This is a genomic window from Aromatoleum sp. (assembly GCF_032027225.1).
GTDB lineage: Bacteria > Pseudomonadota > Gammaproteobacteria > Burkholderiales > Rhodocyclaceae > Aromatoleum.
Window position 1 is genome coordinate 1 of record NZ_JAVSMM010000015.1, and the last position, 57137, is coordinate 57137.

52 protein-coding genes and 4 pseudogenes are annotated in these 57137 nt (G+C 63.4%); 41 read left to right on the forward strand and 15 right to left on the reverse strand.

Translation table 11 applies throughout. From position 1 onward, the window contains the following. Positions 1-543 precede the first annotated feature (543 nt). The 3 genes and pseudogenes from ROZ37_RS15420 (at position 544) to ROZ37_RS15430 (ending at position 2274) form a co-directional block, all read left to right on the forward strand. Positions 544-747 carry a hypothetical protein gene (locus ROZ37_RS15420; RefSeq protein WP_053419347.1) on the forward strand — a complete coding sequence of 68 codons (204 nt, stop codon included), beginning with the start codon at positions 544-546 and terminating at the stop codon, positions 745-747. Beyond that, positions 734-916, forward strand: coding sequence for a hypothetical protein (locus ROZ37_RS15425; protein ID WP_201454526.1), 183 nt, complete (start codon positions 734-736; stop codon positions 914-916). The genes ROZ37_RS15420 and ROZ37_RS15425 overlap by 14 nt, the downstream gene beginning before the upstream one ends. Positions 917-1009: 93 nt before the next feature. Further along, positions 1010-2274: pseudogene (locus ROZ37_RS15430) on the forward strand (IS256 family transposase). A 38-nt stretch (positions 2275-2312) separates the two neighbouring features. Here the strand turns inward: ROZ37_RS15430 and ROZ37_RS15435 are convergent. Continuing rightward, the gene (locus ROZ37_RS15435) at positions 2313-2645 is read right to left on the reverse strand and encodes a transposase DNA-binding-containing protein (protein WP_312660814.1); all 333 of its coding nucleotides are present in this window, start codon (positions 2643-2645) and stop codon (positions 2313-2315) included. A gap of 672 nt (positions 2646-3317) precedes the next feature. On the opposite strand from ROZ37_RS15435, the gene ROZ37_RS15440 reads away from it, so the two are divergent. The 5 genes from ROZ37_RS15440 (at position 3318) to ROZ37_RS15460 (ending at position 10530) form a co-directional block, all read left to right on the forward strand. Next, positions 3318-5003, forward strand: coding sequence for a DUF1302 domain-containing protein (locus ROZ37_RS15440; RefSeq protein WP_312660607.1), 1686 nt, complete (start codon positions 3318-3320; stop codon positions 5001-5003). A gap of 29 nt (positions 5004-5032) precedes the next feature. Further along, positions 5033-6397, forward strand: coding sequence for a DUF1329 domain-containing protein (locus tag ROZ37_RS15445; RefSeq protein WP_312660609.1), 1365 nt, complete (start codon positions 5033-5035; stop codon positions 6395-6397). A gap of 155 nt (positions 6398-6552) precedes the next feature. Next, positions 6553-7662 (forward strand): YCF48-related protein, encoded by a 1110-nt coding sequence (locus tag ROZ37_RS15450; RefSeq protein ID WP_312660611.1) that lies wholly within the window; start codon positions 6553-6555, stop codon positions 7660-7662. Further along, entirely contained in the window at positions 7662-10058 is a 2397-nt protein-coding gene (locus ROZ37_RS15455; protein WP_312660816.1) for an MMPL family transporter, read from the forward strand. The genes ROZ37_RS15450 and ROZ37_RS15455 overlap by 1 nt, the downstream gene beginning before the upstream one ends. A 19-nt stretch (positions 10059-10077) precedes the next feature. Next, positions 10078-10530 (forward strand): universal stress protein, encoded by a 453-nt coding sequence (locus ROZ37_RS15460; protein ID WP_312660613.1) that lies wholly within the window; start codon positions 10078-10080, stop codon positions 10528-10530. Positions 10531-10635: 105 nt separating this feature from the next. On the opposite strand, the gene ROZ37_RS15465 is transcribed toward ROZ37_RS15460, so the two are convergent. After that, a complete protein-coding gene (locus ROZ37_RS15465; RefSeq protein ID WP_312660615.1) occupies positions 10636-12447 on the reverse strand; it encodes a sigma 54-interacting transcriptional regulator in 1812 nt (603 codons plus the stop codon). Positions 12448-12770: 323 nt separating this feature from the next. On the opposite strand from ROZ37_RS15465, the gene ROZ37_RS15470 reads away from it, so the two are divergent. The 21 genes and pseudogenes from ROZ37_RS15470 to ROZ37_RS22130 all read left to right on the forward strand — a co-directional run bounded on the left by ROZ37_RS15470 (position 12771) and on the right by ROZ37_RS22130 (position 31276). Continuing rightward, entirely contained in the window at positions 12771-14765 is a 1995-nt protein-coding gene (locus ROZ37_RS15470; protein ID WP_312660617.1) for an acetoacetate--CoA ligase, read from the forward strand. A 34-nt stretch (positions 14766-14799) separates the two neighbouring features. Continuing rightward, complete coding sequence (locus ROZ37_RS15475; RefSeq protein ID WP_312660619.1) at positions 14800-16044, forward strand: Tm-1-like ATP-binding domain-containing protein; 1245 nt, start codon at positions 14800-14802, stop codon at positions 16042-16044. Continuing rightward, positions 16041-16532, forward strand: a complete 492-nt coding sequence (gene accB / locus ROZ37_RS15480) for an acetyl-CoA carboxylase biotin carboxyl carrier protein (RefSeq protein WP_312660621.1) — start codon at positions 16041-16043, stop codon at positions 16530-16532. The genes ROZ37_RS15475 and accB overlap by 4 nt, the downstream gene beginning before the upstream one ends. Beyond that, complete coding sequence (locus ROZ37_RS15485) at positions 16529-17911, forward strand: acetyl-CoA carboxylase biotin carboxylase subunit (RefSeq protein WP_312660623.1); 1383 nt, start codon at positions 16529-16531, stop codon at positions 17909-17911. Before accB ends, ROZ37_RS15485 begins: the two co-directional genes overlap by 4 nt. A gap of 1 nt (position 17912) precedes the next feature. Continuing rightward, positions 17913-19400 carry a biotin carboxyl carrier protein gene (locus tag ROZ37_RS15490; protein ID WP_312660627.1) on the forward strand — a complete coding sequence of 496 codons (1488 nt, stop codon included), beginning with the start codon at positions 17913-17915 and terminating at the stop codon, positions 19398-19400. Continuing rightward, the gene (locus tag ROZ37_RS15495; protein ID WP_409449968.1) at positions 19393-20274 is read left to right on the forward strand and encodes an HAD-IIA family hydrolase; all 882 of its coding nucleotides are present in this window, start codon (positions 19393-19395) and stop codon (positions 20272-20274) included. The genes ROZ37_RS15490 and ROZ37_RS15495 overlap by 8 nt, the downstream gene beginning before the upstream one ends. Before the next feature lie 70 nt (positions 20275-20344). Next, entirely contained in the window at positions 20345-21880 is a 1536-nt protein-coding gene (locus ROZ37_RS15500; protein WP_312660632.1) for an FAD-binding oxidoreductase, read from the forward strand. A 22-nt stretch (positions 21881-21902) separates the two neighbouring features. Then, complete coding sequence (locus ROZ37_RS15505; protein ID WP_312660635.1) at positions 21903-22706, forward strand: glucose 1-dehydrogenase; 804 nt, start codon at positions 21903-21905, stop codon at positions 22704-22706. 41 nt (positions 22707-22747) lie between these two features. Further along, positions 22748-23494, forward strand: coding sequence for a glucose 1-dehydrogenase (locus ROZ37_RS15510; protein WP_312660638.1), 747 nt, complete (start codon positions 22748-22750; stop codon positions 23492-23494). Positions 23495-23531: 37 nt separating this feature from the next. Continuing rightward, complete coding sequence (locus ROZ37_RS15515) at positions 23532-24716, forward strand: lipid-transfer protein (RefSeq protein WP_312660640.1); 1185 nt, start codon at positions 23532-23534, stop codon at positions 24714-24716. A 39-nt stretch (positions 24717-24755) separates the two neighbouring features. After that, positions 24756-25073, forward strand: a complete 318-nt coding sequence (locus ROZ37_RS15520) for a hypothetical protein (RefSeq protein ID WP_312660642.1) — start codon at positions 24756-24758, stop codon at positions 25071-25073. Positions 25074-25117: 44 nt separating this feature from the next. Then, positions 25118-26125: an NAD(P)-dependent alcohol dehydrogenase gene (locus tag ROZ37_RS15525; RefSeq protein ID WP_312660644.1), complete on the forward strand. Its 1008-nt coding sequence runs from the start codon at positions 25118-25120 to the stop codon at positions 26123-26125. Between the two features lie 149 nt (positions 26126-26274). Next, complete coding sequence (locus ROZ37_RS15530; protein WP_312660646.1) at positions 26275-26817, forward strand: hypothetical protein; 543 nt, start codon at positions 26275-26277, stop codon at positions 26815-26817. Continuing rightward, positions 26817-28463 (forward strand): FAD-binding protein, encoded by a 1647-nt coding sequence (locus ROZ37_RS15535; protein WP_312660648.1) that lies wholly within the window; start codon positions 26817-26819, stop codon positions 28461-28463. Before ROZ37_RS15530 ends, ROZ37_RS15535 begins: the two co-directional genes overlap by 1 nt. After that, entirely contained in the window at positions 28460-28810 is a 351-nt protein-coding gene (locus ROZ37_RS15540) for a c-type cytochrome (protein ID WP_236255155.1), read from the forward strand. Before ROZ37_RS15535 ends, ROZ37_RS15540 begins: the two co-directional genes overlap by 4 nt. Before the next feature lie 304 nt (positions 28811-29114). Continuing rightward, positions 29115-29467 (forward strand): annotated as a pseudogene (locus ROZ37_RS22125) (transposase). Between the two features lie 135 nt (positions 29468-29602). Continuing rightward, positions 29603-29743: a hypothetical protein gene (locus ROZ37_RS15550; protein WP_312660652.1), complete on the forward strand. Its 141-nt coding sequence runs from the start codon at positions 29603-29605 to the stop codon at positions 29741-29743. Positions 29744-29780: 37 nt separating this feature from the next. After that, positions 29781-30092, forward strand: a complete 312-nt coding sequence (locus tag ROZ37_RS15555; protein WP_312660654.1) for a hypothetical protein — start codon at positions 29781-29783, stop codon at positions 30090-30092. 248 nt (positions 30093-30340) lie between these two features. Then, positions 30341-30481 (forward strand): hypothetical protein, encoded by a 141-nt coding sequence (locus ROZ37_RS15560; protein ID WP_312660656.1) that lies wholly within the window; start codon positions 30341-30343, stop codon positions 30479-30481. Beyond that, positions 30462-31157: a recombinase family protein gene (locus tag ROZ37_RS15565; protein WP_312660658.1), complete on the forward strand. Its 696-nt coding sequence runs from the start codon at positions 30462-30464 to the stop codon at positions 31155-31157. Before ROZ37_RS15560 ends, ROZ37_RS15565 begins: the two co-directional genes overlap by 20 nt. After that, positions 31094-31276 (forward strand): hypothetical protein, encoded by a 183-nt coding sequence (locus ROZ37_RS22130; RefSeq protein WP_409449969.1) that lies wholly within the window; start codon positions 31094-31096, stop codon positions 31274-31276. Before ROZ37_RS15565 ends, ROZ37_RS22130 begins: the two co-directional genes overlap by 64 nt. Positions 31277-31291: 15 nt before the next feature. Here the strand turns inward: ROZ37_RS22130 and ROZ37_RS15570 are convergent. The 4 genes and pseudogenes from ROZ37_RS15570 to bioB form a co-directional block, all read right to left on the reverse strand. Next, positions 31292-32581 (reverse strand): annotated as a pseudogene (locus ROZ37_RS15570) (IS3 family transposase). Between the two features lie 212 nt (positions 32582-32793). Beyond that, positions 32794-33066, reverse strand: a pseudogene (locus tag ROZ37_RS15580) (transposase); the annotation flags it as partial. Between the two features lie 250 nt (positions 33067-33316). Beyond that, positions 33317-34111, reverse strand: a complete 795-nt coding sequence (locus tag ROZ37_RS15585) for a methyltransferase domain-containing protein (protein ID WP_312660660.1) — start codon at positions 34109-34111, stop codon at positions 33317-33319. Between the two features lie 66 nt (positions 34112-34177). Then, positions 34178-35191 carry a biotin synthase BioB gene (bioB, locus tag ROZ37_RS15590; protein WP_409449970.1) on the reverse strand — a complete coding sequence of 338 codons (1014 nt, stop codon included), beginning with the start codon at positions 35189-35191 and terminating at the stop codon, positions 34178-34180. A 460-nt stretch (positions 35192-35651) separates the two neighbouring features. Between bioB and ROZ37_RS15595 the strand changes: the two genes are divergently transcribed. The 4 genes from ROZ37_RS15595 to ROZ37_RS15610 are packed head-to-tail and all read left to right on the forward strand — an operon-like array spanning position 35652 to position 41054. Next, a complete protein-coding gene (locus ROZ37_RS15595; protein ID WP_312660662.1) occupies positions 35652-38027 on the forward strand; it encodes a 3-hydroxyacyl-CoA dehydrogenase/enoyl-CoA hydratase family protein in 2376 nt (791 codons plus the stop codon). 16 nt (positions 38028-38043) lie between these two features. Next, positions 38044-39237, forward strand: a complete 1194-nt coding sequence (locus ROZ37_RS15600; RefSeq protein WP_312660664.1) for an acetyl-CoA C-acyltransferase — start codon at positions 38044-38046, stop codon at positions 39235-39237. Between the two features lie 35 nt (positions 39238-39272). After that, on the forward strand, positions 39273-39365 hold the full coding sequence (locus tag ROZ37_RS15605; protein WP_312660666.1) for an acyl-CoA dehydrogenase N-terminal domain-containing protein: 93 nt from the start codon (positions 39273-39275) through the stop codon (positions 39363-39365). 18 nt (positions 39366-39383) lie between these two features. Continuing rightward, positions 39384-41054, forward strand: coding sequence for an acyl-CoA dehydrogenase (locus tag ROZ37_RS15610; RefSeq protein ID WP_312660668.1), 1671 nt, complete (start codon positions 39384-39386; stop codon positions 41052-41054). A 1068-nt stretch (positions 41055-42122) separates the two neighbouring features. On the opposite strand, the gene ROZ37_RS15615 is transcribed toward ROZ37_RS15610, so the two are convergent. The 9 genes from ROZ37_RS15615 to ROZ37_RS15655 form a co-directional block, all read right to left on the reverse strand. Next, positions 42123-42539 carry a single-stranded DNA-binding protein gene (locus ROZ37_RS15615; protein WP_312660670.1) on the reverse strand — a complete coding sequence of 139 codons (417 nt, stop codon included), beginning with the start codon at positions 42537-42539 and terminating at the stop codon, positions 42123-42125. A 69-nt stretch (positions 42540-42608) separates the two neighbouring features. Then, entirely contained in the window at positions 42609-42884 is a 276-nt protein-coding gene (locus tag ROZ37_RS15620; protein ID WP_312660672.1) for a hypothetical protein, read from the reverse strand. 189 nt (positions 42885-43073) lie between these two features. Further along, positions 43074-44219, reverse strand: a complete 1146-nt coding sequence (locus ROZ37_RS15625; RefSeq protein ID WP_312660674.1) for a PFL_4669 family integrating conjugative element protein — start codon at positions 44217-44219, stop codon at positions 43074-43076. 9 nt (positions 44220-44228) lie between these two features. Then, a complete protein-coding gene (locus ROZ37_RS15630; protein ID WP_312660677.1) occupies positions 44229-44627 on the reverse strand; it encodes a hypothetical protein in 399 nt (132 codons plus the stop codon). 106 nt (positions 44628-44733) lie between these two features. Further along, positions 44734-45327 carry an STY4526/YPO1902 family pathogenicity island replication protein gene (locus tag ROZ37_RS15635; protein WP_312660681.1) on the reverse strand — a complete coding sequence of 198 codons (594 nt, stop codon included), beginning with the start codon at positions 45325-45327 and terminating at the stop codon, positions 44734-44736. A 10-nt stretch (positions 45328-45337) separates the two neighbouring features. Then, positions 45338-46780, reverse strand: coding sequence for a hypothetical protein (locus tag ROZ37_RS15640; RefSeq protein ID WP_312660682.1), 1443 nt, complete (start codon positions 46778-46780; stop codon positions 45338-45340). Then, the gene (locus tag ROZ37_RS15645; protein WP_312660684.1) at positions 46773-47678 is read right to left on the reverse strand and encodes a ParA family protein; all 906 of its coding nucleotides are present in this window, start codon (positions 47676-47678) and stop codon (positions 46773-46775) included. The genes ROZ37_RS15640 and ROZ37_RS15645 overlap by 8 nt, the downstream gene beginning before the upstream one ends. 246 nt (positions 47679-47924) lie before the next feature. After that, positions 47925-50072 carry a MobH family relaxase gene (mobH, locus tag ROZ37_RS15650; RefSeq protein ID WP_312660685.1) on the reverse strand — a complete coding sequence of 716 codons (2148 nt, stop codon included), beginning with the start codon at positions 50070-50072 and terminating at the stop codon, positions 47925-47927. Positions 50073-50077: 5 nt separating this feature from the next. Continuing rightward, positions 50078-50578, reverse strand: coding sequence for a hypothetical protein (locus ROZ37_RS15655; RefSeq protein WP_312660687.1), 501 nt, complete (start codon positions 50576-50578; stop codon positions 50078-50080). 576 nt (positions 50579-51154) lie between these two features. Here ROZ37_RS15655 and ROZ37_RS15660 point away from each other — a divergent pair. The 8 genes from ROZ37_RS15660 (at position 51155) to ROZ37_RS15695 (ending at position 57091) form a co-directional block, all read left to right on the forward strand. Continuing rightward, complete coding sequence (locus ROZ37_RS15660) at positions 51155-51640, forward strand: hypothetical protein (protein WP_312660688.1); 486 nt, start codon at positions 51155-51157, stop codon at positions 51638-51640. Continuing rightward, complete coding sequence (locus ROZ37_RS15665) at positions 51637-52296, forward strand: hypothetical protein (protein ID WP_312660689.1); 660 nt, start codon at positions 51637-51639, stop codon at positions 52294-52296. Before ROZ37_RS15660 ends, ROZ37_RS15665 begins: the two co-directional genes overlap by 4 nt. Positions 52297-52306: 10 nt before the next feature. After that, entirely contained in the window at positions 52307-52792 is a 486-nt protein-coding gene (locus tag ROZ37_RS15670) for an integrating conjugative element protein (protein WP_312660690.1), read from the forward strand. Continuing rightward, positions 52789-53364: a transglycosylase SLT domain-containing protein gene (locus tag ROZ37_RS15675; protein WP_312660691.1), complete on the forward strand. Its 576-nt coding sequence runs from the start codon at positions 52789-52791 to the stop codon at positions 53362-53364. Before ROZ37_RS15670 ends, ROZ37_RS15675 begins: the two co-directional genes overlap by 4 nt. Positions 53365-53634: 270 nt before the next feature. Further along, complete coding sequence (traD, locus tag ROZ37_RS15680) at positions 53635-55764, forward strand: type IV conjugative transfer system coupling protein TraD (RefSeq protein ID WP_312660694.1); 2130 nt, start codon at positions 53635-53637, stop codon at positions 55762-55764. Then, positions 55761-56531: a TIGR03747 family integrating conjugative element membrane protein gene (locus tag ROZ37_RS15685; RefSeq protein ID WP_312660695.1), complete on the forward strand. Its 771-nt coding sequence runs from the start codon at positions 55761-55763 to the stop codon at positions 56529-56531. The genes traD and ROZ37_RS15685 overlap by 4 nt, the downstream gene beginning before the upstream one ends. Positions 56532-56548: 17 nt before the next feature. Further along, positions 56549-56845 (forward strand): RAQPRD family integrative conjugative element protein, encoded by a 297-nt coding sequence (locus ROZ37_RS15690; RefSeq protein WP_312660696.1) that lies wholly within the window; start codon positions 56549-56551, stop codon positions 56843-56845. A 15-nt stretch (positions 56846-56860) separates the two neighbouring features. Then, positions 56861-57091 (forward strand): DUF3262 family protein, encoded by a 231-nt coding sequence (locus ROZ37_RS15695; RefSeq protein WP_312660698.1) that lies wholly within the window; start codon positions 56861-56863, stop codon positions 57089-57091. Positions 57092-57137: the final 46 nt, after the last annotated feature.

Sequence of the window (57137 nt, forward strand, 5' to 3'; positions counted from 1 at the left end):
GCGCAACATCACCGCCGACTGGGGACGGGCGGCCAAGGACTGGAAACAGGCGATGAACCAGTTCGCCATCCTGTACGCCGAGCGGTTTGAAGCGAGCCGAGGCTAGAATGACCGCCGGCTTCCCCCTACCGCATCGCCCCCTCGGCTTCAGCAGGGCCCGCGATGGCAGCGTGGAAAAGTCTCTTCACGCCTCACACACAGAAATCCTGACACTCCCCGCCCGAGCGCCAGTTCCCGTTCATTCTGCCCATATCGGGCAGGAAACTGAAGTCCATTATCGATGGCATCCGTTGTATGGGCGCCGCGTCAAGGTTCGCGACATCGAGCAGCGTGGCCGAGGCCACGTAGTTCACGTTGAATCCGACCCTTGCGTAGTCAAAGTAATTGCAGCATGGATGCTCGATCCTGCCGCGTGTTCAGCCATGAAACTGGGTGAGCCGAGGGTCACTGTGGCGGCGTTGTGCGATCTGCATCAACTGCTTGTCGATCGACATTTGCGAGGAAACTCGCCGGACGATTCCAACACCGTCCGGGAGAAACGCAATGGACAAGCCGCCCAACGTCGTTCCAGCAGGCCTGCAGTCGCCGTGGTCGGTGCCGCGACAAATGAACATGACGTTCGACCCCGTCGAACTTCAGGGGATGAGCTCGGCCCAGCGCACAAGGGCAATTACACATCTTGCGAGCCTGCTGATGCAGGCCGCCGGCGTCGTCACCGCGAAGGAGCATGACGATGACGAACATTGATCGTTTGCCAGCGCTTTTGCTCAATCGCAAGGCGGTAGTCTATGTTCGGCAGTCGACCCAGACTCAGGTCCAGATGAATCTGGAAAGCCAGCGCCGCCAATACGAACTGGTGGAAGAAGCAAAGCGTCGTGGATTCCGCGACAGAGATATAGTCAAGACTGGTGTATGACCAGATCCTGATGGAACGGCTTGATGAGGCGGCGTGCCTCTGCTGAGAATTGAGTTGTCGAGACCAAATTTTCAGCAACCACGGAGGCGCGCCTTGAAGAAGGATACGAGTGAGCAGAAGGTCACGCAATCGCAAGTGGGGGTGTCGCTGGAGGAGCTGATCCGGCGCGGCGCGCGGGATCTGATCCAGAAGGCGATCGAGGTGGAGGTGCAGCAGTTGTTGGCCGAGTACGAGAACGTGCGGATGCTGGGCGGGAGCCGAACAGTGGTGAGGAATGGCTACCTGCCGGCACGCGAGGTGCTCACGGCGGTCGGCAACGTCGAGGTGCGGGTGCCCAAGGTGCGTGACCGCTCGGGCGGCGGGGTGAAGTTCAATTCCGCCTTGGTGCCGCCGTATGTGCGCCGCTCGGCGCGGGTGTCGGCGGCGCTGCCCTGGCTGTACCTGAAGGGCATTTCGACGGGTGACATGCGCGAGGCGCTCACCGTGCTGCTCGGCGATGAGGCCAAGGGACTGTCGCCCAACGTGGTCAGCCGCCTGAAGGCCGAGTGGGCGAGCGAGTACGCCGGCTGGATGAAGCAGGATTTGTCCGGCAGCCGCTACGTCTACTGGTGGGCCGATGGCGTCCACACCAGCCTGCGCGGCGAGGACGATGCCCGCCAGTGTCTGCTGGTCGTCATCGGCGTGAGGCGCGATGGCACGAAGGAGCTGGTCACGATCGGCGACGGGTTGCGCGAATCGAAGGCATCCTGGCTCGAGTTGCTGCGCGACCTGAAGGCTCGCGGCCTCGAAGTCGGTCCGCCCCTGGCAGTAGGCGACGGGGCGCTGGGCTTCTGGGCCGCGCTCGACGAGCTCTACCCCGAAACCCGCCGGCAGCGCTGCTGGGTGCACAAGACCGCCAACGTGCTCAACGCCCTGCCCAAGAGCCTGCACGCCAGGGCGAAGGCGCAGCTTCACGAGATCTGGATGGCACCGACGCGCGAGGCCGCCGTGACCGCTTTCAATCACTTCGTGCAGAGCTACCAGGCGAAATATCCGAAGGCGGCCGACAAGCACGTCGCCGATCGCGACGCGCTGCTCGCCTTCTACGACTTCCCGGCCGAGCACTGGATTCACCTGCGCACGACCAACCCGATCGAGTCGACCTTCGCCACCGTGCGTCACCGCACCACCCGCACGAAGAACTGCGTGTCGCGCGCGAGCTTCCTGGGCCTGGCCTTCAAGCTCGTGCAGGAAGCGAGAAATCTTGGCGGGGGATTCGCGGCTTTAAGCGCATTGCCGAACTGATGGGCAGCGTCGTCTTCAAGGACGGCGAACCCGTGAAGGAGCAAGAGCAGGAACAGCAGCGGCTCGCCGCCTGATCAGCCAGGCCGGATGGGTTCATACACCAGAACTGACTTTAGCTCCCGACCTGCCCGAGCAGACCGATTGTGCCGTCGTTGTGCTTGAACGAAATCTCCGTCGTGTCGTGCAAGACCAGAACATGGTCGTCGACGAGGGAAGCGCGTTCGCGGGTCGAATGAAAAGGTCCTGACAGGATCGCTTCTTCGCTGACCCGTGGAGTCGAGAAGAAACGGTACGCCGCCTTCATGTTGGCCCAGTCCTGACAGGCAAACGAAATACTCTTGCCTGCGCCCTCGGTCAGTTGCTGGAGCAGAGTTCTAAACCGCTTACCCAGCCGCTCGTCCTTGAACTCGGAAGTCGCCACCTCGTCCTCTGCCCACGACCCCACTTCCAACTGAGCACTCGAATGGACGTCAATACCGCTGCCCCCGTATCAACTTACATCCGGCAGTGACACAAAGCTTAGGCAACGCTTTAACAACGCACTATAAGCGAAGGAATCATATGGGTAATAGAAAGGTTCGTGGAGCGCTTACATCGAAATTCGGCAGTCGGGTTCGTCGGCTCGTTGCTGAAACTGGAAAGACAAAAGCTTGGGGTCGAAGCACGAAAAGTATGAAGTTCAACAGCCCCACCGCACAGTGTTTTCACAAATTTCTCAATCAGCTGAAAACCGCTTTTCTTCCGCACTGCGCAAAGTATGGGTCTGAATTCACATTAAAAGGCAATTTTTAAGGGATGCCGATCTTCTGCGTTGCAACATCCATGGATTAAAAAAAAGATTGGCATGATCCATGCTTTTCTTGTGCAGCAGAGATAGCCACCTCGTGCCTCACGATGGATATTCGACGTCAGGAAATAGTCCCGCAAGCAGCCGAATTCCAATTGCCAAGTTTCAGCTACTTAAAGCCATGTTCATTTTATCAATTCATAAAATTATTAAAAAGGACATGTATTGCCGCACTAACTCTGCCATTTGAAACGCTTCTGCAACAAGCCTCCATCCCTAATGGGGTATAGGCAAAAAAGGCGGTAGTTATATTTCCTTAAGGAGGAAGACATGAACGACAAGCAGTCTTGTTTTAACTCCGGTTTTACGCCGCCGGTTTCGCCAAGCGGTAAGACTATTGTCGCCGTTTGCTCTGGCATGGTGATTTCAGGCGCAGCTTTCGGCATCACCCTCGATACGGGCAACCCGGACCTGTCGATGCGCTGGGACAACACCATCAAATACAATGCGAGCTGGAGGGTCGAGAAACAGGAAAGCAGCGGCCCTGCTTCGGATGCAGGCGCCCGGATCAACACCAATGACGGCGACCGCAACTTCAACCGCGGTCTGATCTCGAACCGAGTCGACCTGTTGTCCGAATTCGATCTGCGCTACAAGAACAACGTGGGGATTCGCGTCAGTGGCGCCGCTTGGTACGACCAGGTTTACAACGAAGACCACGACCGCAGCCCACGCCACGCCTGGTCGCTCAACCAGCGCTCCGCGGATTTCGATGAATTTACGACAGCGACCGAAAAGCTGCATGGCCGCAAGGCGGAGTTTCTCGATGCCTTCGTGTATGGCCGCACCGAGATCGACGGCAAGGGGCTGAACCTCAAGGCGGGGCGTTTCACCCAGCTCTACGGCGAGACGCTGTTCTTTGGCGCAAACGGCATCGCCGGCGCGCAAACGCCGCTCGATCTGGCGCGCGCGCTGTCGGTGCCGAACTCCCAGTTCAAGGAAGTCGCGCGCCCGATGGGGCAGGTGTCGGCGCAGCTGCAGCTGAGCGCCGACTTGTCGATCGGCGCCTACTACCAGTACGAATGGCGTGAGTCGCGCCTACCGGGGGCCGGGAGCTACTTCTCGTTCGCCGACTTTGCCGGCGCCGGCGGAGAATTCCTGTACGGCCCGTTCGGCCCGAACGGCACCTTGCGCCGCGCGCAGGACATGGACGCGCAGGACTCGGGCCAGGGCGGGGTACAAGTCAAGTTCCGCGCCGGCGACACCGAGTACGGGCTGTACGCTGCGCAGTTCCACGACAAGCTGCCGCAGTTCTACATCCGGCCCGGGGTCAATGCCGATCCGGCCCACGGCGTCGATGGCGACTATGCTCTTGTCTATGCGGAGAACATCCGCACGGTGGGCGCGAGCTTCGCAACGCTGCTGGGCGAGACGAACGTCTCGGGCGAACTGTCGTTTCGCGAGAACCAACCGCTAGTGGGCACCGGCAACGTCATCGTCGGGCTGGGCGGCGCGGACAACGACGACGACGCGACTTTCCCGAAAGGCCGGACGATGCACGTGAGCCTGTCGGCGATCAGCGTGCTGGCGGCCAATGCGCTGTGGGAAGGGGCTTCTTTCGTCGGCGAGTTCGCCTACAACCGGGTATTGAACGTCACCGACAACCGCGCGGCGCTCGATCCGAATGCCACGCGCGAGGCGAGCGCGCTCCAGTTCGTGTTCACGCCGGAATATTTCCAGGTCGCGCCCGGGCTCGACCTGCAGGTGCCGATCGGGGTGAGCTACGGTCTGACCGGGCGTTCATCCGTCAATGGCGTGCTGTTCCCGTCCGAAAACGGCGGCAACGTCAGCGTCGGCGTCAAGGCCGATTACCGCAAGACCTGGCAGGCCGGCCTGAACTACACCCACTACATCGGCGATTCGGGCTCGATCGTCAATCCCGCGGGCGAGTTGTCCTATGACAACTTCCACGGCGACCGCGATTTCGTGTCGCTGACGGTGCAGCGCACGTTCTGATTCATCATAAATAAACGAGGAGACGGGACATGTTCAAAAAAACTTTGCTGTGCGCATCGCTGCTGGCGCTGGTCTCGGGTGTGCACACGGCCGCGGCGGCCGTCAGCGCCGAGGACGCGGCGAAACTCAAGAGCTCGCTGACGCCGCTCGGCGGCGATAAAGCGGGCAACAAGGACGGCACGATTCCGGCGTGGACGGGCGGCCAGACCCAGCCGGTGGCCGGCGCCAAGGTGGGCGACATTCCGGTGAATCTTTTCCCGAATGAAAAGCCGCTGGTGCAGATCACCGCGGCGAACATGGCGCAGCACGCCGACAAGCTCTCCGAAGGCACGCAGGCGCTGCTGAAGAAATACCCGGATACGTTCCGTGTCGACGTTTATCCGACGCACCGCACCGCGACCGTGCCCTCGCACATCGCCGACAACACTTTCAGGAACGCGACAAACTGTAAGACGATCGCGGGCGGCGCCTCCATTGAAAACTGCTTTGGCGGCCTCCCGTTCCCCATTCCGCAGGCCGGCGTCGAAGTGGTGTGGAACTACCTGTTGCGCGTTGAAGCCGAATCGATCGAGTTCGGCTTCAAGAACATTGTCGGGTCGGCCGATGGAAATCACACGCTGGCGACGCGCAATGACAACTTCTTCCAGCATCCCTACAACTACAAGGATGGCTCGTGGGAGACGTGGACGAAGAACGGAAACGGCGAGTATTTCATGCAGCGCTTCAGCACGACCGCGCCGTCCTTCAAGGTAGGCGAATCGCTGGTGATTCGAGACAAGATCGACCCCCAGACTCCGCGTCAGGCCTGGCAGTACCTCGTCGGCCAGCGCCGCGTGCGGCGCGCACCGACGGTCGCCTACGACACGCCGGACTTCGTCGCTTCCGGGGCGAACTACTTCGACGAGGTGCAAGGCTTCTTCGGCCACCCCGACCGCTACGAGTGGAAGCTCGTCGGCAAGCGGGAAATGTACATCCCTTACAACAACAACGAACTGGTCACCGCCAAGGTCTCCGAAGCGTTCGACAAATTCCACCTGAATCCGACCAAGGTGCGCTGGGAGCTGCACCGGGTGTGGGAAGTCGAAGCGACGGTGGTGTCGGGCAAGCGCCACGCGGTGCCCAAGCGCAAGTACTACTTCGACGAAGATACCTCGCTGCTGGCATTGATGGACGGCTACGACTCGGAGGGCAAGCTGTGGCGCACTTCGCAGGTGCCGAACTTCTTCGTGCCGGCTGTTCCCGCGTTGCTCGCGAAGCAGGTGACGGTCTTCAACCTGCAGGCAGGCACGATGAGCACGGTGCAAGGCCTGAACGACGAGACGTATCGTGTCGTGCCGCGCAAGCCCGAGACCTTCTTCACCGGGGACGCGGTCGCCGCCGACGCGGCGCGCTGATCTCATCCGGCGGCCTGACAGTCGTCCACCCGTCTGGCTGACCGCAGACGGGCCTCGATTCCAGGCCGGGTTTTCGCCATTGAACAACGTTCCGCCCACACCGTGGCCCCATCGGCCTGCCCTGGAGTGGCGAAGCGCTCATGAGAGTAGGGAACATGGTTCTGAACACTGCGATACGCCCCCTGATGACTGCCACCTTTCTAAGTTTGACATGTCATCTTGCGGTGGCGGCAACGACTGGCCAGCCGGTGCCGGATCTGGTGGACCTGCCGGTCAATCGGGACGTACGCGCCACCAGCTCAGTGCAGCTGGCGGTGACGCACGCGGGCGAGCGGCTGGTGTCGGTCGGGGTGCGCGGCACGGTGCTGTTGTCCGACGACGGCGGGAACAGCTGGAGGCAGGCGAAGACGGTGCCCTCGAGCGTCGCACTGACCGCCGTCACCTTCGTCACCGACCAGCTCGGCTGGGCGGTCGGCCATAGCGGGGTCGTGCTGCATTCGCGCGACGGCGGTGAAACGTGGGTGCGCCAGCTCGACGGCCGGCAAGTGGCGCAGCGCGTCTTCGAAGAGGCCAAGGCCCTCGAAGCAGCCGGCGCTGAAGGGGCCACACGTCTGCTGCGCGATGCGCAGCGAATCGTCGAAGACGGTCCGGACAAGCCGTTGCTCGGCGTGAGCTTCGCCAACGAACGGCAGGGCTATGTGGTCGGCGCCTACGGCCTGGCGCTCGCTACCGAGGATGGCGGCCACTCCTGGCAGGCGATCCTGTCGCGGGTGCCCAACCCGCGCGGGCTGCATCTTTACACCGTCTGCGCCGACGGCGACCAGCTGCTGATTGCGGGCGAGCAAGGGGCTTTGTTCGGCTCGGTCGATGGCGGGGCTTCGTTCGCGGCGATCAAGACGCCCTATGCGGGCACGTTCTTCGGCGTGCTCGCGCTCGGCGACGAGACGCTGCTCGCGTACGGCTTGCGCGGCAACGTGTGGCGCAGCGCCGACGCGGGCGCGCGCTGGACGCCCATCGCGCTCGATCAGGACATCACGATCACCAGCGCCGTGCGGCTCAAGGACGGGTCGGTCGTGCTCGCCGACGAAAGCGGGCGGCTGCGGCGCAGCAACGACCGCGGCCGCAGCTTCACCACCTTAGAAGTGAAGGCGCCCAACGCGATCACCGCGCTCGCGCAGGCCGGCGATGGCGCGCTCGTCCTGTCCGGGGCGCGCGGTCTGAACCGCGTCGGCCTGGCTCAATTTGTCGTCGCGGAGCGTAAATGATGGCCGTCGCACATGCCCTCCCTGCCGAAGCGGTCATCGCGAACCTTGCAAATTTCGATTCGCGCTCGGGGTCGCTGGCCGAGCGCATTCTGTTCAACAACCGCCTGGTGATCGTCCTGCTGTGCCTGCTGGCGACCGTCGTGCTCGGCTACCAGGCGCTCGGGCTCAGGTTGAACGCCGCGTTCGACAAGATGATCCCGACCAGCCATCCGTACGTCGCGAACTTCCTCGACAACCGCAGCCAGCTCGCGGGCATGGGCAACAGCCTGCGCATCGCGGTGGCGACGACCGAAGCGGACATCTTCAACGCCGCGTATCTCGACACCGTCCGCAAGATGAGCGACGAGCTCTTTCTGATGCCGGGCGTCGATCGGCCCTACATGAAATCCCTGTGGGCGCCCGCGGTGCGCTGGACCGGGGTGACCGAGGAAGGGCTCGACGGCGGCCCGGTGATCCCGGACGACTACGACGGCTCGCCCGAAGCGCTCGAGCAGGTGCGCGTCAATGTCGAACGCTCGGGCGAGATCGGCCAGTTGGTGGCGGCCAACTACCGATCGAGCATCCTCTTCGTGCCGCTCCAGGACACGATCGCCGAGACCGGCGAGCGCATCGACTACCATGCGCTCTCCCAGCGCATCGAGGCGTTGCGCGCCAAATACGAGTCGGACACGATCAAGATCCACGTCACCGGCTTTGCCAAGGTGGTCGGCGACCTGATCGAGGGGCTGCAGCAGGTGATGATGTTCTTCGCCGTCGCGATCCTCATCTGCACCGCGGTGCTGTACTGGTACACGCGCTGCCTGCGCAGCACGCTCCTGGTGGTGGCCTGCTCGGTGGTGGCCGTGGTGTGGCTGCTGGGGCTGTTGCCCACGCTCGGCTACGAGCTCGACCCGTACTCGGTGCTGGTGCCTTTCCTCGTCTTCGCCATCGGCATGAGCCACGGCGCGCAGAAGATGAACGGCATCATGCAGGACATCGGGCGCGGCACGCACAGCCTGGTGGCGGCCCGCTACACTTTCCGCCGTCTGTTCCTGGCCGGGATGACGGCGCTCCTGGCCGACGCGGTCGGCTTTGCGGTGCTGATGGTCATCGACATCCAGGTCATCCAAGATCTGGCGGTCACCGCCAGCATCGGCGTGGCGGTGCTGATCTTCACCAACCTCGTGCTGCTGCCGATCCTGCTCTCCTACACCGGGGTGAGCGCGGTCGCCGCCCAGCGCAGCCTCAAGGCCGAGCTCCTCGAGGCGAGCGGCGCCCAGGCCAAGCACCCGTTCTGGGCGTTCCTCGATCTTTTCACGCAGCGCAAGTGGGCGACGATCGCGGTGCTCGCGGGGCTGGCGATGGGGGCGGCGGGCCTGGCGGCGAGCTTCCAGCTCAAGATCGGCGACACTGACCCCGGCGCGCCCGAATTGCGCCCCGACTCGCGCTACAACCGCGACAACGCCTTCATGACCGCCAACTACGCGGCGAGCAGCGACGTCTACATCGTCATGGTGCGCACGCCCCAGTACGCGTGCGGCCAGTATGACACCCTGATGGCGGTCGATGCGCTCGAGCGCGAGCTGCAGCAGCTGCCCGGGGTCGAGACGACCAGCTCGCTCGCGGGGCTCGCCAAGGCGTCGAACGCCGGCATGAACGAAGGCAGCCTCAAGTGGTTCGAGATCCCGCGCTCGCAGGAGATGCTCAACGCGATCATCACCCGCGCCCCGCGCGAGATGTTCAACCAGAACTGCGATCTTCTGACCGTGTATGCCTACCTCAAGGACCACAAGGCCGACACGCTCACGAGCGTGGTCAAGGTGGTCGAGGCGTTCGCCGCCCGCCACGACACCGACGCGGTGCGCTTTCTGAACGCCGCGGGCAACGCCGGCATCGAGGCGGCGACCAACATCGTCGTGAAGAAGGCCAACGTGCAGATGCTGCTCCTCGTCTACGCGGCGGTGATCGTGCTCGCGTTCATCACGTTCCGCTCGTGGCGCGCCGTGGTGTGCGCGGTGGTGCCGCTGATGATCACCTCGGTGCTGTGCGAGGCGTTGATGGTGTGGCTCAACATCGGCGTCAAGGTCGCGACCTTGCCGGTGATCGCGCTCGGGGTCGGCATCGGCGTCGATTACGCGCTCTACGTGATGACCGTCACGCTCGCGCGCCTCAAGGAGGGCATGAGCCTGTCGGAAGCCTATTACAAGGCGCTCACCTTCACCGGCAAGGTGGTGGTGCTCACCGGCATCACGCTGGGGCTGGCGGTCGCCACCTGGGCGTGGTCGCCGATCAAGTTCCAGGCAGACATGGGGATCCTGCTCGCCTTCATGTTCGTCTGGAACATGCTCGGCGCACTCATTCTGCTGCCCGCGCTCGGGCATTTCCTGCTGCGACCGAAAAAAACGGCGCTGGCCTGAACCCACGGAGGATCATGAAATGTACCGTCACATCCTGGTGCCGCTCGATGGTTCGGAATTGACGGGCTCGCTAGTGGCGCAGGCGGTGGAGTTTGCCCGCAGCCTCGGGGCCCGCCTCACTTTTTTCACGATGGTCGAGGATTACGGCGCGACCCAGGAGGGGGCGCTGATGCGCACGCTCTCTCCCGAAGCGTTCGAAAAGGAGTTGAAGCACCGCGCGTCGGCCGTCATTTCCGACGCCGTGGCGGCGGGCCAGGCCGCGCAGCTCGCCTGCGAAGGGGTCGTACGGATAGGCACCGACCCCTGCGAGGAGATTCTTCACGTTGCCCGGGAAAAAGCGTGCGACCTGATTTACATGGCGTCGCATGGTCGACGCGGCCTGAAGGCCCTCGCGCTCGGATCACAAACCCACAAAGTCCTGACGCACTCGCCTCTGCCGGTGTTTGTAGCCAAAGCCCACCCGTCATGTTGATCAGAACTATTTGCTTCGGTCTCCTCCGAAGACTTTCGGGGCGGTTGCAGGGCCCCTTTTTTTTACCCGCAGGACGAACACGGTTTCTGGCGCTAGCCAAATGACTCAACTACCTTCACCTTCGGTCATTTTATATTTTTCGCATCGGTACGCGAGTTGAGAACGAGTGATCCCAAGCAGGCGTGCCGCAGCGGAGTAATTGCCCTTCGACATGGAAACTGCGTTTTCGACTAAAGTTTGTTCTATTTTGTCCAGCGAGAGAGTCGTGTCATTGCCTTGAAACTGCAACAACAACTGGAACAAATCCTTCGCCTCGGAAGATTTTTCGACAACTTCGATTTTGTCATTCTTGAGCATCGCGCGCCCTGTTCCCAGAGCGATGGACAGCACATCTCGGGGGAGGGCTTCGCCGCTCGTGAATAGATTCGACAAATCGATGACCCCGCCATCATAAGCCGATATGACTCCGCGCTCGACCAGATTTTGCAGTTCCCGAATGTTCCCTGGAAACTCATAGTTGAGAAAAGCCTTGATGACTGCGGGAGAAAAACCGATCACCTGACGATTATATTTATCGCAATAAAAATTCAAGAAGTGATTCATCAGCAGCGGTATGTCATCCTTGCGCCAACGCAGCGGCGGCAATTGAATGGGAAATACGTTGAGCCGATAGAACAAATCCTCGCGGAAACTGCCCTCGCGAACAGCCTGGCGCAAGTCCACGTTGGTAGCGGCGACCACCCTCACATCGATGCGAATACAACATTCCCCCCCCACTCGCTCGATCTCTCCTTCTTGCAGAGCGCGCAGCAGCTTTCCTTGCGCAATGGGGCTCAAGGTGCCGATTTCATCCAAAAACAACGTTCCCTTGTTCGCACGCTCAAAGCGCCCGGCACGCGAGGCGTTCGCTCCGGTATAGGCCCCACGCTCAACCCCGAATAACTCCGTTTCAATCAGCGTGTCTGGAATCGCCGCACAGTTCACCGCGACAAAGGGCTGATCCGCTCGCGGACTAATGCGGTGGAGCATGTTGGCAAACATTTCCTTCCCGACCCCTGACTCCCCGGTGAATAAAACAGTCGCGTCAGTTTGCGCCACGCGCCGAAGTTGATGGCACGCAGAGTTAAAGGCAGCTGAGGCGCCAATCATGGCAGTCTGGTACGGCGCCATCGCCGAATCATTTTTCAGGTCATTTGAAAAATCCCCAGCCGTTGTCACTGCCGAAGCGCGGGAAGCCGGAGAACCGACAAAATCCTCGGCATTGAGACGGCGCATATCTTCTGCAATGTCATCCCATAAATCGGCTGATTTGACCACCAACCGGCAAACCGAATCTCCCATCGAGCGGCAACTGACCTCTCGTGCAATCACAAGCTGGCCCAACAACGTGCTCCCATGCCCCATCGCATAGCCGGTCAACATCCAGCAGGTAGCCGAAGTGCCGAGACCATAGGCGGCGATATGTTCGTCCGCCTCGATCGAGTGGTGCCACAAGTACTCACCATCGAACTGCCCTTTTTCCTGATCGAAATGGAACCGTACTGGCTCCACCCTGACCATGCCTTCGAATGAATGCAGTTGCGCTTTATACAATGCAGTCAAAGGGGCGCCTGGCCACCGCGACTGCTCTATGCGCGCATCGCGGGCGCCTGCAATATAGCCCATACGCGTAAACAACCCACGCGCCTTCTCCACCCCGAGGCTATCGATCAGCTCGCGACGCAACGCCCCGAATGCGCTGCCGTGCAGCAATATCATGCGCTGATCGCTGAGCCAGATGTACCCCTCCTCGGGCGAAAACGACAAGCACGACGTAACGTCTTCGAGTGGCAGACGGACATTTCTGCTCAATTCTTCAAAAGCCCCGAACTGTTCCACAGGAGCGCCCATTTTTTTCTCACGCTGTGTCTCCTTCACGTCTCCTCCTGTTTTTCTAAATTCCCCCATCTTTAATCATCAGCATGTTGATGATTTTATGAACTCATTTCAAGGGCCGGGAGTGGTGCACTGCAATATTTTTTTAACTTGCAGAATAGCATTCGCCATTCCTTTACCGCGCCATCGCCATGTTGTCACGCAACATTTCTCTTAAAAAACACGATTGGCACTAGTCTTGCTACATTGCACCAGGCAAACGACGTTCAAGTGCGCAGGATCATTAAAGCCAACTACCGTGCTGCTTTGGCAAGACCGGATTGACGCTCTAATCGAAAACAGCTTAATAAAACAGGGATGCTTCGATGATCAAAGAAGGCGATTTGTTATGGACCCCTAGTGCCCAGTGGGTTGAGAACGCGAACATAACGAAATTCATGAAATGGCTGCAGGATGAGCGCAACTTGAAGTTCACAAGTTATGCCGATCTGTGGCAGTGGTCGGTAACCGACCTGGATGGGTTCTGGAGCGCGCTCTGGGATTATTTCTCGATCGAATCCTCCGCGCCGATTTCGCGCGCGCTCGCCGATCGCAAGATGCCCGGCGCGCAATGGTTTCCCGGCGCAAGGCTGAACTACGCGCAGCACATTCTGCGGCAGGAGCGCGCCGGCGAAGACGCGCTGATGTATCTGAGCGAAAGCCAGCCTCTGACCGCGATGTCTTGGGAGAATCTGGCGAGCCAAGTGCGCATCCTCGCGACCCAATTGCGGCGGCTCGGCGTCAAACCCGGCGACCGGGTGGTCGCCTATATGCCCAATATCCCGCAGGCCATCGTCGCGATGCTGGCGACGACGAGCATCGGCGCGGTGTGGGCGAGTTGCTCGCCGGACTTCGGCTCCCAGGGCGTTCTCGACCGCGTCACCCAGCTCGCGCCGAAAGTGCTGTTTTGCGTCGACGGCTACCGCTACGGCGGCAAGGCTTTCGACCGCCGCGGCGAAGTGCAGGAGATTCTCGGCGGGCTCGACAGCATCGAACACGTCATACACCTGGCGTACTTGGACACGCACAACGCCGCCCCGGCGGACGCGCGGGTCCGGTCGTGGGAAACCTTGCTGGATCACCCGCCGGTACCGGCCGACGAGTTCCGGTTCGAACAGGTACCCTTCGATCATCCGCTGTGGATACTGTTCTCGTCCGGCACGACCGGCTTGCCCAAGGCCATCGTGCACAGCCATGGCGGCATCCTCCTCGAAATGCACAAGCTGCTCGCCTTCCACATGGACATTCACGCCGGCGAGCGCACCTTCTTCTTCACCACCACCGGCTGGATGATGTGGAACGTGGTCGCGAGCTCGCTGCTGGTGGGCGCCTGCCCCGTGCTCTATGACGGCAACCCGGCCTATCCGACCCCCGACGTGCTATGGAAAATGGCCCAAGATTGCGGTGCCAGTTTCTTCGGCGCCAGCCCGACCTATGTCGACATCATGGACAAGGCCGGGATCGTGCCCGGAGCCAGGTACGACCTGTCGAAACTGCGTGCGATCATGCCGGCCGGCTCGCCGGTGTCGCCCGAGTGCACCGCCTGGTTCTACGACAACGTCAAGAAGGACCTGTGGATCGCCACCGGCAGCGGCGGTACCGACTGCTGCACCGGCTTCGTCGGCGGCGTGCCGATCCTGCCCGTCTATGCCGGCGAGATTCAGGCGCCGTCGCTCGGCGTCGCCGCGGCGGCGTTCAACGAGCGCGGCGAACCCGTCGTCGATGAAGTCGGGGAGCTGGTGATCACCGAGCCTTTGCCGTCGATGCCGATCGGCTTCTGGAACGACCCCGGGCATGTGCGCTACCGGGAAGCCTATTTCGAGGAATTCCCGGGCGTGTGGCGCCACGGCGATTTCTTCCGCATCAATGGGCGCGGGGGCTGCTTCGTGCTCGGTCGCTCGGACGCAACGCTGAACCGCCAAGGCGTGCGCATCGGCACCGCGGAGATCTATCGCGCCCTGGCCACGCTCGACGGGGTCGAGGATGCGCTGATCGTGAATCTCGACTTGCCGCACAACCAGTTTTTCATGCCGCTGTTCGTGAAATTGTCGGCCGGCGCACACCTGGACGCGGATCTGGAAAAGCGGATTAACACCCTTCTGCGCAAGGAATACACCCCGCGCCACGTGCCGGACAGGATCATCGAAGTCTCTTGCATCCCCGCAACCCTCACGGGCAAGAAAATGGAAGTGCCGGTGCGCAAGATCCTGATGGGCCTTCCGGTCGAAAAAGCGGTCAATCGAAACACCATGGGCAACCCCCAGGCGCTCGATTTTTTCATTCATTACGCGAAGACCCAGCAGGACTATTCGCTGGGCTGACAGCGCACGGCAGCCATAAGATCCGGAGACAATCATGACCGACAAGCCCAAACCCAAGGTGCTTTTCATCGCCACGCGGGACACCAAGGAACAGGAAGCGAAATACATCAGGGAATGCCTGGAAGGGGCGGGGGTAGAGGTCTATCACCTGGACCCCAGCGTCCGCCGCACGCTGGACGAACAGGCGGAGATCGGACCCGAAGAAATCGCCGCCGCTGCGGACATGACGATGCCGGCAATCCGCGCGCTCAAGCACGAAGGCTTGTGTCTGGAAGTGATGACCAGGGGAACGCTCAAGTGCGCCCACGAGCTGCACCGTGAGGTAGGTCTGAGCGGAATCCTCGGCCTCGGCGGCTCGATGGGGACGGCGCTTGCGACCAGGATCATGCAGACCTTTCCCTATGGGCTGCCCAAAGTCATGATTTCCACGATGGCCTCGGGGATGACTCGCCCGTTCGTCGGCGCCAAGGACATCGTGATGGTGAACCCGGTGTGCGACATATCGGGGCTCAACTCGATCACCCGCAGCGCCTTCCGTAATGGCGCGCTCGCGGCCGCGGCGATGGCCCACGACTACCAGTCGGTGGAAACCGGAAACAAGCCACTGGTCACCATCTCGACGCTCGGTACCACGGAGAAATGCAGCGCGCGCGTGCGGCAGTCGCTGGAGCAGCAAGGGTTCGAGGTCATGGTTTTTCACACCCTCGGAACCGGCGGTGCGGCAATGGAGCAGATCATCCGCGAGCGCGACGTCGCGGTGGTCATCGACCTTTCGCTGATCGAGGTCAGCGAATACCTCCACGGCGGCTTGTGCGCGACCGGCCCCGAGCGCGGCAAGGCCGCGCTGGAGAAAGGCGTGCCGACCATTTTCGCCCCCGGCAACCTCGATTTCCTCGTTGCCGGACCGCTGGCCGAAGCCAAAGTGCGATTCCCCGGCAAGCGTTATCACGAGCATAACTCGGCCCTCACCGCGGTCCGCGCCGAAGCCCAGGAATTCCGCAACGATGCCGGGCACATGGCAGCCCTAATCGAGGACGCCAAGGGGCCAGTCAGCTTCTTCGTGCCGCTGCAAGGTTTTTCGAACCACGACAGCCCCGATGGCCATCTCCACGATCTGTCGCTGCCGCCGGTGTTCGCTGCGCACCTGAAGCAGAAGATGCGGGCCGACGTGCCGGTGGTCGAGTTACCCCTGCATATCAACGACGAAAAATTCGCCGACGCTTTGGTCGAGCAGGCCATCGCCTATTCCCGCATTCGCAGTGAGGCTGCCAGCAAATGAAACTGACCAACGAAGATGTGAACGAGATTCTGCAGCTGCTGGATGCGGGACCTTTCGACGAACTGAACCTGCAGACCTTGCGCTTCAAGTTGCAATTGCGGCGCGGCGGCGACGGCACGTGGACGCAGGAAGCGCAGATCCTCTCCGCGCCCAATCTGCTGTCGCCAGCCACCGCGGCCGCGGTGCCGGCCGCTGCCGCGGCCTCGCCGGCGCAACATTCGACGCAGGCCGAAGCGGAGCACCTCGTGCCGGTGCGCACGCCCTTGCTGGGGACCTTCTATCGCGCGCCCAAGCCGGGCGCCCCAGCCTTCGTCGAAGTGGGCAGCCGCGTCGAGAAGGACACGCTCGTCGGCATCGTCGAAACGATGAAGTTGATGAACTCGATTTACGCCGAAACGGCCGGAAAGGTCGTCGAAATCTGCGCGCAGGATGCGGCCACCGTCGAGCACGACGCGGTGCTGATGCGCATCGAGCCGGAGGGCGCATGACCATCCGCCGCATTCTCATCGCCAACCGCGGCGAGATCGCGGTGCGCATCGTGCGCACCTGCCAGCGCCTCGGGATCGAAACCGTCCTCGCCGCCTCCGAGGCCGATCTCGACTCGCTGGCGGCGCGCCTGGCCGACCGGACGATCTGCATCGGCCCGGCGAAGTCGTCCGCGAGCTACCTCGACGTCGACGCTGTCGTCGGCGCCGCGTGTGCGGCGAAAGCCGATGCGATCCATCCCGGATATGGTTTCCTGTCCGAGAACCAGCGCCTCGCCCAGGCCTGCGCGGGAGCGGGGATCGTTTTCATAGGCCCGACCGCGGCGCAGCTCGATGCCGTTGGCGACAAGCTCAAGGCGCGCAGCCACGCGCTGGCCGCCGGGCTCCCGGTGGTCCCCGGCGGCGAAGTCGACAGCATCGATGAAGCGCGTACGGTCGCTGAAAAAACGGGCTGGCCCGTCCTGATCAAGGCCGTCAGCGGCGGCGGCGGCCGCGGCATGAAGCTCGTGCATGAACCGGACAAGCTCGCGGCAACGATCGAACTGGCAATGGCCGAAGCTCACGCTTCGTTCGGCGACCCCCGGGTCTACCTGGAGCGCTATGTCGCATCCGGCCGCCACGTCGAAGTGCAGGTGCTGGGCGATGGCGAGAACGTGATCCATCTGGGCACGCGCGACTGCTCGATCCAGCGCCGCTACCAGAAGTTGGTCGAGGAAGCCCCGGCTCCGAACCTGCGCGACGGGCTGCGAACCGCGATGCACGAGGCCGCCGTCACTTTCGCGAAGCATCTCGAATACCGCGGGCTGGGCACCGTCGAACTGCTAGTCGACTGCGAGCGCGACACCTTCTACTTCCTCGAAATGAACGCGCGCATCCAGGTCGAGCATCCGGTAACCGAAGCGATCTGCGGGCTCGACCTGGTCGCCGAACAAATCGCGGTCGCCGAAGGAAAACCGCTGCGCTTCACGCAGGACGACGTGCACCTCGCCGGGCATGCAATCGAGTGCCGCATCAACGCCGAAGACTGGACGCAGGACTTTCGCCCCAGCCCCGGCACGGTGAGCCACGCGGTGTTTCCGCTCGGCGAAGGCGTGCGCATCGATACGCACATCCAGACCGGCGCACGCGTCCCGCCGTTCTACGACTCCCTTCTCGCCAAGCTGATCGTCCAGGGCGCCGACCGCACCCACGCCCTCGATCGCCTGCGCCATGCGCTGGCGCAGTGCGAGATTACCGGCGTGAGCACTAACCTTCCGATGCACATTGAGCTGATGGCCCAGGAGGAGTTTGCCCGCGGCGGCGTGAATACCGCTTATTTCCCGTGGTTCCTGGAAAACCGGGCGACCGCATTGCGCGACCCGTGCGTCGCGAAAGGACGCTGACATGGCCCATCTCCAGCTCATCGACACCTCGATCCGCGACGGCAACCAGAGCCTGTGGGGGGCGACCGGGCTCAACACGCCGCAAATCCTGTCGATCGCCCCGATCCTCGACCGGGTCGGTTTCCGTGCCATCAATTACGCCTCGAGCACGCACATGGGGATGGCGATCAAGACCCACCGCGAAGATCCGTGGGAGCGCATCCGCCTGACCCACGCGGCGATGCCCAACACCCCGCTGGAATTCATCGGCACCGGGCTGCGCTTCATCTCCTGGGAGAGTCAGCACCCCGAGTTCATGCAGCTCGTGTATGACCGGCTCGTCATCAACGGCATTTCGCGCTTCATCGTCATGGACCCGATGAACGATGCGCAGGCCATGCTCGAATCGGCGCAGATGATGCGCAAGGCCGGCGGCAGCGAGATCATCGCGGCCCTGACCTACACCATCAGCGTCGTACACGACGATGCTTACTACGCGAACTTCGCCGCGCAACTGACCCGCTCGCCCGACATCGACCGCCTCTACATCAAGGACCCGGCCGGCATCCTGACGCCCGAGCGGGCGCGCACGCTGATCCCGGCGATCCAGGCGCAACTGGGCGGCAAGGCGCTGGAACTGCATTCGCACTGCAACATCGGGCTGGCGCCGATCACCTACATGACTGCCGCCGAGTTGGGCATCGATGTGCTGCAGGTCGGCTGCGGCGCATTGAGCAGCGGCACGGCGCTGCCGAACGCGCAGCGCGTCGTCGCCAACCTGCGCGAACTGGGCCACACGGTGGACGTCGACGACCGTGCGCTGGCCCTGGTGTCGGACTACTTCACCCGTATCGCCGCCGCCGAGAACCTGCCGGTGGGCATGCCCCAGGAGTTCGATGCCGCCTTCCTGCGCCACCAGGCCGCGGGCGGCTACATCTCGACCACCCGGCGCCAGCTCGCGGAGTTGAAGCTCGAACATCGCTTCGACGAGGTCATGGAAGAGCTGAGCCGGGTGCGCGCCGAACTGGGCTATCCGATCATGGTCACGCCCTTCCCGCAGATGCTCGGCTCGCAGGCCTTCTACAACGTGATCGGCAACGAACGCTACGCCAACGTCTCGGACCAGGTGATCCGCTACGTCCTCGGCAATTTCGGCCGCCCGACCGGCGTCATCGACCCCCAGGTGAAGGACCGCATCCTGGCCCGCCCGCGCGCGAAGGAGCTGATGAACGAGCCGCCGCCGCCGACCCTGGCGGAAATGCGCCGCCAGTTCCCGTCCGGCATTTCCGACGAAGAGTTCCTGCTGCGCGCGACGATGCCGGCGGAGCAGGTCGAGGCGATGCTCGCCGCCGGCCCCGCGCGCCGGCACTACAACCCGGACGTGCAACCGGTGCTGAAGCTGCTGCGCGAGTTGCAAACCCGCCCGGGCGTCTCCGACATCGTGATCGACAAGCCGAATTTCCACCTCGAACTGCACGGCAACGGCAGCAAGGAGAACGCCCATGCGTGACGACAGCGTCGCTTTTGCCGGACAGAACATCCCCGAAACCACTCTCGCGCGCCTCGGCCGCACCCGCGGTTTCGTCTTCGACATGGACGGCACCTTGCTGCTCGGCAACGAGCGCAACCACGACCTTCGGCCGCTGCGCGGCGCGCTCGAAATCACGCACTGGCTGAGCGAGCAGGGCCTTCCGTTCGCGATCTTCACCAACGGCACCACGCGCTCGCCCGAGGAATATGCCGCGACGCTGCGCAAGCTCGGCTTCGCTTTGGCCGACGCGGCGATGATGACGCCGGCGAGCAGCGCGGTGGATCTGTTCGTCCAGCGCGGCTACCGGCGCGTGCTGGTGCTCGGCGGCGACGGCCTGGCGATGCCGCTGCGCAAGGCGGGGATCGAAGTCGTCGCTCCGGTGGGCAGACCCGAGGCCGATGCCGTGCTGATCGGCTGGTATCGCGAATTCACGATGAACAACCTCGAAGCCGCCTGCTACGCGGTGTGGGGCGGCGCCGAGGCCTTCAGCTCGTCACAGGCGCTGTTTTTCGCCACCGCGGCGGGCAAGACGCTGGGCACGTCCCGGGCCATTTCCGCGATGCTCAAGGATGTCACCGGCTGCCGGGTGCAGATCGTGGGCAAGCCTTCGCTCCACGCCCTGAGCGCTGCAGCCCGCCGCCTCGGGGTGCGTGCCAAGGACCTGGCGGTGGTCGGCGACGATCCCGAACTGGAAGTGCCGATGGCGCACCGCGGGCGCGCATTGGCGATCGCGGTCAATACCGGGCTGGGCGATGCAAACTCGTTTTCACATTTGCCGCCGGCGCGATGGCCGCACTTGACGGTGCACGGCGTCGATGAGCTGCTGAGACTGCTGCAAGGCCAGACGCTCTAGACCCCGCCTTCCCTTTCCCGGACAAACCGACATTCGGATCCAGCGATCCACGCAACGGAGGCGTAGTGCAATGAAACCGACCGTAGAACAGGCACTGAAGGAGATCGAGCGCGTTGTCGGCACGGAACATCTGCTGACCGACACCGCAACCCTTTCGCGATATTCCGTCAACATGCTCGCCACCGCCGACATCCTGCCTGCCGCCGTGGTGCGACCGGCATCGACGGCAGAGCTTCAGCAGGTGCTGAAGATTGCCAACGCGTCCAAGACGCCGGTATGGACCTTGAGCGGCGGGCAGAACCGCGGCTACGGCATGGCCTGTGCCGCCGCCCCGGGGACCCTGATCATCGACCTCAAAAGGATGAACCGGATCCTCGAGGTCAACGTTGAGCTCGCCTACGCCCTGGTCGAGCCCGGCGTCACTTTCGCCCAGCTCTACCGCTACCTCAGGGACAACGACATTCCCTTGTGGATGGATGTGCCGAGCGGCAGCCCCGAAGGCTCGTGCCTGGGCAACATCACCGAGCGCGGCGCCGGATATACCCCCATGGGAGAGAAGTTCCTGTTCAGCTGCGGCATGGAAGTCGTCCTCGCCGACGGACAGGTGATCCGCACCGGCACCGGAACGCTGCCGAACTCGCAGACCTGGCAGGTCTTCAAGTGGGGCTACGGACCGTCGCTCGACGGCCTGTTCACCCAGTCCAATTTCGGTATCGTCACCAAGGCCGGCTTCTGGTTGATGCCGCGCCCGCCGGCCTACGAACCGCTCGCGGTGACCATGGACGACCCGGAGGCGGTCTACAAGGCGGTCGAAATCCTGCGCCCGCTCAAGCTCAACATGGTCATCCCCAACGGCGCCTGCGTCACCCACGTGCGCAAGGCGCTGGGACTGACGGCGTGCTGGGGCGAGGGGAAAAACATCCTGCCCCGGGTCGGCCGCCGCTTCGACTACCCGGCAGAAACCCTGAAGGCATTGAAAGAGACGTACGCGCTGGGTGAATGGAACTTCGCCGGCGCGCTCTACGGCCTGCCGGAAACCGTCCGGACCTATCGCGGAATCGTCGAAGACGCGCTCCGCTCGGCCCTTCCCGGCTGCCGCTTCCTGAGTGCGGAAGAACAGGCGGCGAGCCCCTACTGGCGGGCACGGGAAAAGGCGATGCGCGGCGAGCCGCTGTGGGAATTCGACATGTCGGACTGGGAAGGCAAGGCGGGGGCGCTGTGGATCTCGCCGGTCGCTCCGGTCACCAACGAGGCCGTCGAACAGCAGATCCGGATCGCCGAAGAGACCTACGCGAAGTACGGCTTCCATTATGCCGCGGAGCTGATCCTGGGGACCGGCCGCGATCTGCACCATATCATCTGGCTGCTGTTCGATCGCAGCGATGCCGAAGAGCGCCGCCGCGCCGAGCTGTGCGAGCGGGAAATGTACGACCGCTACTGCGAGGTCGGCTACCTGCCCTACCGCACCGGACTGTCCACCGGCGACTACCTGATGCGCAAGCTCGGGCCGTTCCGGGATCTGTGCCATGACCTGAAACAGCTCTTCGATCCGAACAACATCCTGTCGCCGGGCAAGTCGGGAATCGACCTGGCTCATCGCTCATGACCGGGCAGCGGAGGTGCATTGCATGAAGCAGAATCTGACTGGAAAAGTCGCTTACGTCTCCGGTGCGGCGGCGGGAATCGGCGCCGCGATTGCCCGGGCTTTCGCGGAGGAAGGCGCGTCGGTGCTTCTCGGGGACGTCCAGGAGGCACGCGGCGAGGCGCTTGCCGCACAGATCCGGGACCAGGGCGGCAGGGCCGCATTCATTCACCACGACGTCGCCGACGAAGCGCAATGGGAACGCGCGCTGGCACACGCAGTCGCGCAGTTCGGCGGGCTCGACATCCTCGTCAACAACGCCGGCATCGAGCAGACCGGCCTCCTCGCCGACGTCGAGCTCGCCGACATCAACCGGCTCCTCGCCGTCAATGTGGCCGGCGTGATCCTCGGCCACAAGCACGCCATCCGGACGATGCGCCCGGGCGGAATCGCGGGCAAAGGCGGCAGCATCATCAACCTGTCCTCGGTAGCCGGACTGATCGGCACCCCGGCGCTGGGCGTGTACAGCGCCTCGAAAGGCGCAGTGCGGCTGCTCAGCAAGGCGGCCGCGGTCGAGTGCGGCCGCCTCGGCCACGGCATCCGGGTCAATTCGATCCACCCGGGCCTGGTCGATACCGACATGGGCAGCAAGCTCGTGGATGATTTCGTCGGCCTCGGAGTTTTCGCCGATCGCGAAACGGCGCTGCGGCAAATGCGCGAAACCTATCCCATCGGCCGCACCGGCGTCCCCGGCGACATTGCCAACGCCGCCCTCTTCCTCGCCAGCGAACAATCGAGCTGGATCACCGGAACCGAAATCGTGGTGGACGGGGGCATGACGATTAATTGATCCCCCACCCGCCCGGACAAGCCAGACCAAAGGAGAACATTATGCTGCTCGAAGGAAAGACCGCACTCGTCACCGGGGCCGGCAACGGCATCGGCCGCACCATTGCCCTCACCTACGCTGCCGAGGGCGCGAATGTCGTCGTTTCCGACATCAACGACGAATGGGGCCGTGAAACTGCCGCCCTGATCGAAAAAAGCGGCGGGCGAGCCCTCTACCAACGCGCCGACACTTCCCGCGCCGAGGACCACGTCACCCTGGTCGAGGCAGCCCGGCGCGCGTTCGGCCGTCTCGACGTTGCCTGCAACAACGCCGGCATCAGCGGCGAATTCACGCCCACGGCTGAAACGAGCGATGCCCAGTGGCAACGCGTCATCGACATCAATCTGTCGGGCGTGTTCTACGGCGTTCGCGCGCAGCTGCGCGCGATGCTCGAAACCGGCGGCGGCGCGATCGTGAATATTTCCTCCATCGCCGGGCAGATCGGCATCGAAGGAATCACCCCGTACACCGCTGCCAAGCACGGCATCGTCGGCCTGACGAAAACGGTCGCCTGGGAATATGGCAGCAAGGGCATCCGCATCAATTCGGTCGGACCGGCATTCATCAATACCACGCTGGTCCAGAACGTTCCTCCCGAAACACGCAAGCAGCTCGAAGAAATGCATGCCTTGCGCCGCCTCGGCGAAACCGAGGAAGTCGCCAATCTCGTCGCCTGGCTGAGCAGCGACAAGGCCAGCTTCGTCACCGGCAGTTATTACGCAGTCGACGGCGGCTACCTGGCACGATGACCGTCATCGCCCCTTAAAATCAATCAAAGGAATATCAATGTCCGAGCAGGTTCAGGTAATTGGGGTGGGCATGGTCAAGTTCGTCAAGCCCGGCACCCAGGAGCCCTACGAAATCATGGCGTCGAAAGCCATTCGCGCCGCCCTCGCCGATGCCGACGTGCCCTACGACAAGATCCAGCAGGCCTACGCGAGCTACGTATTCGGCGACAGCGCCTGCGGCCAGGCCGCCCTGTACCGGGTCGGCATGACCGGCATCCCGCTGTTCAACGTCAACAACAACTGCTCGTCGGGCTCGTCCGCTTTGTTCCTCGCCCGTCAGGCCGTGCTCTCCGGCAGCGTCGACTGTGCTTTGGCGTTCGGTTTCGAGGAAATGCGCCCCGGCGCGCTGGGCGCAGTCTGGAACGACCGCACTTCGCCGCTGCTCGAGATGGAAGATCAGCTCGAAAAGATCGTGCCGGGCGTCCCGCCGGCATCCAACGCCCATCGCCTGTTCGGCTCCGCCGCGCTGGCCTACATCGAAAAGACCGGCGCCAACCCCGACATCTTTGCAAAAGTGGCGGTGAAGACCCGCAAGCACGCGATGAACAACCCCCTGGCGATGTTCAACCAGCCCCTCACCGTCGACGAGGTCATGCAGTCGCCGGTGATTTTCGCCCCTTACCTGACCCGTCTCGAAGCCTGCCCGCCTTCCTGCGGCGCGGCCGCGGCCGTGGTGTGCAGCGAGGCGTTCGCGCGTCGACACGGCCTCACCCGCGGCATCCCGATCCTCGCCCAGGCGATGACGACCGACCGTCCGGCCCGCAACGACAATTCGATCGATCTCGCCGGCGCCGACATGACCCGCAACGCCGCCGCGCAGGTGTACGCGCAGGCGGGGATCGGCCCGCAGGACGTCGACGTCGTCGAGCTGCATGACTGCTTCACCTCGAACGAGGTCATCACTTACGAAGGGCTGGGACTCTGCGGCGAGGGCGAGGCCGAAGGCTTCATCGCGCGCGGCGACAACACATACGGCGGCAAATACGTCATCAATCCGTCCGGCGGGCTGATGTCCAAAGGGCATCCGCTGGGTGCGACCGGCCTCGCTCAATGTACGGAACTGGTGTCGCAATTGCGCGGGGAAGCCGGCGCGCGGCAGGTGGATCGCGCGCGCCTTGCGCTTCAGCATAATCTGGGGCTGGGCGGCGCCTGTGTCGTGACCCTGTACGGGAAAAACGCCTGATCGGGGTCGCATTCACTTTATTCGAGCGAGGGTGGGATCGTGATCACGACAATTGTCGAATACAAACTTCCTTCCGCCCTGGGCAGGGAAAGAATCCTTGAAAAATTCCAAGCTGCCCGGGAAAAATTCATCAACACCGAAGGCTTGGTGAAAAAATATTTCTGCTACGACTCGTCCGACGGCACGGGGACGAGCGTTTACATCTGGAAAAACTTGTCGTGCGCGGAAGCTTTCTTCACGCCAGAAATGCTTCATGCGTTCGAAAAGACTTTTGGATGCCGCCCCACGCTCAGGCATGTCGATACGCTCATGACCCTCGACAACATGACCGGCGAAGTCGCTGTTTTCAGCAGCTGAGCGGGCAGCAAATACCGCAGCGCTTTTCACAAAAGGTAAATTGCATGAGAGCGATCAGATTACGTAACCCCGCGGGCCTCGACCGCCTTGAGCTGGTCGAGCTTCCCGATCCTGGCCAGCCCGGACCGGGCGAGATCAGAGTGAGGATTCACGCCAGTTCCCTCAATTTCCACGACCTTGGGGTCGTCATCGGCGCCATGCCCGCGGCCGACGGGCGCATCCCGATGTCCGATGGCGCCGGAGTGGTCGAGGCAATCGGTGAAGGAGTCGATGAATTCGCCGTGGGCGATGCCGTGGTCTCGACTTTCTTTCCGCAGTGGCTGGAGGGCGAGCCCCGCATCGCTGACTTCTCGACCACTCCTGGCGACGGCGCCGATGGCTATGCATGCGAGTTCGCCGTTCGGCCAGCGACTGCCTTCACGCGCGCACCGCGTCACTACAGCCACGCGCAAGCCGCCACGCTGACCACGGCCGGACTCACCGCATGGCGTGCGCTGATCTGCAACGGCGGCCTGAAAGCCGGCGACAGCGTACTCGTGCTGGGTACGGGCGGCGTTTCGATCTTTGCGCTCCAGTTCGCCAAGGCGATGGGCGCGACCGTGATCGCGACCTCTTCCTCGGACGAAAAACTCGAGCGTGTCAAAGCTCTCGGCGCCAACCACGTCATCAATTACCGCCGTGAAACGGATTGGGCTTCGCGCGTGCTCGATTTCACCGGCGGCCGCGGCGTCGATCACATTGTCGAAGTCGGAGGACCCGGCACCTTGGCTCAATCGATCCAGGCCTGCCGGATAGGGGGTCACATCGCATTGATCGGCGTGCTCACAGGGGGAGCAGGGCCCGTGCCTACGGCGGCGCTGATGAAGCGCCAGCAGCGCCTGCAAGGGCTGATTGTCGGCAATCGGCAACATCAGAACGAACTGGTCCGTGCCATCGAAGCGACTGGGATTACACCAGTCATCGACCGCTCATTCGCGCTCAAAAACATCGCCGATGCGTTCCGTCTGCAACAGGCGGGAGGGCACTTCGGGAAAATATGCCTGGAATTTTGACCGCATCCCAATAGCCTTCCTGGAGACTCGCAGTGATCTCAAGAAGAGTTTTTCTACAAGGGTCGATGGCAATGGGAGGTTTGGCACTTGCCGGGGTTTCGCTCCCCGCCCTCTCTTCCGCTCCAGCCCCTAGGCAGGACAAGACCTCCTTGTCCCTTTTTTCTGCAATCTACGACAGCGGTTTTCCCGCCAGCGCAGCTTTTGGCGCTGCAGCGCGGCAGCAGGGCCACTCGATCCATGACATCGAAGGAGACGTCACCGGATTCTGGATGGATCATCTTGCCGAACAGTGGCAGCACGCGCCCGTGGCGATTGCCGGCCTGACCCACGCCAGCGCCCTGTTCGTGCTCGAACGCCTGGGCTGGGATCATGGTTTGCGCGTCATTTTTCGCGCTCGCCATGACGTCCACGCCGACGGGCATCTCGACCATCGGTTGTCCGGCCCGGCTCCCATGCTGAACGCGTTCGAAACCGCCATTTCGCAGCATGTCAGCCTTGGCGCTTGCGTGGCGGGAATATTGTCCCATTGCCATGTGGAACACGCTTCATCGGCAATGTCGATCATGGCGCGGTCCCGCCCCGGCGCAGACGGCGATCACGATGATATCCCGCTGGTTTCGTGGGTCATTGCCTCACCGTCTTCCTTTGCTTCCGCATGCAATGATTTTGATACTGTCGAGAGGATCGTCTAATGAAACTTCCAAAAGGCGTCAAGGCTGAAGACTTTAACGCCGCACTAGAAGAGTTTCGTCGTGTCGTGGGTGAGAAATGGCTTTTCACGAGCGATGAGGACATGCATCTTTACCGGGATGCCTATTCCCTGCAGTGGGGAGAGCCCAATGAACTGGTCGCCTCTGCGGCGGTCGCTCCGGAAAATGTCGAGCAGGTCCAGGACGTCGTACGTATCGCCAATAAATACGGGATCCCGATGTTCGCCATCTCCACCGGCAAGAACCTGGGCTACGGCGGCTCCGCTCCGAACATGGCGGGCAACGTCATCGTCGATCTCAAACGCATGAACAAAGTCATCGAAGTCGATGACAAGAGGAATTTCTGCATCGTCGAGCCGGGCGTCTCCTACTTCGATTTGTACAAGTACATCCACGAGCGCGGCTTCAAGGTCATGATGGACGTGCCCGATCCCGGCTGGGGCAGTCCGTTGGGCAATGCGGTCGACCATGGCCTGGGTTACACGTGGATGAATTATCGCGACCACTTCGGCTCTCACTGCGGCATGGAAGTGGTGCTCCCCGATGGCGAGATCATGCGCACTGGCATGGCAGCGATACCCGGTTCCAAGACCTGGGCGGAAAACAAATACGGCTACGGCGCCTATGTCGACGGTCTGTTTGCCCAGGCCAATTTCGGCATCGTCACCAAGATGGGCTTCTGGATGCAGCCGCAGCCGGACCACTTCCTGAGTTGCGTGGTGAAGGTCCCGAAATACCGCGACCTAATCCCGCTGATCGACGGCGTCAACAAGATGGAAGATCAGGGCCTGATCGGTCATCCGCGCTACAGTTGCCCGATGGACCCGCTTTGCATGCAGATGGAGCCGGAGATATACAAACCCACGCCCGAATTGATGGCGCTCAACAGCCGTCCGGGTGGCTCCACGGTCGAGGAATACCAGGCCTACGCCGAAAAACAGGGCCATGAATTCTGGAACGTCGTGCTGAATTTCTACGGCCCGAAGGAAACCGTCTTCGCCAACTGGGAATACGCGAAAAACACGGTTTTCGCCCCCATTCCCGGCGTCCGCTTTGAAGAAATCGAAAACTACGCGTTCCCCCTCGAAAACCCGGAAGCCATCAAGAAGGTCCGCAACAAGGTCGCGCTGGGCATCCCAAACATGTCGATCTTTTCGATCGGCGCGCGCTCCGCGGCAATGCCCGAGCCTGGAGACGGCCATGCGTGGTTTTCACCGATCGTCCCGCGCAATGGTGAGGAATTCATTTACGCACACGGGGTCTTCACCAAGGCCGCGCGCGAAATGAACATCACCTCGGCCCCGATCAGCGTCACGAACGTGCCCATGTCATGGCAGTACCGCACCTACCTTTACCTGTTCCCGGTTTTCGTTTCCCGTTCGGACAAGGAGCGCAACAGGAAATCCATTGACGACTTCAACAAGCTGATCAAACTGGCCGCGGAAAACGGCTGGTCCGAATATCGCACTGCCCCCATATTCCAGGACGCGGTCGCAGCAACTTACTCCTTCAACAACAACATCCTGCTGAAATTCCAGGAGCAGCTCAAGGACGCCATCGACCCTCGCGGCATCCTGGCGCCAGGGCGTGGCGGGATCTGGCCCAAACGCTACCGGGAGAATTCATGATGAAAAATTTACTTGGCGCGTGCGCAGCCATGTTGATAATGATTGCATCCTGCCCGGTAGGAGCCAGCGGACAGACAGGTGCCGAGCGCGGCCAGGCAGTATTCCAGGAATGGTGTGTTTCCTGCCACGGCACCGGCCCCGGTCATCCGGGAACGCAGGCCCTTGATCTTCGCTATCAGGGCTCGCTGCCGGGGGCGCTGGAACAGCGCCTCGACCTGACCCCCGAGACCGTCGAGGCATTCGTGCGGAACGGCATTTCGGTCATGCCGTTTTTCCGCAAGACGGAGATCAGCGATGCCGAACTCGATGCTCTGGGAGCCTACCTGTCGCGCAATAACCCACACTAGTACTACAGCGGGAGTTGGGAACGTCGTTTGCAGATCGGTAAGAGCCAGAAATGGGAGGCTCAGAGATACAAACGAAACTGTTAAGAGCGTGGCAGTCGGAGTTCGAGCGCGTCAACGAGCGGATCGCCGACTGTTTTGCGCGCAGCGAACCGCGTGATCGAGGGCGGGGGTATCGGCACGTTCTGCTCGAACCGTTGGAGCGTAAGAACGGTTGGCAGTTGGCTGAGGCTGCGGGCGACCGCAGTCCCGATGGCGAGATCAATTGCGGACCTATGTGATTGAGCACTTGGGCGATCCGGATGGGGTGCTGGTGCTCGATGAGACCGGATTCGTCAAGAAGGGCGAGCACAGCGTCGGGGTCCAACGCCAGTACTCGGGCACGGCCGGTCGCATCGAGAACTGCCAGATCGGCGTGTTCATGGCCTATGCAAGCCGACAGGGCTATGCATTCATCGACCGCGAACTGTACCTGCCCAAAGCGTGGCGCGAAGCGCACGTGCCCATGAAGTTGCCTTCCATACCAAACCGCAGATTGGCCAGGCCCTGCTCGAGCGCGCCATCGAGACGGCGGTGCCCTTTGCCTGGGTGACCGCCGACAGCGTCTATGGCAGCACGTGGTCGCTGCGGCAGACGATTGTCCGAGCCGGGCGCGGCTAGGTCCTGGCCCTGAGGTATCCCCATGAAAAGGGCTGTAAAAGCAGGTGGATATCGTGATTCTGTAGGCTGGAAATGGGCATGCATGGCCCTGTTGCTTGTCTCAATCGTGGCGACCAAACCGCGAAGGAGACGGCCATGCATGCTTTGAAGATGTTACACCGCAAGCTCAGGGAAACCACCGGAATGCACGAGACGCGACTGCGGGCGCTGGTCGCGGCCGTGGGCGCGCTGATCGAAGGCCGCCGGGCCCACGGTCAGTGGGCTGGGACGCCATAGTGGCGGTTCGCAATACGTCCGCCACCGGATCAAACGCATGGACCGGCTGTTGAGCAACCCGCACGTGCATGCGGCCACCGAGGCGATCTACCGCAGCCTGGTTCAGTGGGTGGTCGAGCCGGGCGCAGAGGTGGTCCTCGTCGTGGACTGGTCGGACCTGACGCGTGATCAAAGTTGGCAGGTGTTGCGCGCCGGCCTGCCGGTACGAGGACGCACCCTCACCGTGCTCGAGGAGGTTCATCCGCAAAGGAACTACGGCAAGGCACGGGTGCATCGGGCGTTCCTCGCGCGCCTGGCGCGCATTGTGCCGGCGGGCGTGCGCCCCATCATCGTTCGTAGTTCACGTTGAATCCGACCCTTGCGTAGTCAAAGTGATCGCAGCATGGATGCTCGATCCTGCCGCGTGTTCAGCCATGAAACTGGGTGAGCCGAGAGTCACCGTGGCGGCGTTGTGCGATCTGCATCAACTGCTTGTCGACCGACGTTTGCGAGGAAACTCGCCCGACGATTCCAACACCGTCCGGGAGAAGCGCAATGGAGAAGCGGCCAAACGTCGTTCCAGCAGGTCTGCCGCCGCGGCGGTCGGTGCCTCGACAAATGAACATGACGTTCAACCCCGTCGAACTTCAGGGGATGAGTTCGGCCCAGCGCACAAGGGCAATTACTCATCTTGCGAACCTGCTGATGCAGGCCGCCGGCGTCGGCACCGCGAAGGAGCATGACGATAACGAACGTTGATCGTTTGCCTGCGCCTTTGCTCAATCGCAAGGCGGTAGTCTACGTCCGGCAGTCGTCCCAGACGCAGGTTCAGATGAATCTCGAAAGCCAGCGCCGCCAATACGAACTGGTGGAAGAAGCAAAGCGTCGTGGATTCCGCGACATCGAGGTTATCGACGATGATCTGGGTCGATCGGCGAGCGGAATGGTCGCGCGGCCCGGGTTCGAGCGCCTTGTGGCATTGCTCTGTGCGGGCGAAGTTGGAGCGGTCCTTTGCCTGGACGCATCACGTCTCGCGCGCAACGGGCGCGACTGGCACCATCTGCTCGAACTTTGCGGCCTCGTGGAGGCGCGGGTAATCGACCTGGATGGCTTGTACGATCCGTGTCGTCCAAACGACCGGCTGCTGCTCGGCATGAAGGGCAGCATCAGTGAATTCGAGCTCAACGTTCTTCGCACGCGCATGCTCGATGCCGCACGCGGCAAGGCTCACCGTGGCGAATTGCGGATCAGCGTACCGGTGGGCTACATCTGGCATCGAGAAGTTGGATCGGTCTCGATCCGAACCTGCGATTGCAGGAAGTCATACGTCTGGTCTTTGCCCGTTTCCGCGAACTGGGCAGCGCACGGCAAGTGCTGCTGTCGCTGCGAGCCGAACAGGTTCACTTCCCGCGCCCCTCCGACGGCCGGACACTGACGCACTTCGACTGGACGCCGATACGCTATCGTAATGTGATCTCGGTGCTCAAGAATCCGTTCTACGCCGGGGCCTACGCATACGGCAAAAGCGGGAAGCAGACGGCAATCGTAGATTGAATCGCCCCCGGTTTCCTAGACGGTTCCGTTCTTCAAGAAATACTGCCGCTCGAACTCTACCGGCGAGAGCTGGTTGGTGAAACCGTGGCGTCGTCGCGGGTTGTAGAAGAGCTCGATGTAATCGAACACATCCGAGCGAGCCTGAGCCCGATCGGCATAGATTTTTCGCTTGATCCGTTCCCGCTTCAGAAGCTGAAAGAAGCTTTCCGCGACCGCATTGTCATGGCAGTTGCCGCGCCGACTCATGCTCGGTACCAAACGGTGCGCCTTCAGGAAGTCTTGTCAGTCGTGGCTGCTGAACTGACTGCCCTGATCCGAATGCACCACCACCTCCTCGGTGGGTTTGCGACGCCACACTGCCATCAGCAAGGCGTTCAACGCCAGCTCCTTGGTCATCCGCTCACCCATCGACCAACCGACAACCTGACGGGAGAACAGATCGAGCACCGCGCACAGGTACAGCCAGCCCTCATGGGTCCGGATGTAAGTGATGTCGGTCACCCAGCTCTTGTTCGGAGCTGTCGGGGCAAACTGACGCTCGAGCAGATTCGGCGCGACCATCGCCGGCCGGCCACCGTAGCGACCAGGGCGGCGTCCATAGCCGGTGTGTGAGCGCAACCCTGCCAAGCGCATCAGCCGCGCCACGCGATGCTTGCCACACGGTTCGCCCATGTCGTGCAGATCGTTGCGGATCTTGCGATAGCCATAGATGCGCCCGCTGGCTTCCCAGCATTGAGTAATCAACGCTTCGACGCGCTTGTCATTAGCCGAGCGCTCGGAGACGGGTTGCTGCTTCCACGCGTAGTAACCGCTCGGATGGACCGCCATCGTTGAACACAGGCGACGCACGGGATACAGCGCCGCGTGGGCGTCGATGAAGGCGTACTTCACCCGGACTGCTTGGCAAAGTACGCGGCGCTCGGGACGAAAGCTCGCTCGCAGGAGCCCACATGCGTGTAGCCGCTGCAACCACTGAGCATCGTTGACGTCGCTCTTGCGCCCAGGCACCGCGCGTGCTTCGCGGGCGTTGGCGACCACCACCTCGATTCCCCGATCCTGAAGCACCTCGAATACGGGTACCCAGTAGACACCGGTCGACTCCATCGCCACGGTCTCGATCCCGATTGAAACCAGCCATTCAGCCAGCTTCTCGATCTCGCCCGTGAAGGCCTGGAAGGTTCGAACCGGCTCACCACACAGGTCGGGTGGAACCGCAACAACGTGAAAGCGTGCGCCGATATCGATGGCGGCCGCCCGCCCATGTATGACGGGAAGTCCGACGGCGTTGTGACTTTGATCTCTCATGATCCCTCCTGCGGATAACGCACGCCGGATGGAGCAACGGATCAGATCACCTTCCTAAACGGGGTCATGCAACATGCCACCACGGTTGGGTCCGCTTGTGCCCCAGGGGCCAAGTTTTTTGACGGGGTCGGATACCTCCAAGAAGCTGACGGCCTCGGTCCGGGTGCCCCTTCAGTGTAGGCGCCGGCCGTTTCTATGCAAATGGGGCACGGCAATGCCGTGAGGGCGTTTTTTAGGATGTCGCGCTCCTCGGTCACGCGCCGCAACTCGGCCTTCAGCCGCCGGATCTCGTCGGCTTGGCTGTCGTGCTCGGCGCGCTGCTCCGCGGGAACCGAATAGCGCTTGATCCAGGTGTAAAGGCTGTAAGCGCTCACGCCAAGCCTCACGGACACCTCGGCAACCGGATGCCCCCGTTCGGTCACCTGCTTGACCGCTTCGATCTTGAACTCTTCGGTGAAGCGCCGTTGCGCCTTCTTCGTTTCCATCAACACCTCCATGACGCCTCATTGTGAGGCAAAAGGGTGTCTAGGAAACCTGGGGCGATTCAAGGCCGGACTGGTTCCGCGTGCGGACACACGGGCAGTGGCGTACTTTCTGAGCGCGCTCCACTGAGTCGTGAACTGGTACAAGCCAGGTGGCGCCCTGTCGCCCGAGCAGATCGCCGACGACCTGGTCGACTGGCTTACTGGCTTCCCGGAGCGCTCCGACAAGATTCGTTGAGCCGTCGATTCCCGTTCATCCTGGCTTACCCAGCGACAACAAGGTCGCGTCGTAGCTCGCAGGCAACAAGCCATCGACTCTCCGGTGCCTTTCGTAGTGACCGACAAGGGTGCGCCAGACACCCTTCCCGAATAGCCCATGCCGACGCGTCGGGCCCACCTGGTGGGCGCCGATGGCTTTGATGTCTCTCAGAAGCCCGCCCAGGTCGGGAGCGAGGGCGAAGACTGTGTCGACTTCATGCCCGGCGACCTCCAGCCCGGCACTAGCCGCGCGAGCTGTAAGCTGTTCCGGCGACTCGAAGTCGATCACATGCTGCGCATCGTCGATATCGGAAAAGGCCTCCCTCAATTCCCACAAGGTACGCGGCCCCAAGGTGGCAATCCACGCGCGCCCTCCCGGCCGCAATACCCGGGCAATCTCCGTCAAGCTGCGCTGCGAGTCACACCATTGCAGCATGAGACTTGACCAGAGCACATCGACTGACTCGCTGGCCAGCGGGAGCTGCTCGATGTCCGCACATAGCCGAATGCAGCCATATCCATCCCTTACCGGCATACGAAGCAGCATCCCAGGCGCAAAATCCATCGCGATGATTTCGGCATCCAGGAATCGAGCGTGCAGGAGCCCCAACGCATAGCCCGTACCGCAGCCGGCATCGACGACTCGCCGGGCACTGCGGGTCACAGGATGGCGGTCGCTAAAGTCCAACAGGCGTCCACACACCTCCCGCTGAACCACGGCGGCTGCGTCATATGTTTCGGCCGCGCGCTCGAACGCCGCCCGGACGCTCTGTTTGTCAGGTTTCGACACCTCCGTCGCTCCTCTCCACGAACGCAACTCCGTTCACTGTTTGCTAACCTTTCCGCGCAGTCCCGCTCAAACGTCCGCAGCTGCCTCAGCCCTGAGTCCCAGGCGCTGGAAGAACTGCCGATCCTCGTCGAAGTCCGGATTACCCGTCGTAAGCAACTTGTCGCCGTAGAAGATGGAATTCGCGCCGGCCAGGAAACAAAGGGCCTGAGCCGCCTCCCCCAGCTCGCGGCGGCCAGCCGACAAACGTATCCGGGATTTGGGCATCGTGATCCGCGCCACTGCGACGACTCGCACGAATTCGATCGGATCCAGAGGCGGCGCATTCTCCATCGGCGTGCCGGGGATGGCCACCAGGTTGTTGATGGGAACGGACTCGGGATACGGCTCCAGACTGGCCAGCTCGGCGATGAGGCCGGCACGGTGCGCACGGCTTTCGCCCATGCCGAGGATACCGCCGCTGCACACCTTGAGGCCGGCCTCGCGCACCGTCGCAAGGGTGTCGAGACGGTCCTGATAGCTGCGGGTGGTGACGACCTGGCCGTAGTAGCCCGGATCGGTATCCAGGTTGTGATTGTAGTAATCGAGCCCCGCGTCCTTGAGGACCTGTGCCTGGTGAGGCTTGAGCATGCCCGCCGTGAGGCAGCTTTCCATGCCGAGGCCTACGACCGTCTCAACCAGGCGGCCGAGCGCGGGAAGATCCCGGTCGCGCACCTGGCGCCAAGCGGCCCCCATGCAAAAACGGGTCGCCCCGGCCTCCTTGGCGGCGACGGCGGCAGCCCGCACGGCCGCCTCGTCGAGCATCGGCTCGGCCGGCACTCGCCCGTCGTGGTGGGCCGACTGGGAGCAATAGCCGCAGTTCTCGGCGCACCCGCCGGTCTTGATCGAAAGCAGCGTGGAAAGCTGGATCTCAGTGGGGTCGAAGTGTTGCCGGTGAACCTCCTGGGCACGGAACAGGAGATCCGGTAGAGGCAGATCCAGTAGAGCGGCCACATCCGTCACCGACCAGCGGGCGGTATGGCAATCGCGCATTTGAGCTGCGGGTTCGCCGCGGCGATGCATAGTGATGGGTTCGGCTTGCATTTGATTGTGTCTCCTCTTGCCTTCGACTTCACGCAACTACTACTGAGGCAAGAATAGGCAGCACTGAGCAATCACGTGCGCCAATGAGGTTGCAAATACTGCCACCAATATCCAAAACACTGCACGGGCGCCCGCACATAACTCCTCCATCTTCACCCCCATTCGGGGGATAGCAATTTCCGTATCTGAGTCTCCTTGATCAGTGACAAAGGATGCCTGCTGCCGCAATCTGACGAGCGTAGCCCGCGGCATTAAGGTTGCAGATATTGCCACCATCACGCTTTTCAGACTCCTGAGCTAGACGCTTCTTCGCATCGCCGACCGGCGCCTGCCCCGGCAAGTGCCCCTTCCCCCCATTCAGGGGATGGGCGGACTCCCGCACACGCTCGATGATTGCGACAAGCAGCGTCCGCCCCTACGGGCGGCGCGTCTCATGCCCATCATTCAGAAAGGAGATGTGATGAACTCCAACTTCCGTCGCATAGCGGTGCTCGGGGCCGGGGTCATGGGTGCGCAGATTGCTGCGCACCTCGCGAACGCCGACGTTCCAGTGCTTCTGTTCGATCTCCCGGCCCCCGAAGGCAATCCGAACGGGATCGTCCTCAAAGCACTGCAGCGCCTGCAGAAGATGGAACCGGCACCGTTCGTCACCCGCGAACGGCTGAACTACATTGATGCAGCCAACTACGACCAGCATCTCGACCAGCTTCGAGAGTGCGACCTGATCATCGAGGCCATTGCCGAGAAACTGGAACTCAAGGAACGCCTTTACCAGCGGATCGCCCCCTTCATATCACCAGACGCAATCTTCGCCACCAACACTTCCGGCTTGCCGCTCGCACAGTTGTCCGCAGTGCTTCCGGAAAACCTTCGGAACCGGTTCTGCGGCGTGCACTTCTTCAATCCGCCACGCTACATGCCGCTGGTCGAGTTCATTCCCGGTCCGCAGACGGATGCGGACGTACTCGACCGCCTCGAGCCGTGGCTGGTATCGCGCCTCGGCAAAGGGGTCGTCAGGGCCAAGGACACACCGAATTTCATCGCCAACCGCATTGGCGTGATGTGGATGCTGAGCGTCATCCACCACACTGAACGCTTAGGCCTGGATTTCGACGAAGTGGATGCCCTCACGGGGCCGAAGATCGGCCTGCCGAAAAGCGCCACTTATCGCCTGCTGGACGTCGTCGGCCTCGACACCATCGCCAACGTCATTGAGGGAATGGGCCGCAATTTGCCCGACGATCCCTGGGCTCCCCATTTCAGCGTACCGGCCTGGGCTGCCGCGCTGATCGGCCGGAGGCAGCTCGGACAGAAGACCAGCGGCGGCATCTACCGGAGAGAGGGGCGCGACACCAGGGTTCTCGATCACGCCACAGGCGACTTCCGCCTCGCAGGCGGCAAGATCGCCCAGGAAGTCGACGACATCCTGAAGATCGGCGACGCTGCGGCGCGGCTGACCGCCTTGCGCAGCAGCGATCACCGGCAGGCCAAGCTCCTGTGGTCCTGCCTGCGCGACATCTTCCATTACTGCGCCGTGACTTTGGCCGAAATCGCCGACTGTGCGCGAGACGTCGACTACGCGATGCGCTGGGGCTACGGATGGAAGCAAGGGCCGTTCGAAATGTGGCAGGCGGCCGGGTGGCAGACGGTGGCGGAAATGATCCGGGAAGACATCGAGGCGGGCAAGACCATGGCCGCTACGCCGCTGCCGGCATGGGTAGCAACTTGCAACGGGGTCCATGCGGCAGAAGGATCATGGTCGGCGACCGCCGGACGGCTCGTGCCGCGCTCCTCGCTGCCGGTCTATCGTCGGCAGATCTTCCCCACCCAGCTGTTGGGCGAGTCAAGGAACCATGGCGACACGGTATGGGAGAACGAAGCAGTGCGGCTGTGGACGCTGCCCGCGATTGATCCGCGCATCCTGATCGCGAGTCTGCAAACGAAGTCGCATGCGGTGAGCAAGGCGGCTCTTGCGGGCCTCAGCGAGGCCGTGACGCTGGCCGAACGTGACTACGACGGGCTGGTGCTCTGGAATGAACCGCCCTTCGCCGTGGGCGCGAATCTCGTCGAGGTGCTCGCATTGATCGATGAGGGCAATTTCGACGGCCTGGAGCGTTTTGTTGCCGACTTCCAGCGGACCGCGGGATTGCTGCGTTACAGCCAAGTACCGACAGTCGCAGCGGTGCAGGGGACGGCCCTCGGCGGCGGATGCGAGTTCCAGATGCAATGCGCGCATCGGGTGGTTGCCCTCGAGTCACGCATCGGGCTTGTCGAAGCGGCCGTCGGGCTCATCCCGTCCGGCGGAGGATGCAAGGAGCTCGCCCTGCGCGCCGCCTTCCTGGCCGGACAACAACAGTACGGCGAACCGAACCCGGCCGTGTATGCGGCCTTCCAGCACGTCTCCACCGGCAAGGCGGCGAAGAATGCGCTGGAGGCCCAAGGCATGGGACTTGTGTCGCCGACCGACACCATCCTGTTCAACCCGAACGAAGTCCTCTACGTCGCCATTCGCAAGGCACGAGCACTGAGCGAGTGCGGCTACCGCCCTCCCCTGCGCCCGCGCAGCGTCAAGGTCGCCGGACGAGGCGGCATCGCCACACTCGACCACGGGCTGGTGAACATGCGCGACGGGGGTTTCATCTCTCCCCACGATTATCGCGTCGCTCACGCCATCGCCGTCGCCTTGTGCGGAGGCGAAGTCGAAACGGGCTCGCTGGTGGACGAGCAATGGTTGCTCGACGTCGAACGTCAGCAATTCATGACCCTTGCCCGAACACCCGAATCACGGGCGCGAATCGAACATATGCTCAATAACGGCAAGCCTTTGCGCAACTGATCAGGAGACTCCTTTCATGAATACTCGATATCAGGATGCCTATCTCGTTGCCGTCGCCCGTACCCCGGTTGCAAAGCGCAACGGCATGTTCCGTCACGTCCGCCCGGACGACATGCTGGCCCACGTGCTCAAACATGCAGTCGCCCGGGTTCCCCAACTCGATCCCCGGGAGATCGCCGACGTCTACGTCGGCTGCGCAATGCCAGAAGGCGAACAAGGCATGAACGTCGGCCGCGTCGGAGTCCTGCTGGCCGGCCTGCCGGACAGCGTACCGGCAGTCACGATCAATCGCTTCTGCTCGTCGGGCCTCAACGCGGTCGCCATGGCGGCCGACCGCATCCGCCTCGGCGAAGCCGACGTGACGATCGGCGCCGGCGCCGAGTCCATGTCCGTCATGCCCCAAATGTTCGGCAAGGGACTCTACGCCAACCCCAGATGGATGCTCGACGAAAACATCGGCATCGCTTACGGCATGGGACTCACTGCAGAGCGAGTGGCCGAGCGCTGGAACATTTCCCGCGACGACCAGGATGCGTTCGGTGCGTCGAGTCACGAGAAGGCCCTGGCAGCCATCTCCGGGGGCAGGTTTGAAGCCGAGATCGCGCCATACACGGTCACGGCCCAGCTGATCGGTACGTGCGGCGCCCCCAAAACGGTGGAGACGATCTGCAGCACCGATGAAGGCCCGCGCGCCGGCACGACCAGAGAGAGCCTCGCCAAGCTCAGGCCGGTGTTTGCCGCAAAAGGTTCGGTGCCGGCGGGCAACGCCTCGCAGATGTCCGACGGCGCCGGTGCCGTCGTACTGATGAGCGAGGCTGCCCTCAAGCGATACAACGTCGAACCGCTGGCGCGCTTCGTCAGCTTCGCCGTCGCCGGTGTGCCGCCCGAAGTGATGGGCATCGGCCCCATCGAAGCAATTCCCCGGGCCTTGAAGGCAGCGGGGTTGAAGCAGTCCGACATCGACTGGTTCGAACTCAACGAAGCCTTCGCTTCCCAGGCACTTGCGGTCATGCGCACGCTCGACATCGACCCTTCCAAGGTTAACCCGCAAGGCGGCGCCATTGCGCTCGGTCACCCACTGGGCGCAACCGGCGCAATCCGCGTGGCGACCCTGGTCAATGGCATGCGCCGGGAGAAGAAGAAGTACGGAATGGTCACCATGTGCATCGGAACCGGGATGGGTGCCGCAGGCATCTTCGAGGCGTTTTGACGAATGCTGAACCGAAACCGACACCAGGAGTCACGATGAGTCATTATGCTGCGCCGATCCAGGCAATGCGCTTCATCATTCAAGACGTCGTCGGCATCGACGGGATCGCCACCCTGCCGGGCTACTAAGATGCAAGCCTGGATGTTATGGCGGCGATCCTCGACGAAGCCGACAAGTTCGCCAGCGAGGTGCTCGCCCCGCTGAACCGGGTGGGCGACATCCAGGGATGCCGCCTGGAGGACGGGAATGTCGCGACGCCCGCGGGCTGGCAGGAAGCCTATCGGACATTCCGCGCCGGCGGCTGGCCCACGATCGCCGCACCCCATGAATATGGCGGGCAAGGCATGCCCAAGCTGGTAGCCGCTGCGGTCATGGAGATGTGGCAGGCGTCGAACCTCGCTTTCTCTCTGATGCCGCTACTGTCCACCGGCGCCGCGGAAGCCCTGCAAATCGCCGCATCCGAACCGATCAAGCAGAAATACCTGCCGAAACTGGTTTCCGGGCAATGGGGCGGCACCATGAACCTCACGGAACCACAGGCGGGCTCCGACCTCGCCGCCCTGCGTGCTCGCGCCGAACCGGCGGCCGACGGCAGCTACCGCATCTTCGGGCAGAAGATCTTCATTACCTACGGCGAACACCAGCTCACCGACAACATCCTCCACCTCGTTCTCGCGCGCCTGCCCGATGCACCGCCCGGCGTGAAGGGCATCTCGCTCTTTCTCGTTCCGAAGTACCTCGTCAACGACGATGGGGCGCTCGGAGACCGCAACGACGTGCGCTGCGTTTCCGTCGAGCACAAGCTCGGCATCCACGCCAGTCCCACATGCGTCATGGCGTACGGTGACAACAGTGGTGCGATTGGCTATCTCGTCGGAGAGCCCAGTCACGGACTGGAGTACATGTTCGTGATGATGAACGAGGCCCGTTTTGGCGTCGGCCTGCAAGGCATCGCGATCGCCGAGCGCGCGTACCAGCAGGCGCTCGCCTACGCGCACGAGCGCATCCAGGGGCGCGACGCCCTCACCGGCGAGGGCAGCGTGCCGATCGCCGCCCACCCCGACGTGCGCCGCATGCTGATGTTGATGCAGTCGCGCACGCAGGCCGCGCGCATGCTCGCCTACTGGGTCGTAGGCCAGTTCGACGTCGCCCATGCCCACACCGATGCGTATGAACGCGAGCGGGCGCACCAGCTCGTCGATTTCCTGATCCCGATCGTGAAGGGCTGGAGCACCGAGGTCGGCAACGACTCCGCCTACCTCGGGGTGCAGATCCACGGCGGTATGGGCTTCGTCGAGGAGACTGGGGCCGCCCAGCATATGCGCGACGCACGCATCCTGACGATTTACGAAGGCACCACCGGCATCCAGGCCAATGACCTGCTAACGCGGAAATTGCTGCGCGACAATGGCTCAAGCCTGAAACAGCTTCTGGCATGCATGCGTGCAGATCTCGATAGCCTCAGGTCCATAGACGATCAACGCATCAAGGGCCTTGTTCCTCCTATGGAAGCGAGCCTCGTGCACTTCGAATCGGCTGCACTATCCCTGATCGAACGTGGCAAGACGAACCTCGGCGCCGTAATGTTCGTTGCGGTTCCGTTCCTCATGCTTGCCGGAACCGTTTGCGGCGCCTGGCAATGGGGGAAGGCGGTATTGGCTGCAAGCCGGCGGCTCGGCGATGGCACGGGGGATGCACGTTTCCATCGCGAGCAAATCGAACTCGCCCACTTTTACATGGCTCATGTGGCGACTGGCGCTTCGGCGCTCGCCGAAACAGTCGCTCATGGAGCACATGAATGGGGTATGGGTGCCTGAACCTCACCGGTTCCGTGATCGAACAACGGCAGCGGGCATGACGCGTTCTCTCCCCCTCCCTTTCCAAGGAGGATTTGGTCCGGACCTCAGCGTCCGGACTTTTTTTGCAGTGTGGGTCTTGAGACTATCTGACCCTGTCATCTTCCAGTATCGGTCCGCAATGGATAAACCCGTGTTGCGTTGAACCGAGAATGCACTATCAACGCAGTGCGTTGACTTGGAAGTGATGTAACGGGCAGGGCGTCCATGATGATCGCGGTACTTGACATTACCGCGCAAATGAGAGAAATCGCGCGCTCCACCGTGCAGCGTCGCGTTGGAGTCAGGTAGTACCGGTACGGCCGCCAACACCCGCGGTTGTCGCCTATGAGCATCCGGTCCAAACCAATGCAAAAGATTCGATCGGGAAATGTGACCTCCATTCTTCAGGAAGTGAGCGCTTCCCGATTGGGTCGGTAGAATACGCTTGGGCCGGACCTCAAACAGGGTTCGGAGCCTGCCGGACTGGAACACCCAGCTCGGCGTGGTCGACGGCGAGCTCCAGACCTTCTTCATCTTTGCGTGCGTTTAAGCGCGTCGTCCTCAGGCTTCGCCCCTTCTCCCAAGCGCCAAAGAAACGAGCACTGGCTGGCGATTCAGTCCCAGCGGAACAATATCGGCGTTATCCACAGCCAATCCACAGCGCTCCCCACACCAATTGTGGACAATCTGCGCGCAGATCAAGATGGCGGACGGCGGAACAGATTCGCACGGCCACGCCTGCTTCTTGTGTAGGATCTACCCCTCGATGGTCTCGATCTGGAAGCCTCGCAGGCGGATTACGTGTCGGGTCACCGTGAACAGCGTGACGTGAGGCGACGGTTGCAACCGAGGAACTGGTGGGTTGCCGGGTGACGGGGAAACGGGACGAAGGTCCAATTCCCATCCTTGGTGCAACCTGACATCCGAAGGGGGTACACCGAACGCGGACACCACTGGTGCCGACGAGATGGGGCACGACTGCGCTGGTGTGCTGCCGGTTGTGACTGGCCGACCTAAGCGCGAATGGGATGAGACGGCGGGAATGGTCTAGGTGCCGTTGGCAGCCGCCTCGCTGGGTGATCCCGCGAGCTCGCGCTTGGGCTTGTACTCGACGCCCGCGACCCGGCCTAGGCACAGGGTGACGTCGTCGGCAGTGACCTGGAAGCTCGGCACCTTGTCCGAGGCGCCGTCGGGCGAGTACATGAACTGCTTGAGCACGCCTTCGACCTGGACGCGCGCGCCTCGTCGCAGCAAGCGCGCTGCGTCCTCGCCGCGCTGGCCCCACAGCGACACGCTCATCCAGAATCCGCCGACCTGCTGATACGCGTCATTGGCCTGGTCGTAGGCATAGTCGTCAAAAAACACTCGCATCTCGGCGACGACCTCGTCCGCGCCCTTGACGGGCACGTGCTTGAGGATGGGTGTATCGCCGAGATTGCCTTTCCCGCGAAATACATTCGGCATGATGCTCTCCTTGGGCGTCAGGGAAGAACACGGCGGCGGCCGACGCCGGTGGCGCGACCGCGTGAAACTCTATGGATTGCGCTCGCGGGCATGCCGCAGGGCGAGCCGCGCCTCGATCTCGCGCCGATTGAGCTCGATCGCACACCGGTGGATGCGCTCGTACCACTCGCGCAGCGCCCCGGGAAGCTGGACGAAGCGGGCGTGGATCACGCCCCACGCGATGTGACCCGCGCGGGCCCCGGCGCCTGCCGCCCGCCAGCGCAGGTGGACCTGGCCGGTGTCCTTGCGCCGATGCACCGCAAGATAGAAGGTTCGCCCCCGCACCTGGCGTGTCAGCCGCGACAACTCCTCCTGTTGGCGGTGAATGCTTGCAACACGGACCTGCGCCTGTCGCACATCCGCCGGAGTCCCTCCCCTACCCGTAAAGGCCTTTGTGTCAGCATCCTGTTGACAAGGCGGACTGCCGCAGCGCCGGTCGATGACGTCGGCAGCCCCCGGCGGATCGGGTTGTGCCAGGTTGTTCACCAACGCACCTCAGTCGACCAGCCCATCATCGGTTGCCTCATCGCCTGCTGCACCGCGTTCCGAATCGATGGCCGCGATGTCGGCAGCCACGCGCTCGAGCATGGCCTTCTCGGTCTCCGAAATCGCGATCCGACGCTGAGAGTGGCGCGAGATCGGGTGACCTGCATAGATGCCGGCTGGCACAGCACCGAAGATGCCGGTGACGGCTGCGACACGTTTCTGCGCAGTGGCGTCCGCCCCAGGCAGGAAGTCGGCGCGGCTGAGTGCCAGCAGGTCCGGCTTGGTGAGCCAGCTCTCGAACCGGATGAATTCCTCGAATGCCGCGCGCATCGGCCGGGTGAATTGCCGGATCGCGTCATGCGCCTCCTTGTCGGAGAACAAGGCCTTGCGGCCGAGCGTTTTGACCACCCGGACGTAGTAGTCGAACTCCACGATCAGTTCGGCGATGACGTACCCGTAGGGGCTGCGAAAGCCGAGTTCCAGGACCTTCGGCTCGCGCGACTTGAGGATGCCGAAACCGAGTCCCTTGTCGGCGCGCTTCTTGAGTTCGGCGCTGAACAGCTGTGACTGGCGCTCAAGCGCGCGCCTGAGCTCCGGGATCCGGTGATCGGCGCGAAGAAGCGCCCAGTCCGCGTACGGGTTGTTGTTGCGCGTGAGCGCCCACAATGCTTTCAGGCTCGAGGCCACCCGCTTGCCGCCAGGAATGGCGTTGTAGTGCCCGGCCGGGTCGCGTCGCCGGCCCATGAACATCCGGAAGCCCTCTTTCGTATGGAGAGTCATGGTGTCGACGCCATCGTCGACCAGCGAGCCGAGATCGCGCAGCTGGGTCGCGACCGCGGGTTCGACCGTGGCGTCGGCGCCGGCCGTGACGCGGTATTCCGCCTCCATTTGCTGAAGTGTGTCGCAGCGCTGAAGGTAAAGCTCGTAGCGCGCCCAGCGCGGATCGTGGGGATCGGGGTCGTCGGCGTCGATGAGATCGGCCAGCTTCTCGCGCTCCCTGGCGATGCTATAGCGATCGGGAAACGGGGAGCGATCGTCAGTCTCGAAGAGGATTGGGGTGCCACCCGGGAAGACGGGATCAAGGAGTCCGGGCTGATCGTCGGCGGGAGCCGGGGAGGATCGAGGAAGCGGTGAGGCGATCGGATCGGAGGGCATGGTCTTCCTCTAGGTGGCGTGGGAGAGGTCGCCCGCGGGCGGCTCAACGTGTTGCAGTTGGGCCAGCGCCGGGATGGGTGTGAAGCCGGGCAGGAAGTCGCATTCGGGAAGCGGGCGGCGCAAGAGCTGACGCAGTGCCACCACATCGACGGTGTACGCGCCGGTGGCGCGGCTGAGCTTGCGACTGCCGATCAGGCCGCGCTCTTCGAGGCGCAGCAAGGCGCGCTGGACGACCTGATGTCCCAGCAGCGTGTAACCGGCCAGTGTGCGGCTGGAGATGCGTACGGGAGCGCGCTCTGCCCCCCGCCACAGCAGGGCGAAGAGGACCGCCGTGGCAGCGTAGTCGCCGTTCAGGCGAACGAGCACCTCGAGGGTGATCTGCGGCGCGGAAGAGAGGTTTCCGGACATCGGTGAAGCGCGGCTGATTGAGGGAGTCCCCGCAAGAAGCGCATTGCACTGGGTCGAACGAATCCAGCGGCAATGGCATGCGTGCTGGGTCGGATGAATCCAGCGCTTACGGTGTTGACGCTGGGTTGGAAGAATCCAGATGCTCGATGCCCTCGGCGTCCGCATCGAACTCGTGCACCACGTGCCACAGAGTGGCGATGGAATGGTCGGGGAAAGCGCGATGCAGCTCCACGAACTGACGCTGCGGCGGACACATGCATCGAATGCTGGACCAGGCGTTGTGGACTGCCTCGCGTACACTCGGATCGGGAAGCGCCGGTCGTCCGCGCGGCGGCGGATCGGGGCACAGCAGCGCGCGTTGCTGCTGAATCTCGGCCAGCGTCATTTTGAAGAGGTGAACCAGCAGCGGGGGCTGGGCGCCGTGCATGACGTGATATTCCATCAGCTGCCGCATCTCTGCGATCGCGCAGTGCCGTCGATACGCAGCCTCGAGCGTTGCGGGATCAAAATGAATGCGGACATCGAGCTGTGGCATGCCGGCGATGGATGCGAGGTCGCGGGCGGACGCGGCACGCAGGGTGTCGAGGATGTCGGGGCTGAGCCCGGCCTCGAGCAGCGTCTGCAGCTCGCCGGTGTCGAGCAGGTGAATGAGATGCGACAGCAGGGCGTACCGCAGTTGCTCGCTTCTTATCGGAATCATCTCGCTCCTCCTACTCCTCCTCGACGCTGGGCGGCTTCTCCGCACATGCGCGGTGGTACGCGTCGAGGAGCGATCGTGTTGCCGCCCAGGAGGATGGATCACGCAGCAAGGCCACGATGGGGTCGGCCTCCGTCTCGCACCCGCCGGCGCGGATCGACAGCTGCGCCAGGAGCCGGTGAGCGGCCACGCGCCCAAGCTGCCCCGTCTCTTCCGGGTCGCCGTGCGCCGTGGGCAAGGGCTCGACACAGAATCCTTGCGGCTGAGCGGGGTCCACGCGGATGCAGTCGGACAGCCGGAACACACGGGCGAAGTCCGCGATCCGCTTCGAAAGGCGTATCCCTGTCCGCGTGTGCCAGCCCTTTCGCGTCGGCAGCGGGGCTGCTGCCGCCCCGCGCTCCGCCGCGTCTGTCGCATCCGACACCGTGTCGTATGGCGGCAACTCGCACAGGAGACGGCGGATCTCCGAATCCGGCAATTGCCTATCGGCACCGGCGAGCTGCAGCGCGGCGCGCTCCGCAGCGGCCGGCGTGCATTGTGCGAGCGTCGCGAACAGCGAGGTCATGCGGGAGAGGATCGTCTCCACCTCGTCCTTGCACAGTCGCGGCGGATCGTCCATCTCCCGGCCCGCGTTGATCTCCGTGGCAAGGTCGGCCACGAGCTCCTCGAATGCAGTCTGGCGCACCAGGGGATCCAGATTGAGTGCGTTTGCGAGCTTGTCGAGGCAGCCGAAGCGGGAGCGAATGGCGGCGGTGCTCTCGTGCGTGAGGTGCAAGCCGATCGGGGCCAGGTAATCGATGGCGAAGAGGTAGTTGGAGGCGGTCACGCTGTGGAGCTTCAGGCCGCAGCGTTGGGCGTGCTCGGACAATTCGCGCAGGCTCAGCGCTCGCTTAAGCTCGGATTCGAGCTCGCTCTTGAGCAGTGCGGTGCCGCGGGCCTTCTCCCAGAACAGGGTTTCGGCGCGATTCTCGTTCTCGGCCAAGTGGGCCGCGATGACATCGGCCTCGCTCAGCCACCGATGCACGACGACGCGAATCCACTCGTAGCGGGCATCGTGCGTTTCGAGCCATAGCTCCTGGACGATCTGCAGGCGCGTATTGCCGCCGAAATAGCACATGTAGCGGCTGGCGCCCGGCCTGCGCGTCACGCTCAGCGCATCCTTCAGGCCACCCCGGGCTTCGATGGAGGCGCGGATATCGGCATACCGCTTGTTGGTTCGCACACGCGGGTTACGGTCGTAGCAATCGATATCCATGCATCGCAGGAGCATCCAGCCGTCGACATCCTCGCCGGGCTGGAGGTCGGCCGCGGCGTTGGCCGCTTCCTTCAGGGCCAGGCTGTGTTGAACGAGCAGCGCGCGACGCTCGCCGGTTGTGGCATTCGAGGCAGGCGCCTGCAGCTTTCCGCGCTTTTCCATGTGCTGGGCCAGTTCCTTGACGGAAATGGAGTCAGGCAATCGCGTTCTGGACGTCATGGCCGTCGACGACCTCGCTGAGAGCTTCGGGCGGCACACCGGCGCGGGTGCCGTCGAGGCTCGGAATGAGCTCCCACAGGAGCGCATGCATTGCAGGACTCGCCTTGACCGGGTCGATCCAGTGCACCGGGACCTGGGCGGTGGCGGCATTGCGGTACGCAACGGCGTGCGGTATGACCGTTTTCAGGAGCAGAACCTTGCACTTGAGCTGCTGATAGCTCTCGCGAATCGCCAAGCCGATCTCGCGTGCATCGCGGGTGTGTTCGTGGCGGTAGATGATCGCCAGCATTTGCGGCACGGAGATGCCGAATGCAGCCGCCGTTTCAACGCGGTTCAGCAGTTCCTGGGTGCCCGACAGGAACTCGCGCGCCGAGAGGATATCGGGCGAGATCGGCGAAAGGAGCACATCGGCTGCCAGCACTGCGGCATCCTGAAGGTGGCCTACCGCGCCCTGGGTATCGATGAGCACGACATCGTAATGCTCCTGCAGCAGCGGACTGCGCAAGGCGAGTTTGATGCGCAGCGCGCTGTCCATGCGTGGCGCGAGCCAGTCTTGGAGCGTCCCCTGTGGCGCATCGGAGATGACGATGTCCAAGTAACCGTTCGGGTTGAGCTGCGGCTGGCGCCGCAATGGCACGGGCGCGAGCGCGAAATCAATGGTCGAAATGCAGTCGTCGGTGAGCGCACCTTGCTTGATCATTTGCGTCAGTCCATGCCGCGCCCGCTTGGCAATGGGGTAATAGCGACTCAGGCTCGGCTGCACATCGGCATCGATGAGCAGGACACGCATGCCGATGTCGGCGAGCAGCGCGCCGAGATTGGCGGTCAGGGTGGACTTCCCGACACCACCTTTGGTCGATACGGTGGCGTAGACGATCATGCGATCACCTCCGGTGAATCAACGGCGAGCAGGGGACGAAAGCGAGGGAAGAGCTTGAGTGTCGGCGTGGTGAAGCTGCGACACAGGCGCATGAAGCGACGAGGGCGTCCCGGATGGAATGGAGCTTGTCGTATCCAGAATCGAACATCATTCGCAGCTTGTCAACGCGGAAACATACTGAAACACGCAAGTTGCATGGGGACTTGATCCCCGGTTGAGTCGGTCTCGCGACCGCGGGCGGGTGGATCACGAGGACGCTCCAGACGGTTCGGACGACTTAGGATCGAGGAACGGGACCACGCTCGGATTCGACGGCGGAACAGGATTGAACCAGCGCTCGGGGTGCTGGATCACGACCGCGGCAAGTTTTCCTACGCGCTTGCCGCCGCGGCCGATTACGCCGAAGTGATGAACGTTCGAGTTTCCGGGGCCGACCAGGTGCCAGTGCGCCTTGATGACCTGGCGCTGGATGCCGATACCCTGTTTGTCGGATGGGCTTGTGCCGGGGTCCAACCCATTTCCGTCATCGCCGTAGAGCACTGCGAACTCGCGGAAAGTCCGCGGGGAGACCAGCGCCATCCCTTCGGGTACGAAATGGACGGGCGCGCCCGCTTCGTTGTAGGGGATGGAACCGTCTGCGATGCCCTGTTGCACCCAGGCCATGAAGCGGCAGGCTGCATCGCCGGGCTCCTCGTGACCCGACTTGCCGCCGTCGGCATCCGTCTTCGGCACGGACACGAACGGGGTGACGGGCCGGGTCGCCGGTGGCAGGCGGCCGTGTTTTCTGGGTGCGGCAGCGGCGGCCGTCGCCGATTCGTCATTCGAGAGGAATTCGTCGTTTCGACTGGGCGCTGTGGCAGTGCCCGGCACCTCACATTCCTTGGTTTCGCTTTTGATCCCCTCGCTCGTCGGCTGTTCATGACCAGGGGATCGCTTGACGGCTGCACGGGTGGGCTTCGGGGGCGGAACGGGAGATGGCGGAGGCAGGAAACCCGAGGCGCGTTGCCGCTCGGGGTGCGCATCTCCCGTCTTTGGTGCGCCGCTCAAGCGGTCGCCCGGCGGCTCGTCGGGTCGCGTGCTCCGTGTCTTGCCCCGTGGTATGACGACGAAATCGCCGTCGAACTCGGACGGGTAGTCGTCCGCCGAGTCAAAAAGCTTCGCCAAGGGGAACTTCAGCATCGCGAACTCGTGCGTATACCCCTCGCCGCGGACCTCCACGTACCAGATCGCCTGACCGGTATCGGGGTTGCACTCGAGCAGGCCGTAGTCCTGCCAGCTGTCGAACAACCGGTCGTTCTTGGCCGGACCCGGGATGCTCGCGCCGTCGTCCGGATGGGCGCGCGCGATCTCTTCCCGTACGGTGTCCGCGAGCCGCTTCGCCACGAACCAGGCTGCGCCAGCGCCGATCCAGCCTGCCGCACCATCGCGGTTAAGCGGCAATGCACCTTGGCGCAGCAGCCGGCGCATGGCGTCCATCAGCTGGTCGACCAGCGGGACGGCTGTCGCAGTCGTAAACTGGTTGCGTGGCCCCTGCTGCAGGTTGCTCGCGGCCGATTGGCGATCCGCTTGGCGCACGATCTCGGCCAGCACCCCGGTCGCATCATCCCCCGACCAGGCAGCCTCGAGCTCGCGCATGACTGACGGTTCGCGCGCCACAAAGGCCAGGGCTGTTGCAGGGACGATCCTTGGCGCCAGCACCAGCGGCAGGCGACGGTGCGCACCGTAGTTGCGTTCGGACTTCGGCGCGAATCGCACCTCATATTCGACCGCGGCGGCGCTCGGCATGTCGCCGCATACCGGCAGCCAGGGTCGTCCCGGGCCGTCTGGCCGTTCGGCGATGCTGATCCGCAGGTCGGTGATCGTTTTGCCGACGTCGTGGAGCAGCGCGGCGAGGATCACGGAGTAAGTCCAATGATCGCGCTGCGCGTCGATCACCTCGGCGGCGCCACCTTTGGGCAGCAGGTATCCACTGCGCAAGGTGACCGCCGCACGGATAACTTCAATTGTGTGGGCGGCCAGCCCGCCAACGTGGGCGTGGTGATGCGCCTCGCTCGCCGGCAGAAGCTGGACGAACTGCAGGTAGCGGAGGATCGCCGGCGCAATGTCGCGATCCCACGCGGTTTGGCTCAGCTTCGATTCGCGATGGATTTGTTGCAATGCGTTCGAAAGCTTGCACACCTGGACCAGCACCGGCGCGTCGAGCACCCTGAGCCAGCCCGTTCGGTTTGCCGCCAATCCAGGGGCGGCACCGGTGGCCGGCGTCCCCGCGCTCGCCTGCTTGGCGTCGATATCGGCCCGACGTTGCCACAACCCCCGTTCGCGGCGGATAAACCAGCCTAGCCAGCCGCTCAGTGCTGCCGCAGCCAGGAAACATGCGCCAGCCAGCTCGATCATGTGGATCAGCCCCGGCGATTGCGAATCTGGGCTGCACAGAACTGCGCCAGCAGCCAGTTTTGCAGCACTTGCGGCGGCGGCGCTGGCCACTCGGACTCCCATACTTCGACGGTTGTACCTCTGCAGAACGAGGAGAAGGTCTCCGCCAGCGGCCTCCACTTCTCATCGCCACGTTGCGCGCGGTACCGACAGAACGGCAGCGCAGCCAGATCCGTGGCCAGCCGGACCGGATCGGCCGGCCGCAGCGCCTCCACGTAGCGCGCCAGCAGATCCCGGACCGTCAGCACCGGATCATCCTCCGGGTAGAGGTACACCTCCAGGCCGTCGTATCGTCCGAGCCAGCCCAACAGCACGCTGCGCCATCCCGGCTCGCCGAGGCCCTCGAGGAAATGACCGATGGTCACAATGGCCTGGGTGCGGACCTCCTGCTGGAGCGGGGAAATCGGCGGGGGTAGATCGTTCATCACAAAAACACCTCCGGAAAGGTGCGAGTTGTTCTTCTTCACGTCGTGGCCGGCGCCTTAAACGGCCGCCCGGCCGCGCATGGCCACCATTACTTTCGGCATAGGACAGAGGACTTGGTGAGGACTCGATGGCACCCACGATTGCCGCATCGCGACGAGAGCGTGCCGCATTTCGCCCTTTACGTCCGCCCCAAAATCGCGCCAGGTTTTTCGACTTTCCGCTTGACATGCCGCAGCGGTTACGCCGGCCCTTTTGCGCATTTGCCGACAGGTCGCTCCAGGCGGCCTGGAGGCCCCGTCCCCCGTCGGCCTTTGCCGCAAGGCGCCCCGTACCAGTAAATCCTTCGCCCAGCGGAATTTGAGCTGGGCGCCCTTTCGGGTTGGGCCCGTAGCCCGCTAGAAGGCGGACCGCCGCGGGCCGCCCGCCCTTTAATCCTTTCGCCCGGCATTTTCTTCATCTCGATGCAAGGCGAAACTCAAAAAATCTTTTTCGAATTTCGGGCTGCAAGGCGGCGACGCGCTCGCCACACTGCGCCCCGTGACTGGCCGCTGACCCCAGCAGCCCGGCGTCCTCACCGGCTCCCGATGGGGACGCCTTCCATCACGGAGCAGACCGCCATGCCTCGCCTTCTTGCGCTTGCGCTACTGCTGGTTGTCACCGGTGCGTCGGCGACCCCGCCCGACCACGTCCGCCTTGCCCGTTACACGGACGCCGAGCCAGTCCCCGCTGCAGCCGTCGTCGATCCGCTCACCGTCTTCGCGACCGTCCACTTCCCGCGTGAGCAGGTGCGAACCGTAGGCGATGCGGTCAACTATCTCCTCCTGCGGACCGGCTACCGCGTGGCGTCCTCCGACCCCGCTGCCGCAACGCTCCTGGCCTTGCCCTTGCCCGAATCGCATCGCGTCCTGGGGCCCTACCCGGCGCGCGCCATTCTTCAGGTTCTCCTCGGAGACGCCTACGACGTGAAGGCGTCGCTCGTCGATCGCACTCTGGCGATCGCCTTGCGGGATCCCGGCTCCGCGCGCCCCGGCACGCTGGCGATGGTTGAAGAGGCCGTCATCCGTCCCGTCACCCCCGCCACGCAGCTGGAGGCGATCCAATGAACGCGCCGCAAACCCCGCCCGTCGGCGCATCCTCCCGCCCCGCTCCAAGATTTTCGCTGCGCTCGCCGGGTTACCGCACGCTCGTGCTGTACCTGATCACTGCCCTGCTCGTCACCGGCACGGTCTTGTTTCTCCTCGGCTCACGATCGTCGGAACCGGTTCCGGAACCGGAGCGTACCGAGCCGGTGCGGCAGCCGCTCCCGCCGATAGCGGCGCCCGAGCCCCCGCCGGCACCTCCTGAGTCGCCGCATATTGACCGGCTTGACGAGCGCATCATCGAACTCTCCCGGTCCTTCGAGGCTCTCGAAGCCCGGTACTCAGCCATCGAGGCCCACCTTGTCGCGTCGGACGAGCACAACAACGACCTCCGTGCGCAACTGGAAGGGCTCGCCAATCCGCCCCGGCCCGCGCCGGCACCAGCACGCCGGCCCGTAGCCACCAAACCGGCCAAACCGCGAATGCCCACGGTCCTGTCGATCGACACCTGGGGCAGTGAGCCCTCGGTCGCGATTCGCGGCCTGCAAGGCGGGATGGCGTTCTATCGCGAGGGCGATGTCGTAGGTGTTGCACGCATCGAGCGCATCGACCCGCAGGCCCGTCGAGTCCACCTCCGGTCGCCCGATGGCACCCTGACTGCCATCGGCGTGCAGCACTAAGGGGCTGCGCATGCGCAAGACTGTCCTCTTCCTCCTCGTCACCGCGCTGCACCCGGCCGCTGCAGTCGAAACCGGCCACACGCGGCTACGCGGCGTTCAACCGGGCACCACCGCCACGGCCCCCTCGGCGGCCGAGGCCACCGAAGTTGCCGCCGTCGATCGCGTCGAGGCTGGCTACTGGGCCATCACCGTCGAGGAGCTGCAACGCGCGCGACACCTGATGCGCGGCCCACGCGGCGCCTTCAGCGTCTCCAACATCAGCCCGGTCGAGGTGCTTGGCATCCACGCCCGCTCCGACGCGGAGCGGGACCGCTATGCGGAGCTCTTCACCAAGCTGTTGCACGACGATGCTCAGCGTGTTCTCGCATGGCAGCGAGCCGGTGATGCCGCGATGCGGCGTCTCTTCCCGCAAGACAAGGCGATCGACTTTGGACGCGCCCCGAACACTCCCGCCCTCCCCAACTGGTATTTCGCGCCGGGAGGGGCGGCGCCATGAGCTTGTCCGGCGCACGTCGCGCCTTCCTCGCCCGCCTCTGCCAGGGCGGGGTGCTCGCGGCAGTGCCGGCGCTCGCCTTCGGCAGCGAGCGCAGCCGGTCGGTCTATCCGCCCGTCCCGCCCGCCTACCTCAGCGTGGCCCGGTCGCTCACGCTTCCACCCAAGCTCCTTTTTGCGATCGCGATCCAGGAATCCGTCATGCAGTGGGGTGCGCTGGCGCTGCCCTGGCCATGGACGCTCAACGTCCGCCGTAGCCCCCGTCGCTACCAACGTAATCCGGAAGCCGTCACCGAGCTCAAGCGCGTGCTCGCGCAGGGGGTACGCAATGTGGATTGCGGCCCTATGCAGGTGAACTGGCACTACCACGCCGACAAATTGCGTACCCCCGAGCTCGCGCTCGACCCTTGGCACAACCTGCGGGTGGCCGGCGCGATCCTCCTCGACCGCCGCCGCTCCGCATCCAATTGGTTCGACGCCACCGGCGCCTATCACAACCCCGCCGACCTCGCGCGAGCCAACCGTTACGCGCATTCCGTCTTCGCCCGATTGGAGAGGATTCCCGATCATGCCTGAGCTGCTGCATCGGACGCTTCTCGCTGCCTCCCCCGTCGGAGCCGACTGCGCGCGACCCGCCGCTGCGTTTTCCACTGCGCTTGCCGGAGGTGATCGCGTTGGGACGACTCGGGCGCCCTATCCCATTCGCTTCGCCCTGTCTCCCTCCCGCCGCAATTCTTGCGGCTCCTCCACCGCCGCAACGGCGGTTTCAGCACAGCCATGGTCCGCTTCAATGGCCTCCTCTCGGGCTATGGATCATGGTTGTGCGCTCTTCTTGCAGAATCGCACATGAGCCAGGGCACCATCGAGGCGTGGCTGCGTCCCACGATCGAGATCTGGAGCGCTCTGACCGCGGCGAGTTGCGGGCTCGTCGCACTCGTCGCCCCGTGGGCGCTGATGATGCCGCCTGACCTCGGCCGTGGCACCGCGGCCCTCGCCTTCGGCTTCGCCGGCCTGCGCGCCCGCCAGGCATGGCGCGTATGCCGTTATCAGTACGGGCTCACCCGCTACAAGGTGACGACCATCGCGCCGCACAAGCTGCCGCGCGTTCCGGGAAAGCTGTATCTGGGCGAAGGCTTCGCGTGGAGCCAACAACACACCCAGCGCCGCATCGACGCCACGCGGCCACAGGCCCACCCGTATCTGGTCGAGGGCGCAAGCCTTCGCGCAATGCGCGCGCTACTCCGCGCGATGGGCCCGACCCCGCTCAAGCCGCTTGCCGCAGCGCTCCTCCTCCCGCGTTGGTGGAACCCGCTCTCCGAACCTCCCGATCTCGGCGGGACGCCGGTCCTGCATGGCGTCGAGCCCGACGAGGTCCACGTCGCGCTCGGGCAGAAGCACCGTCCCGGTCACCTGGCCGTCCTCGGCACGACCCGCGTCGGCAAGACCCGTGCAATGGAGCTCTTCGTCACCCAAGACATCCGCGACGGGAAGATCGTCATCGTCATCGACCCGAAGGGCGACGCGGACCTCATGCTGCGCGTCCATGCCGAGGCTGCGCGCACCGGGCGCCTAGACCAGCTCTACCTCTTCCACCTGGGCTACCCCGATATCTCCGCCCGTTACAACGGCATCGGCAACTTCGCCCGCATCACCGAGGTCGCGAACCGCACGACGAATCCGCTGCCTTCCAGCGGCAACTCCGCGGCGTTCAAGGAATTCGCGTGGCGCTTCACGAATCTCGTCGCCCAGGCCCAGGTCGCCCTCGGGCAGGTACCCACCTACGGCCTGCTGCTTCGCGACATCACCGACATCGAGCCCCTCTTCCTCCGCTACGCGACCCACGTGTTGCGCACGGAGGGGCCCGAAAACTGGGAGACCCTGGTCGAGGAAGTGCAGACCCGCATCGAGAAGCGCCAGATCACCGTCCCGCGCGCCCTGCAGGATCGCAGCGACCGCCTGATCGCCCTCGTGCACGTGCTGAAAGATCTGCAGCTGCCCGATGCGGTGCTGCAGGGGCTCGCCACCGCAGTGCGCTACGAACGGAGTTTCTTCGAGAAGATCGTGGCCTCGCTCGGTCCCTTCCTGGAAAAGCTCACTACCGGCCCCGTCGGCAAGCTCATCTCGCCCGACTACTTCGATCCGGTCGATACGCGGCCGATCTTTGACTGGATGCAGGTCATCCGCCAGGACGGCATCGTCTATGTGGGCCTCGACGCGCTCTCCGATGCCACAGTCGCGGCGGCCGTCGGCAACTCGATGCTCGCCGATCTCGTGAGCGTCGGCGGCAAGCTCTACAAGACCGGCCTCGATCCTCACCACCCCGAGGGCAAGATCATCCTGCCCGACGTGGCCTGCCACTTCGACGAGGTCAACGAGATTGCGGGCCCCGAGTTCGTGCCGATGGTGAATAAGCTCGGCGGCTCGGGTTTCAGCATCACCGCGTACACCCAGACCATTCCCGACATCGAGGCGAAGCTTGGCGATGCCGCCAAGGCCCGCCAAGTGCTGGGCAACTTCAACAACCTCATCATGCTGCGGGTGAAGGACCCGGGCACCGCGGAGTTCTTCTGCAACCAGTTGCCCGAGGTCGACGTCCAGCACCTGATGGTGGTGACCGGCGTGAGCGACACGGACGGGGCGACCGAGACGGACTTTACCTCGCGCAACGAGGACCGCCTCACCACCCAACGGATGCCGATGATCTCCCCCGCCGACATCATGGCCCTGCCGCAAGGCCAGGCCTTCGCGCTGCTGGAGGGCAACCGCCTCTTCAAACTGCGCTTTCCGTTGCCCGATGCCACGAACGATCGCTTCCTTCCCGCGTCGCTCCGCGACGTGGCGATCCGGATGCGGGCCAAGTATCGAACGGCCGAGGACTGGGCCGCGCAGACCGATTGGCTGAAGAACATGCCGGTCGGGCTCGTCGCACCACTGAGTTTCGATACGTCGGGCGATGACACCGCGGAGGCATCATGAGTACGACCGCTTCGACCTCGCCCCCCGCCCACCACCCGGCACCCCACGCATCGACCGCAGCGGCGGGCCGGTCCCGCGGGCCCATTGCCGCCCTGGTGAGCGTTGTAGTCGGCCTCGCCTTCTCCACCCTCAGCTCATGGATCTTCGGGACGGCGCTCACCGTCCTTGGGGATCACACGTTCTGGAAGGGCCGCGGCGTCGAGCGCGCCCTGGCCGCCGTGGAGGAGGACTTCGGTTACCTCCAAGGCTATCCCCGATCGCTGATGGTCGACGACACGGTCGCCCTTGCGCGCGACTTCGCCGATCTCGTCGCCCGTACATTCCATTGGGTGGGCGCCCCCGCCTTCATCGCCCGTACGGCAGGCATCGAGCCCGACGTGGTGGCGAATCCCCATGCGCGCGCCGTTCGCCGCATCGTCAAGGAAGCCGGGCGCGTCGTCGAGACCGCCATCTACGTCGCCCAGGACACCGCCATTCGCCTAGCGATCGCCTTCTTTGCGCTGCCAGCTTTCGCGATGGCCATCCTCATCGGCCTGATCGATGGCCTGGTCCGCCGCGACCTGCGCAAGTGGACCGGTGGTCGGGAGTCCTCCTACGTCTACCACCACTCGAAGCGCTTCGCCTGGTGGTTCCTCACTTCCGGCTTCACCGCCTATCTCGCGTGGCCTTTTGACGGATTCAATCCGGCATATCTCGTCCTGATCTTCGCAACCCTGGTGGCCGCCGCCGTCTCGACCACCGCCAGCACGTTCAAGAAGTACCTGTAGCAACCGAGGAGTCCGTCATGTCATTGCCGCTCCGCTCCACCATCGCCGCCCTTGTCGCCGCTGCCGCCTTGCCGGTGGCGGCCGACGCCGACCGCGAGCGCGAAAACCTCGCGCGCCTCGAGCACGAGCTCGCGCTGCTCGCCTCCGAGGTTCGCGCAGCAAAGGCGGACGCGCCCTCCATCGCCCGCATCCGTTTTCAGTACGACAACCTCGCCCGCGACCTCGATCTCATCCGCGCCGGTATTGCGGATCACCTCGACGCGCCGCGTCATCCCCGTCCGATCGAACCGCTGAAGGGCGATTACCGGCGTTGAGTACGAGGCACTGACATGTCGCCCCAACAGTCCGCCGCCTTCGCTGCCGCCGCCGGCTACCAGCCCGGCTACATCGCGCTGTTTTTCGCCCTGCTCGTCGGCGCTCTGGTCGTCCTCTGGGCCGCCGACATGGTGCGCAGACTCGGGATCGAAGGCCTCGACGACCCGCGCCGCCTACCGATGCTCCTGTTCTACAAGCTGCGCGTGCTGATCATCGTCCTGCTGCTTATCTATGTGCTCACCTAGCTCGCGGCCACCCTGGCAGGCCGGGCCGCACGCCTGTCGGCGTTCC

Excerpts from the sequence above, each read along its gene's own strand:
- ROZ37_RS15420 (WP_053419347.1), top strand. The coding sequence starts at position 544 with ATGGACAAGCCGCCCAACGTCGTTCCAGCAGGCCTGCAGTCGCCGTGG.
- ROZ37_RS15425 (WP_201454526.1), top strand. The coding sequence starts at position 734 with ATGACGAACATTGATCGTTTGCCAGCGCTTTTGCTCAATCGCAAGGCG.
- ROZ37_RS15440 (WP_312660607.1), top strand. The coding sequence starts at position 3,318 with ATGAACGACAAGCAGTCTTGTTTTAACTCCGGTTTTACGCCGCCGGTT.
- ROZ37_RS15445 (WP_312660609.1), top strand. The coding sequence starts at position 5,033 with ATGTTCAAAAAAACTTTGCTGTGCGCATCGCTGCTGGCGCTGGTCTCG.
- ROZ37_RS15450 (WP_312660611.1), top strand. The coding sequence starts at position 6,553 with ATGGTTCTGAACACTGCGATACGCCCCCTGATGACTGCCACCTTTCTA.
- ROZ37_RS15455 (WP_312660816.1), top strand. The coding sequence starts at position 7,662 with ATGGCCGTCGCACATGCCCTCCCTGCCGAAGCGGTCATCGCGAACCTT.
- ROZ37_RS15460 (WP_312660613.1), top strand. The coding sequence starts at position 10,078 with ATGTACCGTCACATCCTGGTGCCGCTCGATGGTTCGGAATTGACGGGC.
- ROZ37_RS15470 (WP_312660617.1), top strand. The coding sequence starts at position 12,771 with ATGATCAAAGAAGGCGATTTGTTATGGACCCCTAGTGCCCAGTGGGTT.
- ROZ37_RS15475 (WP_312660619.1), top strand. The coding sequence starts at position 14,800 with ATGACCGACAAGCCCAAACCCAAGGTGCTTTTCATCGCCACGCGGGAC.
- accB (WP_312660621.1), top strand. The coding sequence starts at position 16,041 with ATGAAACTGACCAACGAAGATGTGAACGAGATTCTGCAGCTGCTGGAT.
- ROZ37_RS15485 (WP_312660623.1), top strand. The coding sequence starts at position 16,529 with ATGACCATCCGCCGCATTCTCATCGCCAACCGCGGCGAGATCGCGGTG.
- ROZ37_RS15490 (WP_312660627.1), top strand. The coding sequence starts at position 17,913 with ATGGCCCATCTCCAGCTCATCGACACCTCGATCCGCGACGGCAACCAG.
- ROZ37_RS15495 (WP_409449968.1), top strand. The coding sequence starts at position 19,393 with ATGCGTGACGACAGCGTCGCTTTTGCCGGACAGAACATCCCCGAAACC.
- ROZ37_RS15500 (WP_312660632.1), top strand. The coding sequence starts at position 20,345 with ATGAAACCGACCGTAGAACAGGCACTGAAGGAGATCGAGCGCGTTGTC.
- ROZ37_RS15505 (WP_312660635.1), top strand. The coding sequence starts at position 21,903 with ATGAAGCAGAATCTGACTGGAAAAGTCGCTTACGTCTCCGGTGCGGCG.
- ROZ37_RS15510 (WP_312660638.1), top strand. The coding sequence starts at position 22,748 with ATGCTGCTCGAAGGAAAGACCGCACTCGTCACCGGGGCCGGCAACGGC.
- ROZ37_RS15515 (WP_312660640.1), top strand. The coding sequence starts at position 23,532 with ATGTCCGAGCAGGTTCAGGTAATTGGGGTGGGCATGGTCAAGTTCGTC.
- ROZ37_RS15525 (WP_312660644.1), top strand. The coding sequence starts at position 25,118 with ATGAGAGCGATCAGATTACGTAACCCCGCGGGCCTCGACCGCCTTGAG.
- ROZ37_RS15535 (WP_312660648.1), top strand. The coding sequence starts at position 26,817 with ATGAAACTTCCAAAAGGCGTCAAGGCTGAAGACTTTAACGCCGCACTA.
- ROZ37_RS15540 (WP_236255155.1), top strand. The coding sequence starts at position 28,460 with ATGATGAAAAATTTACTTGGCGCGTGCGCAGCCATGTTGATAATGATT.
- ROZ37_RS15550 (WP_312660652.1), top strand. The coding sequence starts at position 29,603 with ATGCATGCTTTGAAGATGTTACACCGCAAGCTCAGGGAAACCACCGGA.
- ROZ37_RS15555 (WP_312660654.1), top strand. The coding sequence starts at position 29,781 with ATGGACCGGCTGTTGAGCAACCCGCACGTGCATGCGGCCACCGAGGCG.
- ROZ37_RS15560 (WP_312660656.1), top strand. The coding sequence starts at position 30,341 with ATGAACATGACGTTCAACCCCGTCGAACTTCAGGGGATGAGTTCGGCC.
- ROZ37_RS15565 (WP_312660658.1), top strand. The coding sequence starts at position 30,462 with ATGACGATAACGAACGTTGATCGTTTGCCTGCGCCTTTGCTCAATCGC.
- bioB (WP_409449970.1), bottom strand. The coding sequence starts at position 35,191 with ATGCAAGCCGAACCCATCACTATGCATCGCCGCGGCGAACCCGCAGCT.
- ROZ37_RS15595 (WP_312660662.1), top strand. The coding sequence starts at position 35,652 with ATGAACTCCAACTTCCGTCGCATAGCGGTGCTCGGGGCCGGGGTCATG.
- ROZ37_RS15600 (WP_312660664.1), top strand. The coding sequence starts at position 38,044 with ATGAATACTCGATATCAGGATGCCTATCTCGTTGCCGTCGCCCGTACC.
- ROZ37_RS15605 (WP_312660666.1), top strand. The coding sequence starts at position 39,273 with ATGAGTCATTATGCTGCGCCGATCCAGGCAATGCGCTTCATCATTCAA.
- ROZ37_RS15610 (WP_312660668.1), top strand. The coding sequence starts at position 39,384 with ATGGCGGCGATCCTCGACGAAGCCGACAAGTTCGCCAGCGAGGTGCTC.
- ROZ37_RS15615 (WP_312660670.1), bottom strand. The coding sequence starts at position 42,539 with ATGCCGAATGTATTTCGCGGGAAAGGCAATCTCGGCGATACACCCATC.
- ROZ37_RS15625 (WP_312660674.1), bottom strand. The coding sequence starts at position 44,219 with ATGCCCTCCGATCCGATCGCCTCACCGCTTCCTCGATCCTCCCCGGCT.
- ROZ37_RS15630 (WP_312660677.1), bottom strand. The coding sequence starts at position 44,627 with ATGTCCGGAAACCTCTCTTCCGCGCCGCAGATCACCCTCGAGGTGCTC.
- ROZ37_RS15635 (WP_312660681.1), bottom strand. The coding sequence starts at position 45,327 with ATGATTCCGATAAGAAGCGAGCAACTGCGGTACGCCCTGCTGTCGCAT.
- ROZ37_RS15645 (WP_312660684.1), bottom strand. The coding sequence starts at position 47,678 with ATGATCGTCTACGCCACCGTATCGACCAAAGGTGGTGTCGGGAAGTCC.
- mobH (WP_312660685.1), bottom strand. The coding sequence starts at position 50,072 with ATGATCGAGCTGGCTGGCGCATGTTTCCTGGCTGCGGCAGCACTGAGC.
- ROZ37_RS15660 (WP_312660688.1), top strand. The coding sequence starts at position 51,155 with ATGCCTCGCCTTCTTGCGCTTGCGCTACTGCTGGTTGTCACCGGTGCG.
- ROZ37_RS15665 (WP_312660689.1), top strand. The coding sequence starts at position 51,637 with ATGAACGCGCCGCAAACCCCGCCCGTCGGCGCATCCTCCCGCCCCGCT.
- ROZ37_RS15670 (WP_312660690.1), top strand. The coding sequence starts at position 52,307 with ATGCGCAAGACTGTCCTCTTCCTCCTCGTCACCGCGCTGCACCCGGCC.
- ROZ37_RS15675 (WP_312660691.1), top strand. The coding sequence starts at position 52,789 with ATGAGCTTGTCCGGCGCACGTCGCGCCTTCCTCGCCCGCCTCTGCCAG.
- traD (WP_312660694.1), top strand. The coding sequence starts at position 53,635 with ATGAGCCAGGGCACCATCGAGGCGTGGCTGCGTCCCACGATCGAGATC.
- ROZ37_RS15685 (WP_312660695.1), top strand. The coding sequence starts at position 55,761 with ATGAGTACGACCGCTTCGACCTCGCCCCCCGCCCACCACCCGGCACCC.
- ROZ37_RS15690 (WP_312660696.1), top strand. The coding sequence starts at position 56,549 with ATGTCATTGCCGCTCCGCTCCACCATCGCCGCCCTTGTCGCCGCTGCC.
- ROZ37_RS15695 (WP_312660698.1), top strand. The coding sequence starts at position 56,861 with ATGTCGCCCCAACAGTCCGCCGCCTTCGCTGCCGCCGCCGGCTACCAG.